General features: G+C 68.6%; 60 protein-coding genes and 3 pseudogenes (2 of these 63 cut by a window edge). 33 read left to right on the plus strand and 30 right to left on the minus strand.

Going from position 1 to position 54,413, the window contains the following annotated elements; translation table 11 throughout:
- Positions 1–885, minus strand: the 5' portion of a protein-coding gene (gene uvrA, locus ABZ345_RS33250; protein ID WP_359857575.1) for an excinuclease ABC subunit UvrA. 1,995 nt of this gene lie to the left of the window's left edge; the window shows 885 of its 2,880 coding nt (coding positions 1–885); it begins with the start codon at positions 883–885; its stop codon lies beyond the left edge, outside the window.
- 226 nt (positions 886–1,111) lie between these two features.
- Here uvrA and ABZ345_RS33255 point away from each other — a divergent pair, with 226 nt between their 5' ends.
- Positions 1,112–1,864 (plus strand): maleylpyruvate isomerase family mycothiol-dependent enzyme, encoded by a 753-nt coding sequence (locus ABZ345_RS33255; RefSeq protein WP_359857578.1) that lies wholly within the window; start codon positions 1,112–1,114, stop codon positions 1,862–1,864.
- Positions 1,865–1,911: 47 nt separating this feature from the next.
- Here ABZ345_RS33255 and ABZ345_RS33260 read toward each other — a convergent pair.
- Positions 1,912–2,871: pseudogene (locus ABZ345_RS33260) on the minus strand (acyltransferase); the annotation flags it as partial.
- Positions 2,872–3,009: 138 nt separating this feature from the next.
- On the opposite strand from ABZ345_RS33260, the gene ABZ345_RS33265 reads away from it, so the two are divergent.
- The 3 genes from ABZ345_RS33265 (at position 3,010) to ABZ345_RS33275 (ending at position 5,727) form a co-directional block, all read left to right on the plus strand.
- Positions 3,010–3,687 carry an MBL fold metallo-hydrolase gene (locus tag ABZ345_RS33265; RefSeq protein ID WP_359857581.1) on the plus strand — a complete coding sequence of 226 codons (678 nt, stop codon included), beginning with the start codon at positions 3,010–3,012 and terminating at the stop codon, positions 3,685–3,687.
- 166 nt (positions 3,688–3,853) lie between these two features.
- Positions 3,854–4,951, plus strand: coding sequence for a hypothetical protein (locus ABZ345_RS33270; RefSeq protein WP_359857583.1), 1,098 nt, complete (start codon positions 3,854–3,856; stop codon positions 4,949–4,951).
- A gap of 119 nt (positions 4,952–5,070) precedes the next feature.
- On the plus strand, positions 5,071–5,727 hold the full coding sequence (locus ABZ345_RS33275) for a hypothetical protein (protein WP_359857586.1): 657 nt from the start codon (positions 5,071–5,073) through the stop codon (positions 5,725–5,727).
- Here ABZ345_RS33275 and ABZ345_RS33280 read toward each other — a convergent pair whose 3' ends face one another.
- Together ABZ345_RS33280 and ABZ345_RS33285 are read right to left on the minus strand one after the other, a co-directional pair.
- Positions 5,728–6,996 (minus strand): hypothetical protein, encoded by a 1,269-nt coding sequence (locus ABZ345_RS33280; RefSeq protein WP_359857589.1) that lies wholly within the window; start codon positions 6,994–6,996, stop codon positions 5,728–5,730. It abuts the gene before it with no gap.
- A gap of 37 nt (positions 6,997–7,033) precedes the next feature.
- Positions 7,034–7,615: a hypothetical protein gene (locus ABZ345_RS33285; RefSeq protein WP_359857592.1), complete on the minus strand. Its 582-nt coding sequence runs from the start codon at positions 7,613–7,615 to the stop codon at positions 7,034–7,036.
- Positions 7,616–7,792: 177 nt separating this feature from the next.
- On the opposite strand from ABZ345_RS33285, the pseudogene ABZ345_RS33290 reads away from it, so the two are divergent.
- From ABZ345_RS33290 to ABZ345_RS33300, 3 genes and pseudogenes are all read left to right on the plus strand, one after another.
- Positions 7,793–8,047, plus strand: a pseudogene (locus ABZ345_RS33290) (amidase family protein); the annotation flags it as partial.
- A 123-nt stretch (positions 8,048–8,170) separates the two neighbouring features.
- Complete coding sequence (locus ABZ345_RS33295; RefSeq protein ID WP_359857767.1) at positions 8,171–8,578, plus strand: amidase family protein; 408 nt, start codon at positions 8,171–8,173, stop codon at positions 8,576–8,578.
- Positions 8,575–8,895 carry a hypothetical protein gene (locus ABZ345_RS33300; RefSeq protein WP_359857595.1) on the plus strand — a complete coding sequence of 107 codons (321 nt, stop codon included), beginning with the start codon at positions 8,575–8,577 and terminating at the stop codon, positions 8,893–8,895. Before ABZ345_RS33295 ends, ABZ345_RS33300 begins: the two co-directional genes overlap by 4 nt.
- Here ABZ345_RS33300 and ABZ345_RS33305 read toward each other — a convergent pair.
- The gene (locus ABZ345_RS33305) at positions 8,892–9,434 is read right to left on the minus strand and encodes an NADPH-dependent FMN reductase (protein WP_359857598.1); all 543 of its coding nucleotides are present in this window, start codon (positions 9,432–9,434) and stop codon (positions 8,892–8,894) included. The two genes, ABZ345_RS33300 and ABZ345_RS33305, sit on opposite strands and share 4 nt — an antisense overlap.
- A gap of 62 nt (positions 9,435–9,496) precedes the next feature.
- On the opposite strand from ABZ345_RS33305, the gene ABZ345_RS33310 reads away from it, so the two are divergent.
- From ABZ345_RS33310 to rnhA, 3 genes and pseudogenes are all read left to right on the plus strand, one after another.
- Positions 9,497–10,087: a TetR/AcrR family transcriptional regulator gene (locus ABZ345_RS33310; protein ID WP_359857601.1), complete on the plus strand. Its 591-nt coding sequence runs from the start codon at positions 9,497–9,499 to the stop codon at positions 10,085–10,087.
- A 4-nt stretch (positions 10,088–10,091) separates the two neighbouring features.
- A complete protein-coding gene (locus ABZ345_RS33315; RefSeq protein ID WP_359857604.1) occupies positions 10,092–10,475 on the plus strand; it encodes a DUF1801 domain-containing protein in 384 nt (127 codons plus the stop codon).
- Positions 10,476–10,486: 11 nt separating this feature from the next.
- Positions 10,487–10,915, plus strand: a pseudogene (gene rnhA / locus ABZ345_RS33320) (ribonuclease HI); the annotation flags it as partial.
- 259 nt (positions 10,916–11,174) lie between these two features.
- Here rnhA and ABZ345_RS33325 read toward each other — a convergent pair.
- Both ABZ345_RS33325 and ABZ345_RS33330 read right to left on the minus strand, forming a co-directional pair.
- Positions 11,175–11,966, minus strand: coding sequence for a helix-turn-helix transcriptional regulator (locus tag ABZ345_RS33325; protein WP_359857770.1), 792 nt, complete (start codon positions 11,964–11,966; stop codon positions 11,175–11,177).
- A complete protein-coding gene (locus ABZ345_RS33330; RefSeq protein WP_359857607.1) occupies positions 11,966–12,658 on the minus strand; it encodes an SDR family oxidoreductase in 693 nt (230 codons plus the stop codon). The genes ABZ345_RS33325 and ABZ345_RS33330 overlap by 1 nt, the downstream gene beginning before the upstream one ends.
- 102 nt (positions 12,659–12,760) lie before the next feature.
- On the opposite strand from ABZ345_RS33330, the gene ABZ345_RS33335 reads away from it, so the two are divergent.
- On the plus strand, positions 12,761–13,174 hold the full coding sequence (locus tag ABZ345_RS33335; protein ID WP_359857609.1) for a PPOX class F420-dependent oxidoreductase: 414 nt from the start codon (positions 12,761–12,763) through the stop codon (positions 13,172–13,174).
- A 328-nt stretch (positions 13,175–13,502) separates the two neighbouring features.
- On the opposite strand, the gene ABZ345_RS33340 is transcribed toward ABZ345_RS33335, so the two are convergent.
- Positions 13,503–14,123, minus strand: a complete 621-nt coding sequence (locus ABZ345_RS33340; RefSeq protein WP_359857612.1) for a class I SAM-dependent methyltransferase — start codon at positions 14,121–14,123, stop codon at positions 13,503–13,505.
- The gene (locus ABZ345_RS33345) at positions 14,120–15,256 is read right to left on the minus strand and encodes a PLP-dependent aminotransferase family protein (RefSeq protein ID WP_359857615.1); all 1,137 of its coding nucleotides are present in this window, start codon (positions 15,254–15,256) and stop codon (positions 14,120–14,122) included. The genes ABZ345_RS33340 and ABZ345_RS33345 overlap by 4 nt, the downstream gene beginning before the upstream one ends.
- Positions 15,257–15,331: 75 nt before the next feature.
- On the opposite strand from ABZ345_RS33345, the gene ABZ345_RS33350 reads away from it, so the two are divergent.
- The 3 genes from ABZ345_RS33350 to ABZ345_RS33360 are packed head-to-tail and all read left to right on the plus strand — an operon-like array spanning position 15,332 to position 17,022.
- Complete coding sequence (locus tag ABZ345_RS33350; protein WP_359857618.1) at positions 15,332–15,787, plus strand: GyrI-like domain-containing protein; 456 nt, start codon at positions 15,332–15,334, stop codon at positions 15,785–15,787.
- Between the two features lie 36 nt (positions 15,788–15,823).
- Entirely contained in the window at positions 15,824–16,135 is a 312-nt protein-coding gene (locus ABZ345_RS33355; protein ID WP_355555646.1) for a metalloregulator ArsR/SmtB family transcription factor, read from the plus strand.
- Between the two features lie 5 nt (positions 16,136–16,140).
- Complete coding sequence (locus ABZ345_RS33360; RefSeq protein WP_359857621.1) at positions 16,141–17,022, plus strand: SRPBCC domain-containing protein; 882 nt, start codon at positions 16,141–16,143, stop codon at positions 17,020–17,022.
- Between the two features lies 1 nt (position 17,023).
- On the opposite strand, the gene ABZ345_RS33365 is transcribed toward ABZ345_RS33360, so the two are convergent.
- The 4 genes from ABZ345_RS33365 to ABZ345_RS33380 all read right to left on the minus strand — a co-directional run bounded on the left by ABZ345_RS33365 (position 17,024) and on the right by ABZ345_RS33380 (position 21,218).
- Positions 17,024–18,610, minus strand: coding sequence for a toll/interleukin-1 receptor domain-containing protein (locus tag ABZ345_RS33365; RefSeq protein ID WP_359857624.1), 1,587 nt, complete (start codon positions 18,608–18,610; stop codon positions 17,024–17,026).
- 285 nt (positions 18,611–18,895) lie between these two features.
- A complete protein-coding gene (locus tag ABZ345_RS33370) occupies positions 18,896–19,750 on the minus strand; it encodes a helix-turn-helix transcriptional regulator (protein WP_359857626.1) in 855 nt (284 codons plus the stop codon).
- 224 nt (positions 19,751–19,974) lie between these two features.
- Entirely contained in the window at positions 19,975–20,157 is a 183-nt protein-coding gene (locus tag ABZ345_RS33375; RefSeq protein WP_359857629.1) for a DUF397 domain-containing protein, read from the minus strand.
- A 233-nt stretch (positions 20,158–20,390) separates the two neighbouring features.
- Positions 20,391–21,218 carry a hypothetical protein gene (locus tag ABZ345_RS33380; protein WP_359857632.1) on the minus strand — a complete coding sequence of 276 codons (828 nt, stop codon included), beginning with the start codon at positions 21,216–21,218 and terminating at the stop codon, positions 20,391–20,393.
- Positions 21,219–21,293: 75 nt separating this feature from the next.
- On the opposite strand from ABZ345_RS33380, the gene ABZ345_RS33385 reads away from it, so the two are divergent.
- Positions 21,294–22,022 (plus strand): class I SAM-dependent methyltransferase, encoded by a 729-nt coding sequence (locus tag ABZ345_RS33385; RefSeq protein ID WP_359857635.1) that lies wholly within the window; start codon positions 21,294–21,296, stop codon positions 22,020–22,022.
- Between the two features lies 1 nt (position 22,023).
- Here the strand turns inward: ABZ345_RS33385 and ABZ345_RS33390 are convergent, their stop codons facing one another.
- The gene (locus ABZ345_RS33390; RefSeq protein WP_359857638.1) at positions 22,024–22,239 is read right to left on the minus strand and encodes a hypothetical protein; all 216 of its coding nucleotides are present in this window, start codon (positions 22,237–22,239) and stop codon (positions 22,024–22,026) included.
- Positions 22,240–22,267: 28 nt separating this feature from the next.
- Positions 22,268–23,329, minus strand: coding sequence for a DNA polymerase IV (locus ABZ345_RS33395; RefSeq protein WP_359857640.1), 1,062 nt, complete (start codon positions 23,327–23,329; stop codon positions 22,268–22,270).
- 10 nt (positions 23,330–23,339) lie between these two features.
- Here ABZ345_RS33395 and ABZ345_RS33400 point away from each other — a divergent pair, with 10 nt between their 5' ends.
- Positions 23,340–23,786: an NUDIX domain-containing protein gene (locus ABZ345_RS33400; protein ID WP_359857643.1), complete on the plus strand. Its 447-nt coding sequence runs from the start codon at positions 23,340–23,342 to the stop codon at positions 23,784–23,786.
- Here the strand turns inward: ABZ345_RS33400 and ABZ345_RS33405 are convergent.
- From ABZ345_RS33405 to ABZ345_RS33420, 4 genes are all read right to left on the minus strand, one after another.
- Positions 23,773–24,939: an endonuclease gene (locus tag ABZ345_RS33405; RefSeq protein ID WP_359857646.1), complete on the minus strand. Its 1,167-nt coding sequence runs from the start codon at positions 24,937–24,939 to the stop codon at positions 23,773–23,775. The two genes, ABZ345_RS33400 and ABZ345_RS33405, sit on opposite strands and share 14 nt — an antisense overlap.
- Positions 24,940–25,010: 71 nt before the next feature.
- Entirely contained in the window at positions 25,011–25,916 is a 906-nt protein-coding gene (locus ABZ345_RS33410) for an NADP-dependent oxidoreductase (RefSeq protein WP_359857648.1), read from the minus strand.
- An 82-nt stretch (positions 25,917–25,998) separates the two neighbouring features.
- Entirely contained in the window at positions 25,999–26,502 is a 504-nt protein-coding gene (locus ABZ345_RS33415) for a DinB family protein (RefSeq protein ID WP_359857651.1), read from the minus strand.
- Between the two features lie 45 nt (positions 26,503–26,547).
- On the minus strand, positions 26,548–28,770 hold the full coding sequence (locus ABZ345_RS33420; RefSeq protein ID WP_359857654.1) for a glycoside hydrolase family 95-like protein: 2,223 nt from the start codon (positions 28,768–28,770) through the stop codon (positions 26,548–26,550).
- 107 nt (positions 28,771–28,877) lie between these two features.
- Here ABZ345_RS33420 and ABZ345_RS33425 point away from each other — a divergent pair, with 107 nt between their 5' ends.
- Genes ABZ345_RS33425 through ABZ345_RS33435 form a run of 3 tightly spaced genes read left to right on the plus strand, consistent with a single transcriptional unit; the run spans position 28,878 to position 31,291 of the window.
- Positions 28,878–29,534, plus strand: a complete 657-nt coding sequence (locus ABZ345_RS33425; protein ID WP_359857657.1) for a hypothetical protein — start codon at positions 28,878–28,880, stop codon at positions 29,532–29,534.
- Positions 29,535–29,547: 13 nt separating this feature from the next.
- Positions 29,548–30,144 (plus strand): TetR/AcrR family transcriptional regulator, encoded by a 597-nt coding sequence (locus tag ABZ345_RS33430; protein ID WP_359857659.1) that lies wholly within the window; start codon positions 29,548–29,550, stop codon positions 30,142–30,144.
- 4 nt (positions 30,145–30,148) lie between these two features.
- Complete coding sequence (locus tag ABZ345_RS33435; RefSeq protein WP_359857662.1) at positions 30,149–31,291, plus strand: cysteine desulfurase-like protein; 1,143 nt, start codon at positions 30,149–30,151, stop codon at positions 31,289–31,291.
- Here the strand turns inward: ABZ345_RS33435 and ABZ345_RS33440 are convergent.
- Positions 31,284–32,897: a hypothetical protein gene (locus ABZ345_RS33440; protein ID WP_359857665.1), complete on the minus strand. Its 1,614-nt coding sequence runs from the start codon at positions 32,895–32,897 to the stop codon at positions 31,284–31,286. The two genes, ABZ345_RS33435 and ABZ345_RS33440, sit on opposite strands and share 8 nt — an antisense overlap.
- An 81-nt stretch (positions 32,898–32,978) precedes the next feature.
- On the opposite strand from ABZ345_RS33440, the gene ABZ345_RS33445 reads away from it, so the two are divergent.
- Positions 32,979–33,164 (plus strand): hypothetical protein, encoded by a 186-nt coding sequence (locus ABZ345_RS33445; protein ID WP_359857668.1) that lies wholly within the window; start codon positions 32,979–32,981, stop codon positions 33,162–33,164.
- Positions 33,151–34,071, plus strand: coding sequence for a YihY/virulence factor BrkB family protein (locus ABZ345_RS33450; protein WP_359857671.1), 921 nt, complete (start codon positions 33,151–33,153; stop codon positions 34,069–34,071). Before ABZ345_RS33445 ends, ABZ345_RS33450 begins: the two co-directional genes overlap by 14 nt.
- On the opposite strand, the gene ABZ345_RS33455 is transcribed toward ABZ345_RS33450, so the two are convergent.
- Entirely contained in the window at positions 34,042–34,407 is a 366-nt protein-coding gene (locus ABZ345_RS33455) for a hypothetical protein (RefSeq protein ID WP_359857674.1), read from the minus strand. The genes ABZ345_RS33450 and ABZ345_RS33455 overlap by 30 nt on opposite strands.
- Entirely contained in the window at positions 34,404–34,844 is a 441-nt protein-coding gene (locus ABZ345_RS33460) for a nitroreductase/quinone reductase family protein (RefSeq protein WP_359857676.1), read from the minus strand. The genes ABZ345_RS33455 and ABZ345_RS33460 overlap by 4 nt, the downstream gene beginning before the upstream one ends.
- Before the next feature lie 29 nt (positions 34,845–34,873).
- On the opposite strand from ABZ345_RS33460, the gene ABZ345_RS33465 reads away from it, so the two are divergent.
- Positions 34,874–35,629 (plus strand): GNAT family N-acetyltransferase, encoded by a 756-nt coding sequence (locus ABZ345_RS33465; RefSeq protein WP_359857679.1) that lies wholly within the window; start codon positions 34,874–34,876, stop codon positions 35,627–35,629.
- Here the strand turns inward: ABZ345_RS33465 and ABZ345_RS33470 are convergent.
- The 3 genes from ABZ345_RS33470 to ABZ345_RS33480 form a co-directional block, all read right to left on the minus strand.
- Positions 35,609–35,875 (minus strand): hypothetical protein, encoded by a 267-nt coding sequence (locus ABZ345_RS33470; protein WP_359857682.1) that lies wholly within the window; start codon positions 35,873–35,875, stop codon positions 35,609–35,611. The genes ABZ345_RS33465 and ABZ345_RS33470 overlap by 21 nt on opposite strands.
- Positions 35,872–36,033: a hypothetical protein gene (locus ABZ345_RS33475; RefSeq protein ID WP_359857685.1), complete on the minus strand. Its 162-nt coding sequence runs from the start codon at positions 36,031–36,033 to the stop codon at positions 35,872–35,874. The genes ABZ345_RS33470 and ABZ345_RS33475 overlap by 4 nt, the downstream gene beginning before the upstream one ends.
- A 79-nt stretch (positions 36,034–36,112) precedes the next feature.
- Positions 36,113–37,456 carry a helix-turn-helix transcriptional regulator gene (locus ABZ345_RS33480; protein WP_359857687.1) on the minus strand — a complete coding sequence of 448 codons (1,344 nt, stop codon included), beginning with the start codon at positions 37,454–37,456 and terminating at the stop codon, positions 36,113–36,115.
- A gap of 194 nt (positions 37,457–37,650) precedes the next feature.
- Here ABZ345_RS33480 and ABZ345_RS33485 point away from each other — a divergent pair, with 194 nt between their 5' ends.
- Complete coding sequence (locus tag ABZ345_RS33485; RefSeq protein ID WP_359857690.1) at positions 37,651–38,409, plus strand: EI24 domain-containing protein; 759 nt, start codon at positions 37,651–37,653, stop codon at positions 38,407–38,409.
- Here the strand turns inward: ABZ345_RS33485 and ABZ345_RS33490 are convergent.
- Together ABZ345_RS33490 and ABZ345_RS33495 are read right to left on the minus strand one after the other, a co-directional pair.
- Positions 38,399–40,339: a beta-propeller domain-containing protein gene (locus tag ABZ345_RS33490; RefSeq protein WP_359857693.1), complete on the minus strand. Its 1,941-nt coding sequence runs from the start codon at positions 40,337–40,339 to the stop codon at positions 38,399–38,401. The genes ABZ345_RS33485 and ABZ345_RS33490 overlap by 11 nt on opposite strands.
- 56 nt (positions 40,340–40,395) lie before the next feature.
- Entirely contained in the window at positions 40,396–41,202 is an 807-nt protein-coding gene (locus tag ABZ345_RS33495; protein WP_359857696.1) for a serine protease, read from the minus strand.
- A 171-nt stretch (positions 41,203–41,373) separates the two neighbouring features.
- Here ABZ345_RS33495 and ABZ345_RS33500 point away from each other — a divergent pair, with 171 nt between their 5' ends.
- The 6 genes from ABZ345_RS33500 (at position 41,374) to ABZ345_RS33525 (ending at position 48,920) form a co-directional block, all read left to right on the plus strand.
- The gene (locus tag ABZ345_RS33500; RefSeq protein WP_355303708.1) at positions 41,374–41,748 is read left to right on the plus strand and encodes an FKBP-type peptidyl-prolyl cis-trans isomerase; all 375 of its coding nucleotides are present in this window, start codon (positions 41,374–41,376) and stop codon (positions 41,746–41,748) included.
- A gap of 141 nt (positions 41,749–41,889) precedes the next feature.
- Positions 41,890–42,414, plus strand: coding sequence for a YbaB/EbfC family nucleoid-associated protein (locus ABZ345_RS33505; protein ID WP_359857699.1), 525 nt, complete (start codon positions 41,890–41,892; stop codon positions 42,412–42,414).
- Between the two features lie 37 nt (positions 42,415–42,451).
- Positions 42,452–42,757 (plus strand): type VII secretion target, encoded by a 306-nt coding sequence (locus ABZ345_RS33510; protein ID WP_359857702.1) that lies wholly within the window; start codon positions 42,452–42,454, stop codon positions 42,755–42,757.
- Complete coding sequence (locus ABZ345_RS33515) at positions 42,757–47,310, plus strand: GH-E family nuclease (RefSeq protein WP_359857705.1); 4,554 nt, start codon at positions 42,757–42,759, stop codon at positions 47,308–47,310. The genes ABZ345_RS33510 and ABZ345_RS33515 overlap by 1 nt, the downstream gene beginning before the upstream one ends.
- Before the next feature lie 30 nt (positions 47,311–47,340).
- Positions 47,341–47,907, plus strand: coding sequence for a suppressor of fused domain protein (locus tag ABZ345_RS33520; protein ID WP_359857708.1), 567 nt, complete (start codon positions 47,341–47,343; stop codon positions 47,905–47,907).
- 125 nt (positions 47,908–48,032) lie between these two features.
- Positions 48,033–48,920 (plus strand): hypothetical protein, encoded by an 888-nt coding sequence (locus ABZ345_RS33525; RefSeq protein WP_359857711.1) that lies wholly within the window; start codon positions 48,033–48,035, stop codon positions 48,918–48,920.
- Here the strand turns inward: ABZ345_RS33525 and ABZ345_RS33530 are convergent.
- Complete coding sequence (locus tag ABZ345_RS33530) at positions 48,917–49,441, minus strand: hypothetical protein (protein ID WP_359857714.1); 525 nt, start codon at positions 49,439–49,441, stop codon at positions 48,917–48,919. The genes ABZ345_RS33525 and ABZ345_RS33530 overlap by 4 nt on opposite strands.
- Positions 49,442–49,494: 53 nt before the next feature.
- Between ABZ345_RS33530 and ABZ345_RS33535 the strand changes: the two genes are divergently transcribed.
- Positions 49,495–50,040, plus strand: coding sequence for a DUF308 domain-containing protein (locus ABZ345_RS33535; RefSeq protein ID WP_359857717.1), 546 nt, complete (start codon positions 49,495–49,497; stop codon positions 50,038–50,040).
- Here the strand turns inward: ABZ345_RS33535 and ABZ345_RS33540 are convergent.
- Entirely contained in the window at positions 49,982–51,151 is a 1,170-nt protein-coding gene (locus tag ABZ345_RS33540; protein ID WP_359857720.1) for a glycosyltransferase 87 family protein, read from the minus strand. The two genes, ABZ345_RS33535 and ABZ345_RS33540, sit on opposite strands and share 59 nt — an antisense overlap.
- Before the next feature lie 156 nt (positions 51,152–51,307).
- On the opposite strand from ABZ345_RS33540, the gene ABZ345_RS33545 reads away from it, so the two are divergent.
- Genes ABZ345_RS33545 through ABZ345_RS33555 form a run of 3 tightly spaced genes read left to right on the plus strand, consistent with a single transcriptional unit; the run spans position 51,308 to position 52,935 of the window.
- On the plus strand, positions 51,308–51,892 hold the full coding sequence (locus tag ABZ345_RS33545) for a DNA-binding protein (RefSeq protein ID WP_359857723.1): 585 nt from the start codon (positions 51,308–51,310) through the stop codon (positions 51,890–51,892).
- A gap of 28 nt (positions 51,893–51,920) precedes the next feature.
- Positions 51,921–52,577 (plus strand): RES family NAD+ phosphorylase, encoded by a 657-nt coding sequence (locus ABZ345_RS33550; protein ID WP_030466547.1) that lies wholly within the window; start codon positions 51,921–51,923, stop codon positions 52,575–52,577.
- A gap of 4 nt (positions 52,578–52,581) precedes the next feature.
- Entirely contained in the window at positions 52,582–52,935 is a 354-nt protein-coding gene (locus ABZ345_RS33555) for a hypothetical protein (protein WP_359857726.1), read from the plus strand.
- On the opposite strand, the gene ABZ345_RS33560 is transcribed toward ABZ345_RS33555, so the two are convergent.
- Positions 52,912–54,413: the 3' portion of an NB-ARC domain-containing protein gene (locus ABZ345_RS33560; RefSeq protein WP_359857729.1), read on the minus strand. 493 nt of this gene lie beyond the right edge of the window; the window shows 1,502 of its 1,995 coding nt (coding positions 494–1,995); its start codon lies beyond the right edge, outside the window — the gene reads right to left on this strand; its stop codon occupies positions 52,912–52,914. The two genes, ABZ345_RS33555 and ABZ345_RS33560, sit on opposite strands and share 24 nt — an antisense overlap.

A 54,413-nucleotide genomic window follows, 5' to 3' on the forward strand; every position in this document is an offset into this window, starting at 1 on the left:
GTCGACCTCCTTGCGCACGCCGATGCCCGTGCAGACCACGCACGCGCCGTACGGCGAGTTGAAGGAGAACGACCGCGGCTCCAGGTCCTCGATCGCGAGCGGGTGGCCGTTGGGGCACGCCAGGTTCTCCGAGAAGCCCCTGATCCGCTTCGGGTCCGTCTCCGGCAGGTCGACGAACTCGAGCTCGACCAGGCCGTCGGCCAGCCGCAGCGCCGTCTCCACCGAGTCCGTGAGGCGCTGCTTGGACGACGCCTTGACGCTCAGGCGGTCGATGACGACCGCGATGTGGTGCTTCTCCTGCTTCTTGAGCTTGGGCACCTCGGCGAGCGCGTAGACGACGCCGTCGACCTTCGCGCGCGAGTAGCCCTGGCCCTGCAGGTTCTGGAATAGGTCGACGTACTCGCCCTTGCGGCCGCGGATGACCGGCGCGAGCACCTGGAACTTGGTGCCCTGCTCCATCGCGAGCACCTGGTCGACGATCTCCTGCGGCGTCTGCTTGCCGATCGGCTCACCGCACTGCGGGCAGTGCGGCTTGCCGGCGCGCGCGTAGAGCAGGCGCAGGTAGTCGTAGACCTCGGTGATCGTGCCGACGGTCGACCGCGGGTTGCGGCTGGTCGACTTCTGGTCGATCGACACCGCGGGCGAGAGGCCCTCGATGAAGTCGACGTCGGGCTTGTCCATCTGCCCGAGGAACTGGCGCGCGTACGCCGAGAGCGACTCGACGTAGCGGCGCTGTCCCTCGGCGAAGATCGTGTCGAACGCGAGGCTCGACTTGCCGGAGCCGGACAGCCCCGTGAAGACGATCAGGCTGTCCCGCGGCAGGTCGATATCCACGCCGCGCAGGTTGTGCTCGCGGGCGCCGCGAACAACAAGACGGTCTGCCACTGGGGTCCCTTCGGCTGCGGTTGGCGGGTCACTCACGCCACACTCTTCCGAACAAGCGTTCGAAGCGTACTAGCATCTTTTCAGAGGCTGCGACCGACCCGCCGACCATGCTAGGACGCGCCCCTGACAAAAACGGTTCGGGCCGCTATCGCATTCCCCTGAGCAGGCTTTACTCATAGTCTGGTCACTTCGATCAGAGCCTCAACGTCGGGGAGAGGCAGCACACATGACCTACACGCCGTCCACGCAGCACACCTCCGTACCCGCACCGCGCGGAGTGCCGGACCGGCACATCAACGCGGTGCGTCAGGCGACGGACGTGCTGTACGAGGTCGTCGAGGAGCTGGACCAGACCGCGATCCGCGGTCAGAGCCTGCTCCCCGGATGGACCCGCGGACACGTCATCACCCACCTCGCGCGCAACGCGGACGCGCTGGTGAACTTGCTCACCTGGGCGCGAACCGGGGTCGAGCACCAGGCCTACGCGTCGCGAGCCGATCGCGACGCCGACATCGAGGAGGGTGCGCGCCGCATCCTGCAGGTGATCAAGGCGGACCTGGACTCCGCGTGCGTCCGGTTCGAGAACGCCTGCCGTGAGCTGCCGGCGCACTCGTGGCGCGCGGAGGTCAGCTCCCCCAAGGGCGAGCCGATCCCGGCGTCGAAGGTGCCGCTGTTCCGGCTGCGCGAGGTGTGGATCCACCTCATCGACCTGAACCACGGCGTCGGGTTCGAGGACCTGCCCGCCGAGTTCGTGGAGGAGTTCCTCGACGACACCGTCAAGCAGTTCGAGGGCAGGGTCGACCCGTTCGGCATCGAGGTCACGCTGCCCGACGGCACTCAGCGCATCTGGACGGTCAGCGGCCCGGCGAACCGCAGCTCGGTCAGCGGGTCCGCCAGCGCCGCCCTCGGGTGGCTGACCGGGAGGACCGACGGCTCCGGCCTGCGCGGTGAGCTGCCGGAGCTGCCCGACTGGATCTGAGTCAGCAACCGGTACGCGGGCCGTTCGACGAACTTCGTCATCAGCCAGCCGAGCACCAGTGCCGAGGTGACGAACCCGGCGAGCAGCCACCAGGACCGCAGCCCAACGGCGTGCATGCGGTCCATCACCACGGTGCCGATCTGCTCGTGGACGAGGTACATCCCGTACGAGATGCCGGCGAGCCACGTGACGGGCTTGGCGATCGGGCTGAAGAACACCCAATCGGGTCCAGCGGCCGCAGCGCACACCAGGAGTAGCAGAACAGCGAAGCCGAGCGTCGAACCGTACTCGGTCGTGTGAATCGCTTGAGCGATGAGAGTCGCCACGAGGAGCGCGGCCAAGTGCGGGGTGCTCATCCGGTGCTTGTGCCACAGCCAGATCGCGATACCGGCGGCGAACAGCTGCGCCCGGTGCAGCGCGAACCCGTTGTAGAGCGTGAACAGCGTGTGCGAGTGGTCCAGCAACGGACGCAGCAGCAACGGCGTGACGATGAGCGCCCACAGGAAGAACCGGAGCTTCGTGCCCCGCAAGTGCTTCACGAGCACGGCACCGGCGACGAACGCCGCGATCTGCACCGGCACGGTCCAGTAGGCGAAGTCGACGATGTCGACGTCCGGGAACCACTGGTTGACCAGCAGCAGGTTGTAGACGACGTCTCTGCCGTCGAGCTGGCTCCACCCCTCCGGCGCGATCCACCGCTGCACCGCATATGTCAGCAACACGGCCACCATGTACGCCGGCAACAGGCGCGCGAGTCTTCTCCACAGGAACTGCCCCGGCCTGCCGCTGTCGAGCGAGGCGCACGCGAAGAAGGCCGAGACGACCATCAGCGTGCTGGCGCCCATCGACATCGGGAACGTGAACGGCAGCGGCCCGAGATCGGGATGGCTGCTGACGCTCGTGAGCGTGGCGTGGTGGAGCAGCACGCACGCGATGGCGACGACCCGGAGGACGTCCCAGCTGACCCTGCGGGCCGTCCTGGGCTTCGTTCGTTGCTCTGGAATCACGAGAGGCGGGGACCTGTTCGTTGGTGCGTTCGGCGTACTCGGAGGTCGAAGCTTGATCCTTACTTACCCTATGAGTGAGACCTGTATGCAACCTGAAGGTGTGCGTCCCGCCGCATCGAGCGACTACCGTCAGCCACCGTGGACGTACTAGAGAACTACACCGGTCACGTCGATCCAGGCGGCCCCGCCAGCACCAGGACCCTCGACGCGCTGACCATCACGAAGATCTCCGTCGGACCGATGGACAACAACGCCTACCTGCTCGTTTGCCGGTCCACCAACGAGGCGTTGCTCATCGACGCGGCCAACGACTACGAGCGCCTGTCCGACCTGTTCGGCCACATCCCGTCACGGCCACGCCTGCGCACGATCGTGACGACCCACCAGCACGCCGATCACTGGCAGGCACTCGGAGCCCTGGCCGGCGCCCACGGCTCGAACACCGTCGCGCACGAACTGGACGCCGCCGTCCTCCCCGTCCCACCGGACGTCCTGGTGGACCACGGCGACACCATCAACGTGGGCGAAGTCCCGTTGTCGATCATCCACCTGCGCGGCCACACACCGGGCTCGATCGCCGTCGTCTACGACGACCCGAACGGCCACCCGCACCTCTTCACCGGAGATTCACTCTTTCCGGGGGGTGTGGGGAAGACCACGTCGGCCGACAACTTCGCCTCGCTGATCAACGACGTGGAGGACCGCCTGTTCGCCGTCCTGCCCGACGACACCTGGTTCTACCCGGGCCACGGCGACGACTCGACCCTGGGCAAGGAACGCCCCTCGCTCGCGGAGTGGCGCGCCCGAGGCTGGTGAGCCTCGCGGAGCAACGCACTGCGGCTGGTGACCCACCGCAGTGCGTCTTCGTGCCTGGCCGGAGTCGAGAGCCGCGCTGAGTTCACTCGTCCAGCGGGCCACAAGCGGGTTCGCGACCACGCATGATCGAAGTCGTCGAGCCGGCCCCCTGCGAAGGGACGTGGCGATGTCGTTCAGGCCGTTGGTCGTGGTCAAGAGCAAGATGGGCGAGTTCGAAGCTCTCCGCCACCTCATCGATCGAGGCGTCGCCACACCGAGGCTCCTCGTCGAACTGCTCGATTCCATCCGGCGGGAAGGCCGTGGGCAACTCCTGCAGGCGCTGGTCAAGGTCGCGACGCAGATGGCGGCCCGGCACCAACCGATGTGGATCGACAGCCATCTGCTGAGTCCCTCGGCGTCGCTCGCCCGGCATCCCGGCGGCGCGTTCGAACACCTCGACAACCGCATCGAGTCGGCGCTGCTCGACGAGCACGGACTGCTGGCCCCGGACGTACCGGCCTTCATCCCGGTGGTCGCCGCCTCCGCCGCGGACGATGAGCTCAGAGCAGTCGCACTGCTCCAAGAGCACCGGCCGCGACCGGTCGTGATCAGATTTCGCGATCTCGGCGTGTCCGCGCGCGAGCTCGACGACGGCATCCGGCGTGTCATCCGCGGCACACGAGCCGACAAGAACCTCTCGCACGCCATCGTCGACCTGGGTTTCGTGGAAACCGTCCAGCCACGACAGGTGAGGGCGGCGGTGTCGCTCGCCCAAGTCGTGCTCGACCGGCTCGCCCCGCAGTCGATCACACTGCTGGCCGGCTCGATTCCGGCGACCAGACACGGATTCGCGACCACCGTGCGGGATCGGCCCGAGGTCCCGCTGTGGCTCGAGGTCGCACAGGGCGTCAACGGAGCAGAGATCAACTACGGCGACTACGGCGTCGTCCACCCCCACCCGCCGAAAGCAGGCACTCCTGGGCCTCGCACCGTGTACCCGTACCTGTACTACACCGTGCCGAACAGTGTGATCGCGATGCGGAGACAACCCGCGAAAGAGTTCGGCAAAGTGGCACCAGGTGCTGCGGGCAAGGCGTTCGGTGAACTGGCCGATGAACTCGTGGCGCGACCGGAGTTCGCCGGAAGCGACTTCTCGTGGGGAGACGGTGAACTGGCGAGATGCCGAAGTGGCCGCCACCGAGCCGCGAGCGTGTCCCGCTGGGTCGCTTACGCCACCTCACACCACCTGGAACACGTGGCACAACGAGGGACATCCGGGCTGTGAAACCCCGCTCCGCGCCTGCTTTGGTTCATCTGGGTGGTTCCCGCTCATAACGTCACGGGCCGATGCCTGGTGGGAACAGGATGCCGGGCACCTCTCGCATCGAGTCAGAGGAGTGCGATGTGCCGGAGTTCCGTACACGCCCCGACGGCACGCGATATCCGATCACCCCGAAGGGCAAGGCGGCCGGCACGGTTGTCGCAGGCGCCGTCGTGGCCGGTCTGCTGACCGCCGCGGGTGGTGGTACCGCCACCGAGTCGGTCGGCGTCGCGTTCGACTCGGCCGCGGAGCAGAACGCCAAGTCGGGCAACGAGGACAACCCGCGCAAGAAGGATCGCGCCAAGATGTGGCAACGCAAGGCGCTGCGGGAGATCAAGGAGACCGTCAAACACGACCTCCGCTGCGCCGTGCAGTCGTACGGCCAGGTTCAGCAGTTCTTCCTGCGGAGCCCGTGCGACTCCCTCGACCAGATGTTGTTCGCGCTCGGTGACGCGCAGGGCAACGTCATCGCCGTGTCGGTGATGTGGGTGAAGATGCCTTCAGACGGCGAGGCCGGTGAGTTGAAGAAGCTGGAAGACACTTACGGAACCGGCGACGTGACGCCTTTCGCCACCGAGGCGCTGCAGCTGGGCGGGATCAAGTTCACCGGCCGGTACTACGCGTCCCGGTCCAACGGATCCATGGTCGTCATCGCCGAATCCGAAGCGGTGCAAGGCCAGGCGACCACGACGCTGCTGAAGGACGTGGCCAACATCGCGGTGGTGCTTCCACGTCCTTGATCAACGAGAGGTCGCAGCTGGTGATCGCCCCCGGTTGAAGTCGAGCAGGGCGATCGCCGTGAGTGCCACCGCGGCGACGCCCAGCAGCGTGGCCCACAGCGAGATGTAGTCGCCTTCCGGCAGTTCGTGCGGGACCTTGTCGTAGGCGAGGAACAGCTGGACCACCGCGCGAAAGCCCAGAGCGAACGCGAGCAGCAACGGGCCGATCGCCACGGGCAGCGCGTGCAGCTTCGTGACGGCATTGGCCGCGGTGGCGGCGGACGACGTCACCGCGGCCACCGCCAGCGCGATGATCAGCGATCCCAGGCCGCCCTGGACCGTGTCGTCGTAGCGGCCGGTGACCTCCACGGACGTCCACATCACGACGGCGAGCACCGTGCAGGCCACCGCGGCCACGACCGCCGACCGGCCCAGGTGCGCGCCGAGGATGCCGATGCCCAGCCCGATGACCGCGGCCGATCCGTAGGTCGTGAGCTGACTGCCGGCGAAGTAGATACCGATGTTGGCCGGCGCGGACACGGCGAACAGCACGAAGCCCGCCATCGCCGTCTTGAGCAACGCGCCCCTGCCCAGCACGAGGGTCAGTCCGGCGGTGCAGAGCACCAGCACCGTTCCCGCGATGACCGCTGCTGGCAGCGGGGGCAGCGTGATCAGGTTGCCGACCGCGATCAGCACGATCGGCAGGAACGCCGCCGCCGTCCCCACCACCGCCGCGCGCCGTGACATCGGTTCGGACTGCGGTGTCCTGCCCGTGCGCACCCCGTACACCGCCAGAACTCCGCCGACGACCGCGAGCAGGGCCAACGCGAGATCGAGGCCCGCAGGATGAAACGCCTGGTTGTCCAGCCAGTCGAGGCCGCGGAACAGCGTGGCCAGCACCTGGGCCCCGACCACCAGCGCGGCCAGCGCGGCGTCCTGGGCCGCGGCCAGCGCGCCGATGACGATCAGCACCGTCCCGGCGACACCGATGGACGTGATGATGCCCGTGGCTCCCGGCCGGTAGATCACGAAATGCGCCTGCGCCTCGATCACCGGGGCGAGCACGGCGACCGCGCCCACGGTGAGCAGCCACTGCCAGTGCCTGGTGAGCCACACCCCGGCGACCACGGCCAGCGCCGGCAACCCCAACGACGCGAAGGAGTACTTGCTGAGCCCGAAATACGTGCTGCGGGTCGACAGGAGGTCGTAGTCGCTGACGACGAACAAGGCGATCAACGCCAGCGCGACCGGCCCCCAGAGCCAGCCGGCGTGACGACGGGTGTTCTGCACGTCGCGGAACGTAGCCCAGGGGACGGGCCGAGTTGGGTCAGTTGAGCACATCCAGCAGGTCCAGGTACCCGGTCGTCGTGCGCCACAGGGCATCCGAGTGCGGCGTGAGCTTGCCGGCGCCCCAACGGCGGTCGGTGTACTCCTGGTTGGCGCGGCGCAACCCCTTCAGGCTCACCTCCAGCTCGTCCTCAACCCGCTTCTTCAGCTCTTCCGGCGTCGGCGCCGGGGGCCTGACCAGCTCAGCCGTGCCGTCGCTGACCGCCACCAGCACTTCCTCGTTGATCCCGTCCGCCGCGCTCCAGATCAACGCCGGCCGCTCGATCCGGTGGTTCCACACCGGCGCGTCCTTGGACCGCCACAGCGCGTCGAACGGGTTGCGCGACAACCGTGTCGAGTTCGCCCAATGCTCCGCACCGAGCGGCTCGGTGCGCCACGGCACCTCGTCCACCGGCAGGTCCGTGACCAGCGCGACCTCGATGATCTCAAGATCTTTCGGCACGTCCAGCAGCTCGCCGAACACCCACAGCTCGACCACCTGGAACCGGAAGAACGAGCCCGGCAGCTCGCCGCACTTCTCAGCGAGCTCAGTCAGGTGGTGCACAGCGCGTGTCCATTTCACGGGTGGATCATGCCTGATGTGCTCCTTGAAGCCCTGGCCCGGCTGAACCGCGTGGAACCAGTGCTCTGCGCCTTCCACGAGGTCTTCCGCTCGTTCACCCCCGTCGACCCGTCCCTGCCGCTTGCCGGCATGCCCATCGCGGTGAAGCGGGGCGAACGCCACAGCCACCGGGAAGCCTTGATGGCACTCGGATGCGTCCCCATCGGGCTCACCACCACGCCCGATGGCACCACCCGGTGGCAGACGTGGGGCCGCAACTCTCGTGGCGTCACACGCAACCCGTGGAACCTCGACCGCACCCCAGGTGGCTCCTCGGCGGGGTCCGCGGTGGCCGTGGCCGCGGGGATCGTGCCGCTGGCCACGGGCGTCGACGGGGCGGGTTCGATCCGCATCCCTGCCGCGTGGTGCGGTGTGCTCGGCCTCAAGACCACGTCGTCGGAGCGTGCCGCGGTCGGCGTCTTCACCCGTGATCCGGATCTGCTCGCGATCTACACGGGCACGACGGACGTCAGCTCTCCCACCGCGGTCTGGTCACCTGACCTCGGTTTCGCCGCTGTGGATTCCGAACAGATCGAGATCGCCTGGCGCGCGGCATCGGCGCTGCGTCCACAGGTCCTCGACCTCACGCTGCCAGATCCCGCCGAGGACTGGTTCGCGAACCGCTGCGGCCCGAACCCGTTGCTGGACGAGCTCTTCGAGACCACCGACCTGCTGCTCACCCCGACGACGCCCGGCCCGCCGCACGGCCACGACGGCCCGGGCTCGCGCATCAACACGTCGCTGACCTGGACGTTCAACCTCAGCGGCCACCCGGCCATCAGCATCCCGGCAGGCTTCGACTGCGAAGGCCTGCCGGTCGGCCTCCAAGCCGTCGCCCGCCACGGCAGGGAGGCGGACCTGATCGCCGCCGCCCATGCCGTGTTGACCTCCAGCGCGGTGGAGGTTGCACCCTGGCCGCCATGAACCTCGTGGTGCGCGCCGAACAACAGTCCCTGTGGCTCTGCTTCGAGCCGTGGGCCAACGAGTACACGCTGTTGCCGGGCTCGGCGGTCGTGGTGCGGTTCGGCGATGAGGCGGCGGTGGAGATCGTGCACCACCGCGACGGCATGACCTTCTTCAGTCTCGGCCCACATCCCGACCTCTATGACGAGGACGGGGAGGCCGTCGAGATCTACAGCGAGTACATGCCGGAGTTCCCGGCCGACCTGCCGATCGCGGCGTTGAAGCACATCATCGAGGTCATTCCGCCGATCCGCAGCGAGCCGGACCGGCTGAACTAGGCAGCGACCGCGCGCAGCGACCGCAATGCCGAGGCCCACGCCACCAGTTCGTCGAGCATGGCGTTGAGCTCCTCGTTCTGTTGCAGTCCCTCCTGCAGTGCGCCACGCCCCAACGCGACCTGAGTGCGCACCGTCGCCACCTTCAGTTCCGCGAGCACCAGCCGCAGTTGCTCGACCGCACGCAGACCTCCACCACCACCGAGGCCCACGAACCCGGCGGCCTTGTCGTTCCACTCCGCGTACAGGTAGTCCAAAGCGTTCTTCAGCACGGCGGGGAACGAGTGGTTGTACTCGGGCGTGATGAACACGAACCCGTCGAAAGAAGCGACGACCGACGCCCAGGCTCGTGTGTGTGCGTGGGCGTACTCGCCGAAGATCGCCGGCACGGGCTCGTCGAGCATCGGCAACCCGACTTCCGCGAGGTCGATGAGCTCGAACGACGCGTCGGTGCGCGCGTTGGCGACGTTCACGACCCACTGCGCCACTGTCTCGGAACGACGGCCAGGACGCGTGCTCCCCAAGATCACTGCGATTCGCATGGCGACCAAAGTACAACGCTCGTGGTACTTAGTGCAACGAGCGTTGTATTACGATCGAACCCATGCGACCGGACAAGCGGCAGGCGATCCTGCGCGGGGCGTTGAGCGTGTTCGCCAGGGACGGCTACTCGCGGGCGAGCATCGACGGCATCGCGAAGGAGGCCGAGGTCTCGACGCGCACGCTCTACAACCACTTCGCGGACAAGGCGGAGCTGTTCCGCAGCGTCATCCAGGCCAGCGCCGGCAAGGCCGCGCAGGACCAGCTCGCGATCATCGAGCGGCACTTCCACAAGGTCACCGACCTGGAACAGGACCTGATCGCGTTCGGCAGGGCCATGTGCGCCGAGCACGGGAACGCCGAGCACTTCGCGTTGGTGCGGCAGATCAACGCCGAGCTCGGCCACATCCCGGCCGCGGCGATCGAGGCGTGGCAGGAGACGGGGCCGCGCAAGGTCAGGAAGACCCTCGCGGCCGAGCTCGAGAAGCTCGGCTTCCAGGACCCGGAACGTGCCGCGGTCCATCTGCTGGTGCTCACGATGACGGGCGACCCCACCATCAGAGGCACACGTCCGGATGACGACGACATCGCTGCGGGCGTCCGAGTCTTTCTGCACGGGCACGATGTCGAGAAACGGCGAGAGGCTGCGACATAGGGCTATGCACACCGACACGCGCGTTGACGACTACATCGCCGGGCTACCTGAGTGGCAGCAGGACATCTGTCGCGAGGTCCGCAGGCTCGTCCACGGGGCCGACCCGGACGTCGAGGAGACGATCAAGCGAACGACGCGGCCGTACTTCGTGCTGGACGGCAACATCTGCGCGTTGCTCGGCACCAAGGACCACGTGAACGTGATGCTCTACGACAAGGCGATCGTGCCGGACCCCGAGAACATCATCACGAGCGGCCACGCGAACAAGACCGCGCGCATGATCTCCGTGTACCGCGACCAGCCGATCAACGCGCCGGCGCTCGTCGAGATGTTCCGCCACATCATCGCCGACAACCGCCGCCGGAAGAGTGTCGGACCCCGTCGGTAGCCTCATGACGCATGGAGGTCGAGATCTACACCGACGGCGCCTGCAGCCCCAATCCCGGTCCTGGCGGCTGGGGTGCGGTGCTGCGCTACGGCGAGCATGAGAAGGACATGTACGGCGGTGACATCGGCCCGACGACGAACAACCGCATGGAACTGATGGCGCCCATCGTGGCGTTGGAGAGCCTCACGCGACCGTCCACCGTGAAGCTCTACACGGACAGCACGTACGTCCGGAACGGCATCACCTCCTGGGTCCACGGGTGGAAGACGAACGGCTGGCTCACGAAGGCGCGCGAGCCGGTCAAGAACTCCGACCTGTGGCGTCGCCTCGAGGAAGCCGCGGACAGGCACGAGGTGGAGTGGCACTGGGTCAAGGGCCATGCGGGCCACCCGGAGAACGAGCGCGCGGACCGGCTGGCCGTGCGCGGAGTGGAGGAGGTGACGGGGCGGGAAGCCAAGCAGCCCCAGGCAAAACCGAAGAAAGCGGCCAAACCGAAGCAACCGCGTGAGCTGAGCGGCGAACCGTGCGGCGCGCCCACCAAGAAGGGCACGCCGTGCCCGATCACCGCTGGTGCCAACGGACTGTGTCACGTGCACGATCCGGCGTTGCAGTGCGGCGCCCTCACGAAGAAGGGCGCGCCCTGCACGATCGCGACCGGCGGCGGCCGGTGCGACCACCACCAGGACGCGCTCGAGCTGTTCACGTGACGGCGAGAGAAGCCAGCAACCGCAACGCTTCCTCGGACGGACTGCCCGGCGCGGCCACGTAGGTCACCAGCACCTGGCCCGCGTCCGAGGTCAGCGGTTCCGCGGCGAGCTCGAGCGGTCCGAGCTGCGGGTGGTTCATGCGCTTGAACATGGGCGCTCGTTCGCGCACCGGATGCTCCGCCCACAGCGTGCGGAACAACGGCGACGCCTCGGAGATCTCCTCGACCAGCGCGAGCAGCGCCTGGTCGTCGGGGTGCACGCCGTAGTCCGCCCGCAGGTAGCCGACGTTCTCGCGCGCACAGTCCATCCACCCGGTGAACAGCTCCTGCGCGGCCGGGTCGGTGAACATGTACCGCACCATGTTCGGCTGCTCGCGGAAGTCCGTGACGAGTGCTGCGGCCAACGGGTTCCACGCGAGCACGTCGAGCCGTCGCCCGAGCACCATCGCGGGCACGCCGTGCAGCGCGTCGAGCAACCACCTCAACGCCGGCCGCACCTCCTCCGACGACGCGTCCACCCGATTGGGCCGCGCCAGCCGGTACAGGTGCGTGCGTTCGGCCGCGTCGAGCCCGAGCGCCTGCGCCAGCGCGTCCAGGATCGAGTCGGACGCGTTGGAAGCACGCCCCTGCTCCATGCGCGTGTAGTAGTCGACGCTGATCCCGGCCAGCTGCGCCAGCTCCTCGCGGCGCAGCCCAGGAACGCGCCGCCGCGACGCCCGCTCCGGCGGATCCAGTGCCGCCCGCCGTGCCCGCAGAAACTCCCCCAGCTCGCTCACTGCTCCCATCATGCCGGAATCGCCCCGACCAGTCCGCCGTCCACGACGAAGTCCTGCCCCGTCACGTACCCAGCCCGGTCGGAGAGGAGGAAGGCCACCACGTTCGCGACGTCCTCCGGCTCGCCGAGGCGCCCCATCGCAACCTGCCGGCGAAACGGCTCGTCGTCCTCCACGTTCTCGCGGAACATGTCCGTCGCGATGTACCCGGGACTGACCGTGTTCACCCGAACGTGCGGCAACTCCGCCCCGAGCGTCCGCGCCAGGCTGTGCACCGCCGCCTTGCTCGCCGTGTACAGCGACGCCCCGGCGAACCCGCGATGCACCGTCCACGACGCGTTGATCACCACCGACGCCCCCGGCTTCAACCGGGCCCGCTGCACCGTGAAGTAGACGCCCTTGAAGTTCGTGGCCAGCACCCGGTCCACGTCCTCCTCGGTGACAGATCCGAACGGCGTGAACACCCCGATTCCGGCATTCGCGAAAACCCCGTCGACCTCCCCGACCGCCTCCATCAACGCCTCGACGTCGGACACCTTCGACACGTCCGCGACCACGGTCTCGACGCCGAGCTCCTTGCGCGCCAACGCCAACCGCTCGGCGGACCGTCCACTCACCACGACCCGCGCGCCCTCCTCCACCAGCACCCGCGCCGTCGCCAGCCCGATACCGCTACCGCCACCCGTGATCAGAAAAGTCCTCATGGCCACCACACTCCGGGCTCGGGCATCCGCGAACCAGACCCGCTGTTTCCTGGGTCTGCCGAGACCAGGCTGAACCGCGCGAACCGGCGTAGCGTCCCCGTCATGCTTCCCGAATCCGCCAGGGCAGTGCTGGAGTCCAACGCGCTGGGCCACCTCGTGACGCTGGGCAAGGACGGCGCACCGCAGGTGACCATCGTCTGGGTGGGCCTGGACGGCGACGAGATCGTCTCCGGCCACCTGATGGCGCACCAGAAGGTCCGCAACATCCGCAACGACGGCCGCGTCGTGCTGTCCCTCGAGACCCCCAAGATCAACGAGATGGGCCTGCAGGAGCACCTCGTCGTCTACGGCACCGCGCGCATCACCGAGGGCGGGGCGCCGGAACTGCTCCAACGCCTCGCGCACACCTACCTGGGCCCGGACGTGAAGTTCCCGCCGTTCGACAACCCGCCACCTGGCTTCGTCACGCGCATCAAGGTCGACCGCGTGGCAGGCGTCGGCCCCTGGGCTTCCTAGAGGTGTGGCCCGGAAGGGATGCTGGGGAATTCGCGGTCAGACGGGTGCACCGTGGTGCCCTGCTGAGCGTGAATTGTCTCGCCAACCTTCCGCGACACGTCACGGGTTCGTGCACGTCGTGCCCGACGACAGTCACGTCGCCTACGCCCAGATCCACAACGACCAGACCGCCGCAACCGCGATCCTGCGCCGGGCCGTGGACCGGTTCACCGCCCGCGGCGTCCGGCCGAGGCGGATACCGACCGACAACGGCTCCTGCTGTCGCGGCAAATCCTGGAAAGCCGCATGCGCCGAACTCGGGATTGACCGACCTGTCCGGTCAATGCACCTAGCTGTCGTAGAGGGAGTGGACGGCGGGCTGGCCCGTGTAGTTCGGGCCGGCCTGGTCGTCCGCACCCAGGTAGGTGAACGGCAGCCCCGGCCGCCCCTCGCCCGTCCAGCCGATGCGGCGGTTGCGGTTGTCGTAGCTGAATCCGGCCTCCCGCAAGGCTTTGGTGAGGGTGCGGCCCAACGGGGCGCCGTCGGCGCGGCGCACACTCGCGACGTCGAAGTTCGCCACGAGCCGGCCGCCGGGTGCGAGCCAGGACGCGGCGCGCACCAGCAGGCCCAGTTTGTCGCCCACGTAGTGCAGGCCGTGCACGCACGTCACGAGGTCGACGGGCACGTCCGGCTCCCACTCGTCCACCGGCGCGACGACGAAGCTCAGGCCCGGACGAGCGGGCACGTGATGGTCGACGAGGTCGACGCCGATGATCGTCACGTCCTCCCGCGCCGCCTCCGCCAGTGCCTTGCCGGAGCCGCAGCACAGGTCCACCCACCGCGTGCCCGGCGGAACCTCGAGATCGAGTCCCAGCTCGCGGCGGTAGCTCGCCAGGCCCCGTTCGCGGTTCATGGCGCAGTTCGCCACGACCGACGAGCGCCACAGCTTTTCGTCGTCCAGCAGGCTCACCGCAGCACCTTCGCGAGGCGGGACATGCCGTCGAAGATCTCCGCGGGTGTGTTGGTGGTGAACGACATCCGGAACGTCGCGTGGTCCGGCGTGGTCGCGAAGAAAGGCGCACCCGGCACGAAAGCGACGTCGTGGGACAGCGCGTCCTTCAGCAGCTCAGCGCTGTCCACGTCGCCGGGCAGGCGCAGCCACACGAACATGCCGCCGTCCGGATCGGTCCACGTCGTGCCATCGGGAACGGTGGAGGGCAGAGCCGCGATCATCGCGTCACGGCGTTCCCCGTAAGCCACGCACAGGCGGGTGACGTGGGCGTCGAGATCGTTGTGTGTCAGGTAGGCCGCGGCGGCGGCCTGGTCCACAGTGGACGTGTGCAGGTCGGCGGCCTGCTTCACGATCCCGAAGGTGCGGAGCAGGTCCGCGGGCGCGCGCAGCCAGCCGAGCCGCATGCCGGGAGCGCCGATCTTCGAGAAGCTGCCCAGATAAATGGTTCTGTCGCTGATGGAAGCTAGCGGTGCCACCGCCGAACCCCGGTACCGGAGCTCGCCGTAGGGGTCGTCCTCGACGACCCAGAAGTCGTGCGAAGCGGCCAGCTCGGCGACCTCGGCGCGACGGGAGGCGGACAGCGTGCGGCCCGTCGGGTTCGCGAACGTCGGCACCAGGTACAGCAACGCCGGGCGTTCAGCGGCGATGACGGACCGCAACGAGTCCGGGTCCAGTCCGTCGGCGTCACTGGCGACGGGGACGATGCGCGCGCCCGCCATCTGGAAGCACTGCAGCGCGGCCAAGTACGTGGGTTCTTCCACGGCCACGACGGCGCCCGGTTCGAGCAGGGCGGTGGCCACCAGGCTCAGGGCCTGCTGCGAACCCGTGGTGACCAGGACGTCCGAAGTGGGCAGTCCGCGGCCGGTCAGGCGATGGGACACCAGCGAACGGAGGACCGGATTTCCTTCCGTGGGGGCATATTGCAGCACTGAGCGGTCCCGCAGGGCGAGGTCGTAGGCGGCGCGCAGACCGTCCTGGTCGAACAGTTCGGGGGCGGGAAGTCCACCTGCGAAGGAAATCACCTCGGGACGGGAGGTCAGCGCGAGCAGGTCGCGCACCGGGGAGCTGGCCACGGAGAGGGTGCGGTGCATGAACTTCACGTTAACCGGCGCCGGTTCCAGCGGGACGCGGATTTTCTGTCGGTGGTGCTGGCTAGCGTGGTGGACATGGACATCGAGACACGTGCGGACCAGCCCTACGCCGCGATCAGGGCCACGGTGACGCTGGAGACGTTCGCCAAGATCGCCGACCGCTTTCCCGAGATCATGAGATGGCTGGCCGATCGCGAGTTACCGATCCTCGGCGCGTCGTTCCTGCGGTATTTACGCGTCACCGGCGAGGAGTTCGAGGTGGAGGCCGGGATTCCCACCATCGCCGAGGTGCCGGGCGAGGGCGAGGTGTTCACCGCGACGCTGCCCGCCGGCCAATACGTTGTGGCGGTGCACAAGGGCAGCCCGGACGGGCTGGCCGCCGTCACGGACCGGCTCCTCGCCCACACAGTGCGGTTCGACCGCGACGGCGACAGGTGGGGCGCGCGCATCGAGAGCTACTTCACCGACCCCGCGGCGGAGCCCGATCAGACCAAGTGGACGTCGGAGGTGGCCATCCGGCTCGCGGACTGAGTCGCGCTTATATGCCGAGTCGTCTATATTGCTGTCATGGCATCTACATTCGCCGTGCTGGCCGATCAGAGTCGCCGGGAGATCCTCGACCTGCTGCGGGAACGCGAGCGGCCGGTCGGTGACCTCGTCGACCGCCTGACGCTGACCCAGCCGACCGTCTCGAAGCACCTCAAGGTGCTGCGCGAGGCCGGCCTGGTCGAGGTGCGCACCGACGCCCAACGGCGCTGGTACCGGCTCGCCCCCGGTCCGCTGGCGGAGATCGACGCCTGGCTCGCGCCCTACCGGCGGATGTGGGAGAAGAGCCTGGACGCGCTCGAACGACGACTCGACGAGATCGAAGGGGACTGAGACCCGTGGACGCCGAACTGCAGATGATCGAGGGCAAGCCCGTCCTGCGCTTCGAGCGCAGGCTGCGGCACTCGCCGGAGAAGGTCTGGCGGGTGGTCACGGAGCCGGCCGAGATGAAGCACTGGTTCCCGGCCGAGGTCACGATCGACGGCCGCAGGATGAGCTTCACCTTCCCCGCCGAAGCACCGGTCGACGCCGACGGCGGCGAGGGCGAGTTGCTCGAGTCCGACCCGCCGAAGGTCTTCGCCTTCCGCTGGCTCAACGACGTGCTGCGCTTCGAGATCCTGCCGCGCGAGGACGGCTGCCTGCTCGTCTTCACCGCCGTGGTCACGAACAAGCTGTCCGTGGGCCGCGACGCCCCTGGCTGGACCACCTGCCTCGACGCCCTGGTGGCCCACGCCGACGGCACGAAGTACGAGCCACCGACGGAGTGGTTGCCGCTCATCGAGCACTACACAGCGAAGTTCGGTCTCGACGAGGGCACCGACGAGATCGGCGGCGTCAAGTTCGTCCGCGACCTCGTCTGGAAGCCCCTCGACGAGGTCTGGCAGCTGCTCACCGAGGGCACCGAGAACACAGTCCCCGCCCGCGCCGCCCACCCCGGCATCCAGCCGGGCGAGGTCACCCAATCCGAAGCACCGCGTCTGCTGGAGTACGAGTGGCTCCAGGACGGCAAGCCGAAGGGCGTGGTGCGCTGGGAGTTCGAGCACGTCCCGCTGCAGGGCACCACGGTCACGCTGGTCCAGGAGAACGCCCACGGCCCCGAAGCGCTCGCCGCGTGGCACGTGCACCTGGAGCTGTTCTTCGCCGCCACGCAGGGCGAGATCCGCTGCCCGTGGCCCGCCGACCGCGAGGAGGAGCTCGCCAAGCGCTACGCCGAGCGGTAGCTCACGCGTACCGCACCCGTTCCACCAGGAAACGCCAGTCCGGCGGGCATCGGCGCCCGAACCGCCGCGCGCTCGCCCGTTCGTACTCGAGCACGGCCCGGCGCCGGGTCCGCGGATCCGGCGTCAGGTCCTCGAGGTCGTCGATGTCGGCGGTGGTGAGCCGGACGTCGGTGATCCTCGCCGGGTCGAGCCGGGCGATCGACCACCAGCAGGTGGCCGCGGCGTAGTCGTAGCCGAGAACCCGGAACCTCTCCTCCGCCACCAGAAGATCGCGGACGGCGCTCGCCTTGTCGCGGCTGCCGAGCGAGAGCTCGGCACGGACCTGATGGGATCTGGCCACCACCTCCGGATACGCGTCGGCCTCGATGACACCCGTGACGAACTCCTTGCCGTCGTTGTACTTGCGAGCCGCGTGACAAAGGCGCGCACGCAACACCATCAGCCAGGAGTACCACTCGCCGCCTGGCGTCAGCAGGACCTCCGCGGTCTTCGCCTTCTTCATCGCGACGACGAGGTTCGCCCGATCGCCGGCCAGCTGGAAGCGCGCCAGCGACCATTCCGCGCTGAGAGTGGCGCACATTCCTGCCTCCTCGCTCGCGCGGCCCGAGATCGCGCAGAACCGCTCGATCGCCTGCACGAGCAGCAGTTCGCTCTTGCGCAGGTAGAAGTCGCGATCGAACGCCACGCCCTCGGCCGCCATGCGCAGGAACACCGTTGCGTGGCACAGGGTTCCGCGCGCGGCCGTGTAGAGATCCCGGTACTTCTCCGCGATCTTCGTGCCGTCCTCGGCGGCGGCAGCGGCACGCACCAACCGGTGCTCGCGCAACAGGTACCACGCCTGCCCCTCGATGAGGATCTTGGCTTCCAACGCCCCTTCCCCGCGCAGGCGCTCGGTGGCGGACAACGTGCGCAGGCACATCTCGGTCGTGCGCCGCACCAGGTCCACGTCTCCGTGCGCCTTGGCGGCGCCCACCACCGAGTCGAACGACCGGGCGAGCTCGATGTCGCCCTCGCCGATCTCGGCGAGCCGCCGCACCAGCACGCGTGCGGCCGGCTCGGCGGGTTCGAGGGTTTCCAGGTCACGCAACATCTCCCGCACTTTCGGCGACGAGGACTCCATGTTCATCGTCACACCACCTTCCGCACCCCCCGCGCTCGTGAGCGCCTTCGCCAGCACCTCGGCCCCGGCCCCGGTGTCCGGGTCGAAGGTGTGAATCACCAGCGACTGCAGCACCGCGGGCAACAGGTTCCTGTCGAACCGCGGCGGCACCACCGGCACGACACCGCACCGGTAGGCCTCGCTGTGGTGGTAGAGCTTGTGCCGCAAGAGCCTCGCCTCGTACCTGACACCCTTGCGTTCGATGGAGTCGTTGGACTCCAACGCTTTCAGGTAGTCCGGCGAGACGACCACGAGCACGGTCCGGTCGCGGAACCCCTCTTCCATCCACGACGGGATGGACAACGGCCGGACGGAGGGCAGATCACCGTCCCACCACACGTCGAACCCCTGTAGCCGCAGGGCAGCCACCAGCGCGGAGGCGGCAGGACCGCCGTCGCTGTTGCTGTAACTAATGAAGAGGCCGTTCATCGCCACTCCCCCGCGTCGCGGCGAACCTGCGGAGGGACGAGGTGGGTCGTCTGGTGCTCATAGCGGGCCTCCTGATCGCGGGGGTGACCTGCGGCCACCGATCACTCTGGATCGGTGAGGCGAGGCCGATCCCCGGAAGGGCCCTGTTGGCGGCAGTCAGAACTGGTCGAACGTCATAGGCTGACGACGGCGTTGTCCACTCGCCTCACTTTGCGCTGTGGTGCGGGATAGCGTTGCCACCGGACGGGCGTCTGTTGGCGCAGGCGCCCGTCCGACTCGAGCTGGTCAGCCTCCTAGGTGTTCGAGCCGCTCGTCGATCACGCGCGGCGTTTCGCTGGCAGGCAAAGCGAACTTCTCGAGCTGGAGGAAGTACCTGAGGTACTGCCGCACGGCTTCCGAGTCGTCCTGGAGCAGCGACGAGCCGTACAGCTGTTCCAGGAACAAGGAGTAGTCCTCCTCGTCCTCGCTGATCTCGAGGATCGAGAAGGAGCCCTTCATCGCGGGGTGCAGACCCGCGTCGAAGGGCACGATCTGAACGGACACCTGGTCGGTCGCGGCCAGCTTCCTGATGCGGTGGAGCTGGTCGCGCATGATCTCGACACCCCCGACCACGCGGTGCAACACCGATTCGTCGATGACGAAGAACATCTCCGGCCCGTCGGGGCCGAGCAGGTTCTGCCGGTGCATGCGAACGTCGATCCCGCGCTGCATGGACTCGGGATCTTCTCCACCGGCGGCGCCGACCGCGGCCGCGTAGGCGCGCGTCTGCAACATGCCCGGAATGAGCAGGGTCTGCATGTAGCGGCAGCGGATCGCCACCGACTCGAGTTCGATGAACTGCGCGAACCCCTTGGGCAGCCCCCGGTACTTCGCCATCCAGGCAGGCCGCTTGGTCGCGCGGGCCAAGTCGACCAGCTCGTCCACGCGCGTCGGCTCGGTGATGCCGTAGTGCAGCAACAGGGCCCTCAGATCGGTGACCGAGATACCGCTCTTGCCCTGTTCGATGCGGATGACCTTCGAGGTCGACCAGTCGAGCGCTTCCGCGACGGAGTCCTGGGTGAGCTTCAGGACCTCACGGGCCTGCCTCAACTCACCCAGCAGCTTCCGCTGCTGTGCAACGGGGTTTCCCTTAACTGACACGGTGCAGCGCTCCCTCTGCGGCACACACGGTGTGCATGCTTGCCACCATTCTGCCACCTGGCATTTTGAAATCAAGTATTCTGACCTGAGGCAAAGTGAACGTCCTTAAATTGACATGTTTTACACCGCCAGGCGCCAAGACACCACATGCAGAGTCGAACAAGGTCAAGACAGACTTGAGCGAGTTCGCTCCATCGAGCGAACTCGCTGGTGGTGGCGTGCGCTCAGGACGAGGAGACCAGCAGCACGAAGGCGGACCACGCGGGCACGGAGAAGCCGAGCAGCGCTTCTGACCGATCTTTGCTGTCGCGGACCAGGACGGTGCTCCGCTCGTCGACGGCGAACTCGACACACGCCTCGCCGTCGCCGCTGTAGGAGCTGCGGATCCACCTGAGCTCTGCCGCCATCGTCGCTCCCATCGCACCGGGGTCCCCGACCGAACCCACCGACCTCGGCCCGGCCCACCCGCGTGCACCCCGGGAAGGTCGGCGGAGGGAACGCCTCCAACCCGACGAGGCCACAGCTCAGAATAGGTCGGAGGAGCGAACTATCAACACCGCCGTAGGTGCGCCGCGCGGTAGACAGAAAGGTGTCATTTCAAGGACACGCCGAAACCCGAACCTGTTGGCATCACATGGAATCAGACCGTGGCGAGCCGATCAACACCCACGCCGCTGATCAACAGCCGCTCCTTGCGGTTGCCCGTCAGCCGCTGCGTCCAGTCGACGAACCCGCCGTCGCCGATCTCCTCGCCACGCAGATAAACCTTGTAGCACAAGCCTTTGTAGTACCCGGTCTGCCGCGAGGGGTCTGCGGGCAACGAGCCGCGCACCACCTCGAACCGCGGATCCAGCACCGTCACGCGCACCTCGACGTCCCCGCACGCCGAGCGCAGGAACGCCATGTGCTCGGCAAAGTGTTGCCGCTCAAAGGCAAGCGAGCCGCGGTCGCGCCCGGCCGACACCGCGCCGAACAACGTGAAGTGCGCGAACCGCCCGGCGCCTTCGAACAACTGCGCGCGCACCACCCGTTGCACCGCCGCCAGCCGCACGTCGTCCGGGCCGGCCTGCCTGCGCACAGCGGCTTCCAGCGCCAGCGCGTTGGTCGGGTCGGCCGCCACCTCGGTGCCGCGAATGGTGGACAGCACGTTGTTCTGGTCCTGCTCGGCCACCGCGGAGCACGTCCCCAGCGGTGCCACGGGAGCAAGGCCCAGCACGGAGAACGACGGCGGCAGCGCGCGAAGCAACCGGTCCTCCGCGGAACGCAGCACGTCGAAAGGAACCGAGGACGGCGCCACGAAGCGGTCGGAACGGTACTGCCGCAACACATCCGGACCGGACAGCCCCGAAGCACGCCGCTGCATCAGTGCGAGCAAAACCGTGGTGAGGTCGCTGCCGGGCAGCCGCGCGAGCCGGTCCAGCACGTCCTGCCCGCCCAACGCCCGCAGCACCCGGCTCAACGCACTCATGCCCACCATGATCCGCATACCGGCCAGCGGTTTTCCGCGAGCGCTCCGGTGGATCGCCTGGCTACCCTCGAAAGCATGACGGACGGGATGCAGGTGGGCGAACTGTGGGGACACCGGGCCGCGCAACGGGCCGCTCTCGGCGCGAAGATGTCCATGCCCGCGTGGAAGACCGCCATCGAGCGCACCAAGATCGGGCCAGGCAGCAACGTGCTCGACCTGGGGTGCGGCAGCGGCGAGTTCTGCGCGCTGGCAACGGAAGCGGGCGCGCACGCCACCGGCATCGACGCCTCGCACAACATGATCGAGCTGGCCCGGCAGGCCGCGCCCGCCGCCGAGTTCCACGTGCGCGCGCTCGGCCGGTTGCCTTGGGAGGACGACACGTTCGACGTCGTCACGGCGTTCAACTCGATGTTCTTCGCGGACGACCCCGAGGCGGTGTTCGCGGAGGCCGTCCGGGTCAGCAAGGACTACGTGGTGGTGTGCGACTGGCATCCGGAGCACCCGAGCGACATCATCACGGTCGGGTGGACCGTCAAGGGGCCCGGCGGACGCCGGCACACGAAGACTCCGGAGCCGCTCGAGAAACTCACGATCGACATTCCCCGGCACCATCCCGACGAGGACACGATGCTGCGCGCCTTCCTGAGCACAGGTGGCTACCAGCAGATCATCGAGCGCGATGGCGAAGAAAGTGTCGCGGAGAAGATCAGGGCCGCGACCGAACAGTTCCGCACGGAGGACGGCGGTTATCGGTTCGCGAACAAGTACCTGATGTCGGTCTTCCGCAAGAACCCCAGAAAGTGAATCAGGCCGCGGAGAGGATCTCGTAGCCGGCCGAGGTGAGGGCTGCGGGGCCTGGACGGGCGCTGATCAGGCCCGCAGAGGCCAGTCGCGGGCCGACGAACTGGTCGGCGCAGCACAGGCCGTCGACGAGCAGAGAGCTTCCGGACATCTCGCAACGGCCCTCGGCAACTGCTCTGAGAACTGCGCGGTCGCGGTGTGTGAGCGATGAGGCGGTCATCTTCTTCTCCTAGCGGTAAAGCGTCTACTCATGGATACGTCGGAGAAGAAGGCTTCGGTTCGACATCATCGCCAGAGAATTCTGCGCGTACACCCAAAAGACGTACGGCGCGGCCGTGTTCGAACCGGTCGAGCACCACCAGCGCGGCCGCCGCGAGATCGTCAGGAGACGACGTCGGCGCAGGTAGCTTCATCAGCCGCACCTTCGTGAAGAAGGGCACGAACCGCACCTTCACGCCCACGCGCACGACCGGGCGGCCCTCGGTGGCCACGTCCACGGCCACCTGGTGGGCCAGCGCCACGACCTCGCGCCGGATGTCCTCCATCGACACCAGGTCCTGCTGGAACGTCTTCTCGTGGCTGCGGGACTTCACGACCCACGGCGTCGCGGAGACCACCGTGTCGCCCGCGCCCAGCCCGACGGTCCGGAAGTACGGGCCCATCCGCGGGCCGAACCGCGCGGCCAGCGCCTCGGCAGAGGCCGACGCCAGGTCCGTCACGGTCGAGATGCCGAGCTCGGCCAGCTTGCGCTCGGTCTTCGCGCCGATCCCCCACAGCGCGGACGTCGGCCGGTGCCCCATCACCTCGACCCAGTTCGCGCGGGTCAGCTGGTACGTCCCGGCGGGCTTGCCGAACTCGGTCGCGATCTTGGCGCGCAGCTTGTTGTCGCCGATGCCCACCGAGCAGTGCAGCCCGGTCTCCTCCAGCACCGCCGCCTGCAACGCCCGGGCCAGCTCGAAGGGGTCCTCGACGGAAGCGCCGACGAACGCCTCGTCCCACCCCATCACCTCGACGACGACCGGGAACGACCGCAGCACCGCCATCACGTCCGCCGAGGCCGCTTCGTACAACCCGTGGTCGGCGGGCAGGAACACGGCGTCCGGCAGCTTCTTGAACGCGGTCCGCAGCGGCATCCCGGAGTGCACGCCGAACTCACGCGCCTCGTACGACGCCGTGGCCACGACCGCGCGCTCGGTCGGGTCGCCGTTGCCGCCCACCACCACGGGCCTGCCACGCAACGACGGATCGCGCAGCACCTCGACCGCCGCTATGAACTGGTCGAGGTCCACATGAAGGACCCAGTCCGCCATGCTGGACAGTATGAAACGGTCGGCCGGAATCCTGCTGTTCAGACGAACCACCCAGCTCGAGGTGCTGCTGGGCCACATGGGAGGCCCGTTCTGGGCCCGCAAGGACGCCGGCGCGTGGTCGGTGCCGAAGGGCGAGTACACGGCCGACGAGACGCCCGAGGATGCCGCACGCCGCGAGTTCACCGAAGAACTCGGGCTGCCGGTGCCCGACGGTGAGCTGATCCCGCTCGGCGAGGCCAAGGGCTCCGGCAAGGTCATCACGGTGTGGGCGCTCGAGGGCGACCTCGACCCGGAGACCGTCACGCCGGGCACGTTCGAGATGGAGTGGCCGCCCAAGTCGGGGCAGCGCAAGGAGTTCCCCGAGGTCGACCGCGTGCAGTGGTTCAGCGTGGAAGAGGCGGGCGCGAAGATCGTCTCCGCGCAACGCCCCTTCCTCGAACGACTCACTGCCAGATAGCGGTGACCCATTCCGGGTGGTCGATGAACGGGTTCCGGTTGTGCTGGATGCTGTCGAAGATCACCTGGTTGCGCCGCTTCTCGAACGCGTCCGGCGGGTCCTGCAGGTTCCACTGCTTGAGCACCGACAGTTTGCCTATGAACGGCGCCTTGTCGTTGTTGACCGACTCGTTGAGCTCCAGGTCCTTGAAGCCGTCGTCGCCTGCGTAGCGCACGGCCATGTAGAACATCATGCGGGCGACATCGCCCTTCACCGCGGCGCGCGGCTCGAACGAGTCGCTGTCGTACTTGCTGCCGGGCGCCTCGGGAACGGCGGAGCCGCCGTTGTCGAAGTCGAGGTTGCCGCGGGTAGCGTTGACCGACACGTCCTCCGGTCGCAGGTGGTGGATGTCGGTTCCCGGCCCGGGCGCCTCCGCGAACTCCCCGTGCGACTTCGCCCAGACGTGCTCGCGGTTCCAGTCGTCCTGGGCGGGGCCGTGCTGCGCCTTCGACCGCGAGATGCCGCTGTACAGCAGGATCACGTTGGACGAGTTGTTCGGATCCTGGTCAGTGGCCATCAGCGCGTCCCAGACCTGGGAGTAGCCGAGCACCGTCTGGTTCTTGATGATGTCGTGCAGCGCGGACTTCATCGCCGCACCGGACTTACCGCAAGCCGCCGTGTAGTAGGCCTCGCAGGACGGCGGTGTCGTTGTTGTTGTCGTCGTTGTCGGCGGCGCAGTGGTCGTGGTCGTCGGTGGTGTTGTGCCGGAGAACGCGAACGCTGTGGGCGTCTTCAGACCGGCGTGGGAGATGTACGTGGTCAACAGACCCGTGACGTCGATCTGCCTGCCCAGCAGCGACGGGTTCGACTGCATGCCCCACGCCGCCCGGAACCCGCTCGTGATCTGCACGTAGAGCATGCGCGAGGTGCCGGTCTCGGACGCCGTGTCCGCCAGCGCGAGCGCGTAGTCATCCGGATAACCCGATCGGATGACCGTGGTGGCGGTCGTGGGTTCCCCGACGACGTACCCGCGAACGGTCGCCGACGACCCGGACTGCTGGCTGATCGCCTGGGCAACGGTGAGCGGAGCTGCTGCGACAGCGGCGGTCGACCCGTACAGGCCGACCGCCGCCAACAAACCGATGACTAACGCCAGTGGACTCCACCGCGCCATGTGCCCTCCCCGATCGTGTGAATGCTGTGCACACGATCAGATGAGATGACCAACGCGCGGTAAACGCAATGTCACGGCACCAAGACGACCTTGCCCGTGGTCCTCTTCGACTCGACGAGCTCGTGCGCCTTCGCGACGTCCGCGAGCGGCACGATGTGGTCGAGCTCCACCCTGAGCTGCGGCAACGCGGCGAGGTCGGCACCGGAGGCGGAGACGCTCATGAACAACTCGAACCGGATGCCGAGGTCCACAGCTCGGTCAACGTCAAAACCCGGGTTGCCCGGAATGATCGACACGAGCACGCCGCCGGGCTTCAGGACCTTGGCGGAACGCTCGGCGTAGTCCCCGCCGATCAGGTCGAACACCACGTCGACCGGCTCGATCGACGTGAAGTCCTCGTGCCGGTAGTCGATGAGCTCGTCCGCGCCGAGCGAGCGCAGGAAGTCGTGCTTGGCCGCGGACGCCGTGCCGATCACGTAGGCCCCCCGCGCCTTGGCGATCTGCACCGCGACGTGCCCGACACCACCAGCCGCCGCGTGGATCAGCACACGCTGACCAGCGGAAAGCCCGCCACGACCGACCAGTGCCTGCCACGCCGTGAGCGCCACCATCGGTACCGCGCCCGCCTCCTCGACGGTCAGGTACGACGGCCGCAGCGCCAGGTCGGAGGCGTTCACCGCGACGTACTCGGCGTAGGCACCGCCAGTTCCGGGGAAGGGCAGCAGCCCGTACACCTCGTCCCCGGCGGTGAACCCCTCACCGTCCTGCTCGACGGTGCCCGCGAGGTCCCAGCCCAGCGTGAACGGCGGCTCCCCGAGCGCGGGGAACCCACCGGCGCGGATGTACGTGTCGACCGGGTTCACGCCGGCGGCCCCCACCTTGACCAGCACCTGACCCGGTCCGGGCACCGGCTTCGCGGCCTCGGCGACCTCCAGCACGGACGCGGCCCCGACGGTCTTCTGCGTGATGACTCGCATGATGATGATCCCCTTCGATGTTCTCGATGGGCACCATCTTGCAGTTAGCGCCAACTTATAGAAAGTAGGCACTTTGGGGTAACTAGCTCTCCCTCAGGTAGAGGTCGCGGAGCAGGGCGATCTCGGCGAGGTGGTGGATCACCTCGCGGTTGATGTGCAGCACCAGGGTGGCCATCGGTTCCTTGGCGAACGGCCCCTCCGCCGGACCGACCGGCAGCGAGAGGTCGGCCTTGCGCGCGCCGGCCAACCACGCCTCGTACGCGTCGTCCAACTGCTTCAGCGCGTCATCAGCGGTCATCGCGTACTGCCACGTCGTGTGGTCAGCAGGCGGGCCGCCGAAGTGCGACGCCGTGCGCATGTTGAACACGCCCACGATGATGTGCGCCATCCGCCACGCGATCGTGGTGACCGGCGTGGGCTCGGGCGCCGGGTACTGCCAGTCGACCGAGTTGTCCCGGTGGATGGTCCACACGTCCGGCACGGGCTCCCAGAAGTACTCGTCGTCGGTCAGCCCTTCGAGTCGCGGCCGCGCCTGCACCTTCCAGTGGAACTCGAGCTGATCGGTCAACTGCTTGTTCCAGTCCATGCCCCGACCGTAGAGCCGGATGCGGACAACCACCGCCCTGAAACGTCAGGGCATGCCCCAGAACCGTTTCGTGTTCGCGCCCGCCGGGGCGATCACCAGCTCCGGCGACGTGCCGCGCGTCCTGACCACCACGTCGTCGTTGCGCGCCAGCGTGATCGTCAGCGTCCCGTCCGAGTTGGTCTGGAAAGGCACCGCGGAACCGTCGAAACGCACGACCTCGAACGGCCCGGCGAGGTTGCCGGGATGCAGCCGCAACGGCTCTCCCGCCACCGACTTGACCCGCACGAACTGGGTCTTGCCCGCCTTGCGCACCGCACTGACCAGGAACGCGCCCTCCACCCGCACGTCGTGCACGGACACGCTCGCCCACGCGGCCGGCACCGCGGGGAAGACCCGCACGACCCCGCCCCAGCTCTGCACCAGCATGTCGTGCATGGTCTGCGCGCCGGACAACGGCGTTTCGATGACCGGACCGGACTCCTTGTACATCGTGTTGGGCTGCACGTACTTGTCCAGCAACGTGACCAGCTGGCCGCGCGCCTTGTCGCCGTCGCCCAGCAACGCGTACATCGAGCCGGACCCCGTGAAGGTGTAGCCCTGCAACGCTCCCGTGAAGCTGAGCCACTGCTTCATCGACTTCTGCAACGCGTCCCGGTTCGCCGGCACGGCGGGGTCGAGCGTGTAGAGCGGGTAGAACCACAGCAGGTGCGAGTAGTGCCGGTGCGACTTGGCCATCTTCTGGTCGGCGCCGATCCAGAAGCCCTGCGTCGAGTCCTGCGGCGGCTTCACCAGGTTGTCCATCACGTCACGCCACTTGGCCAGCAACGGATCGGCCAGCGCCAACCGGGAATTCGCCCAGATCAACGTCTTGCAACCCCAGTGCAGCAGCGCCAGGTCGTAGTTGCAGTCCTTTGTGGACCCGTACTCCGGCGAGAACGTCTTGGGCAGGTGGTAGACGCCCTTCGAGTCCTTGGTCAGGAAGTGCAGGTGGTAGTTGACCGCGCGGCGCAGCAACGGGAACACCAGGTCGCGCAGCACGGCGTCGTCCATCTGGTGGCGGTAGGTCAGGAACGCGTTGTGCAAGGCCCACAACAGGTTCCCGCATTCCGGATCACCGTCGGCTCCGGGCTGGGCGACGCCGCCCTTCAGGTCTTCCTGGGTCGTGCGGGCGATACCGGCCGAGTCGGAGCGGTACTGCGACGGCACGTTCGCGACCAGCGCGTCCCGGCTGCGGTCCAGCGACGCCGTCAGCGAGTCCAGCTCCCAGTGGCCGGTGGCGTTGAGGATCCAGTACTCGAGCTGCACGTTGAGGTTCCACCACGTACCGGGCCACGGCGTCGGCTCGAGCCACGGGCCGCACGTGCCGAGCACCGGGCGGTCGCGACGGGTCGCGCAGGCCAGCTTGTAGAGCTGGATCCAGTAGAAGCTCTCCATGCGGGTGTCCGCCACCGACACGAAGCTCTTGGGGTAGAAGGAGTTCCACCACTTCCGGTGCTCGGCGCGCAGCTGATCGTCAGTCAGCGCTGAAGCAGTGGTGAGTGTTGCTGAGGCCACCGAGTCGGCGTTCTTCTCGGGAAAGGTGTGCGCGACCGTGGCCAGCAACGTCCCGGACCGGATCTGCCACCGGGTCACGGTCTGGCCGCCCGCCACCAGGTCCTGGGTGCAGACGGTGCCGCTGACCTTGGGATCCGGGTTGGTCTTCAGCCCGGACGGCGCGGGCTTGAAGTCCAGCCGGGGACTGCGAGCCTTGTCGGGCACGAAGGTCCACTTCACCCGTTCCGCGCCGGACCGCACCGAGGCCGAGACCAGCAGCACGTCCCGCGTGGCGTGCACGAACGCCCGGATCTCCAGCACACCGACGGAAGTCGTGACGGTGCCGGTGAGCTCCGCGTTCCACAACGAGAGGCGCAGGTCCACGTCGGTGACGTCGCCCGCGGTGTCGAACAGGAAGTGCCCGATGGGCAGCCGCGCGTTGCCGAAGTTCGTGCCGCCGGTGCCCTGGTGGTCGCGCACGCGGGTGTCGCCGATCCGGAACACCAGGCGCTTGCCGACCCGGTACACCGCCGCGCCCAGACCGCCGTTCCCGAGGAACGGGCCCTGGTAGAAGGTCGTCGGCACGGACGCCCACACCGGGTCGAGCCCACCCAGGTACGACGCCCAGTCGACCCGGTCTTCCAGCCCCGCAGCGGCGGCGGAAGCAGTGGAAACTCTCGAAAGCGCCACGGCACCGGCGGTGCCCGCGAAGAGGGTGCGACGGGAGAAACGCACGACGACTCCATCCCTGGAAGCGGAGGCGGCGGCCGATTCATCGGATGTGTAGTCCTCTGAAGCGTTTCATGTCAATAAACCGAGCGCTCGGTCTAGTATTGGCGCCTATGACGACTGTGCAGGAGGCCGCGGCGGTCCGGTACGGCATCTGGGTGCTGTGCCCGGTGGTGGGTGCCGCCGTGGTGTGGGGGCTGAAGCTGGCAGCCGGGTGGATCACGACCTTGAAGTGGTTCCCGTTCCAGGGCGTGTTCAGGCTGATCACGGACATCCCGGAGCCGTGGGTGACCGTTGCGGCGCTCGCGATCGGCGCCGTCGCAGGCGTCGTGCTCGCGCTGATGTGGGCCGCCGAGATGATGTCCGTCGAGGTCTCGCACGACCGCGTCACGCTCACGAAGGACGACAAGACTTTCGACTTCGGCCGCAACGAGGTCGAGTCGGTGTTCGCCGAAGGCAAGCAGCTCGTGCTGCTCTCACCGAGCGGCGCCGAACTGGTCCGCGAGACCTCCGACCTAAGCAAGACCAGGCTCGCAGATGCCTTCACCGATCAGGGCTACCGGTGGCGCGACGCCGACCCGTTCGCGGACGACTTCAGGATGTGGGTCGAGCACGCGCCAGAGCTGCCGGCCGACGTGAACGCGCTGTTCACCGCCCGTAGGAAGGCCATCGCGAAGTACGAGAACGAGGAGGCCGCAGAATTGGCGCGGGAGATCCGCAAGCGCGGTGTCTACGTCAAAGACGAGAAGCGGAGGCAGTACTACAGGTGATGACCAAAAAGATATGAGAACTGTAGATCCGGTCAAGCATGCGGCGAAGAAGCGGCACATCACGGACACCGCCGCGGGCCTGTTCGCGGAGAAGGGCTTCGACCGGACGACCGTCGCGGACATCTGCAAGGCCGCCGACATCAGCACCGGCAGCCTGTTCCACTACTTCCCCACCAAGCGCGCGATCTTCCTGGAGATCTTCGAGCAGGACGGCCGGGACAACGCGGAGGTGTTCGCGCGGGCCAGGACGCTGGACCCGTGGGAAGCCGTGCTGATGGTGGTCGACCACCTGTGCGTCCCGGCGCTCGACCGGACGATCGCCGGGCTGGTGCTGGAGGTCGTCGCGCAGGCGAGCCGCGACCGGGAGCTGTGGGATCTGGTCGCGCGCAACGAGGTGGTGGTCCGCGACGAGCTGGCCCAGCTCCTGAGCAACGCCCACGACGCAGGCCGGATCGCGCTCCCGGTGGACGCCCGCACCGCGGCCACGTGGGTGCAGGGCCTGGTCGACGGCCTGTTCGGCAGGCTGGTGGACCCGGACTTCGACGCTCCCGAACAGGTGAGCACCCTCCGGTTGATCCTTTCCCGTTTCGTGGGTGCTCAAGCACCATGAGGGCATGGCCTACGACGTCGCAGCGGTCCGCGCCCACTTCCCCGCGTTGCGCGAGGGTGCCGCGCACTTCGACGGGCCCGGCGGCTCGCAGACGCCGGACGCCGTCGCTGACGCCGTCCGCGATGCCCTGACCTCGGCGATCTCGAACCGCGGCAGCGTGACGGCCTCGGAACGCAGGGCCGAGGAGATCGTCCAGACCGCCCGCCGCACGATGAGCGAGTTCCTCAACGCGGGCAGCATCGTGTTCGGCCGCAGCATGACCCAGCTGACCTACGACATCTCCCGCACCCTGTCGAAGAACTGGCGGCCGGGCGACGAGATCATCGTGACCCGGATCGACCACGACGCGAACATCAGGCCGTGGGTGCAGGCGGCCGAGGCGGCACGGGCCACGGTCCGCTGGGCGCCGTTCGACCGCACGACCGGTGAGCTGCCCGTCGAGGCCGTGACGAACCTGCTGTCCGACCGCACCCGCGTCGTGGCGATCACGGCCGCGTCGAACCTGCTCGGCACCCGTCCGGACGTGGCGGCGATCGCGTCGGCGGCGCACGAGATGGCGGCGTTCGTGTACGTCGACGGCGTGCACTACACACCACACCTCCCGGTTGACGTCGAGGCGTTGGACGCGGACTTCTTCGTGTGTTCGCCGTACAAGTTCCTCGGCCCGCACGTCGGCGTGCTGGCGGCCGCGCCGGAGCTGCTCGAGACGTTGCGGCCGGACAAGCTGCTGCCGTCGACCAACGCGGTGCCGGAACGGTTCGAGCTGGGCACGCTGCCGTACGAGCTGCTGGCCGGGACGACCGCGGCGGTGGAGTTCCTGCGCGGGCTGGACGGGCTGGAGGAGCACGAGTTCGGCCTCCGCGACCAGCTCGAGGCAGGGCTGCGGGAGCTCGGCGTGCGGATCTACAGCAAGGCCTCGCGGCGCACCCCGACCGTGCTGTTCTCCGTGGACGGACTGGAACCCGCCGAGGTGTACCGCAGGCTCGGCGCCGAGGGCGTCAACGCGCCCGCCGGCCACTTCTACGCCCTCGAGTGCTCGCGGTGGCTCGGCCTGGGCGACAAGGGCGCCGTACGAGCGGGCATCGGGCCCTACACCGACGAGTCCGATGTGGACCGTCTGCTCAAGGCCGTGGCCAAGCTCAGATGAACAGGAGCAGGCCGACGTAGACGAGCCCGATGAACACGCTGACGTTGAGCCTGCGCGTCACGCGTTCGCCGGAGTGGTCGGCGATCAACGACCTGGCGCGCGCCCACATCAGTTTCTCGCCCGCCTGCTTGTCCGGCAGCTGCGGTGTCGTGATCACGTCGCCGTGCGGGCCGAACGCGAGCATGAGCTGCGGGCCGGAGCGACGGACCCCGTGCAGCTGCGCCCACGGCACGCGGTAGGTCCAGATGCCCGTGTAGAGCACGATCGAGCGGTGGTCGAGGCGCAGCAACGGCTGGAAGCGCGCCACCGCCGACAACACGCACTGCACGCCGACCAGGCCGAGGATGATCAGGTCCGGGTAGTACTTGAGCGCGATCAACGCACCGGCCGCGCCGAGCAGCAGCACCACGCCCTCGGTGCGCCTGCGGTCACCCGGCCACATCGCGTGCGGCAGGTCGACGGACGTGCCCGCGGTCACCGGTTCGCCCGGCAGGTGTGCACTGTGGACGGTGTGGCGCGGCCTGACCCGTGACAACGTGCTGGTGGCCACGACCTCGCCCTCGACCAGCAGCGCGACCTGCCCGCCGTGGTGCCACTCGCCCGCCACGAGGATCTCGGCGGGGTCGAGCTGCACCGGCGGGTCCTCCTCGCCACGCCAGACCCGGCCGAACTGCTCGGTGTCGTGGTAGAGCGGCTCCTCGAGCCCGAGGTCCGCGAGCGTGGCGATCGTGGCGATGTTGTTCTTGTTGTGCCGCAATAGGATCCGGCGCGGCCCGACGGTGTGTGCCTGCAGCCGGATGGCCTTCACCGGACCGGTCCACAACGCACGGCGCCGGCGTTCCCGCGCGGCGAGCATGATCGCGAGGAACACCGCGGCGCCGCCGAGCGTGAGCCACCACGTGACGTCCTCGGGCTCGTTCGCCATCCGCACCCACCTGCCGTCCGCGAGCACCGGCACCGTGTCACCGACCTGGTACGTCTCGGGCGCGAGCGGCTGGAACTTGGCGCGCTGCTTGTCCGGCAGCTCCACCCACACGTCGTAGGTGTCCTTGACGTCGACGACCTCGGCTTCGACGCGGCTCGCGTTCGCGACGTGCTGCTCGATCTCGCCGTTGGTGAGGTCGTACTGCACGAAGGTCAGGAACCCGAAGATGACGAGCAGCACCGCGACGATGCGCAGAACTCCGCGCGGCGGCGGCATGTCCGGCAACGAGACGATGGCGGCTCCCGCCGCCGCGTGCTGGTCCGCGCGTGACCTCAACGTCCACGCCGCGACGATCGCGCAGGCACCGGCGTGGAGACTGAACGCGACGTTGGCCGCCGCTGAGCCGTCGAGCGCGAGGTCCAGCACACCGAACGTGATGCCCATCGCGCATCCCGTGAGCACACGGCCGAACAACAACAGCAGCGGCGTGGCCAGCAACGGCACCACGGCGAGTGCGAACAAGGGGTCCGGGACGCACGGCTGTGCGGCTGTGCAAGGCACCTCGTTCGCGCTCAAGGCGAAGTAGAAGGCGACGATCCAGCCACCGACCAACCCGGCCTTGGTCACCCACCACGGAACCGCGGCTGCTTGCCACCGCTGGACGTCCATGACGCGGATCATGACACGACCATTGCTCCGAACGGTGTGATTCGGCGTTAACGAAACGGGTATCCGCAGCTCAACCCACAGGAGGTGGACACCATGATGGCCATCATCGCCGCAGTGGCATTCGGCCTCGCGCTGATCCTCGACCTGGCGAAGGTCGCACTCGGTGACGTGATCACCGTGAACACCCTCGTCGTGCTCGGGTTGCTGCTCCTCGCGCTGCACCTCGCCGGCATCGGGTCCAGCAGCCGTTCGTGGAGCTGGCGCCGTGCCCGCAGGTAAGACTGTCGACCGCCCCACCAAGCTGTCCAAAGGCGCCTGGTGGGGCGTTCTCAAACGAACTGTCAAAGAGTTCAACGACGACAACCTGACCGACTGGGCAGCGGCACTCACCTACTACGCGGTGCTGTCGTTGTTCCCCGGCCTCATCGTGCTGACGTCCGCCCTCGCGTTGATGGGCGACACGACGACGCAGGAGCTGCTGAAGTACGTCGACCAGGTCGCACCCGGACAGGCGGGCGAGCTGGTGAAGAAGTCCGTCGAGGAACTGCAGAAGGGCCAGAGCGCCGCCGGACTGCTGGGCATCATCGGTCTGCTGACGGCGTTCTGGACCGCCTCGGGCTACCTCGGTGCGTTCATGCGCGCGTGCAACGCCGTGTACGACGTAGAGGAAGGTCGGCCGTTCTGGAAGACGGTGCCGCTGCGGCTCGGTCTGACGCTCGGGTCGGTGGTGCTGGTGTCCCTCACGCTCGGCGCGCTCGTGCTGACCGGCGGGGTCGCGGACACGGTGGGCAACTTCCTCGGACTGGGCGACACGGTCGTGACCGTGTGGGACATCGCGAAGTGGCCGATCATCATTCTGCTCGTGACGCTCGCGTTCGCGGTGCTCTACTGGGCGGCGCCGAACGTGCGGCAGCCGGGCTTCCGCTGGGTCACCCCCGGCAGCCTGCTCGCGATCGTGCTGTGGGCGCTCGCGACCGTCGGCTTCGCGATCTACGTGGCGAACTTCGCCTCGTACAACAAGACCTACGGCTCGCTCGGCGGCGTCATCGTCTTCCTGGTGTGGCTGTGGATCTCGAACATCGCCGTGCTGCTGGGCGCCGAGTTCGACGCGGAGCTGGAACGCGGCCGCCGCCTCGCCGAGGGTGACCAGGACGCCTCACCCGAGCCGCGTGATCTCCCCGGGTAGCTCGGCCTTGGTCGCGGTCCAGACGCCGTCCGGTCCCGGCTCGATGCGCTCGCTCGTGTCACCGGGCACGAGCACCCAGAGCTGGTCCTGCTTGGACAGCCACACGACGCCGATGGCGTCGGCGCGCGAGCTCGTGGCGTACTCGTAGGACTTCCGGAACACGTCGCCGCCGTTGCGATCGGTCACCCGTACTTCGCTCGCGCTCTCGGCGTGCGCGACGAACTTCCCGCTGGGCGACGTCTTGGGCACGCCGGGCCGGGCGAACCGGTCCTCGCGGTCGCTGCCGCAGCCGGTGAGGACGAGGAGCAGGGCGACGAAGGCCGCCACGATCCTCATGACGACAGCTCGAAGACCGGATAGTCACCGGCGCGGGCCAGCAGCTTGTCCTGCGGCGTCGAGGCGTCCAGGCCGGGGAAGAACTGCTTCACCTGACCGTGCCAGCGCTCCAAATAGGCCTGCATGATCACCGGCTTGGCCTCGTCCGGCAGCTCGACGGCGCTGAAGGTCTCGACGGACCGGCCGCGGCGCAGCTCACCGGTACCGGCGGCGCGCAGGTTGCGGACCCACTGGGTGACGCCGCGCGGGGCGAGCAGGTAGCGGGTGCCGCCGAGCTCCAGCAGGTTGACCGGAGTGCTGTACCACTTGCCGCTGGTGCGGCCCCGCACGAACAGGGTGCGCATGCTCCGGGGACCGACCCCGAGCTTCACCAGACCGCCCACGAGGTTGTTCGCGAACCGCTCGAAACCGCTCGGACGGGAATTGCCGTGCGTCATGCCGCTCAAGGTAGCTAGCGTGATCGTCCGTGTGGGACGTTCTCGAGGACTTTTACGACTCTGTGCCCCGACCGGGATCTCGCGTTGAGGAACACGGCGAGCTGGTGTTGTTCGTGCAGGCGGGCGACGGCTATCCGTACTACGCGCGGCCGCGGTTCCCCGGCGGGCGGCCGACGGTCGCGGACGTGCTGAAGATGCGTGCGCGGCAACGTGAACTGGGCGTGCCGGAAGCGCTGGAGTGGGTGCACGAGACCACACCGGACCTCCTCGACGCGGCTGTCGCGGCCGGCTTGGAGGTGCTCCAAGCCCCGCTGATGGTCCTCGACCCCGACCGGCTGCCCGAGCCGCACCCGCACGTGCGGGTGCTCGACAGCCGGCCGGTCGAGGTGTCGGTGGTCGCACAGCTGGCGTTCTCGTCGCCGGGTACCGCCGCGGGCGACGTCGGTGTCGCCGAGCGGGACGCGGCACTGGTGGGAGCGACCCCGATGAGCACCAAGCACCGTCACGCGATGGCCGACCTGCCAGGCGAGGGCGTGCTGGCGGTGGGCACCGCGCAACGAGCGGGTGACGTCGTCGAGATCGCGGGAATCGGCACGTTGCCGGCGGCACGGCGACGTGGCCTCGGTGGTGCGGTCACTGCGGAACTCGCGCGGGATGCCCTGCGGCGAGGTGCGAAGCTGGTGTTCCTGTCCGCCGGGAGCCTCGACATCGCCCGGGTCTACGAGCGCGTCGGGTTCAGGCGTGTCGGAACGGCCTGCATCGCGTCACCAGTCGTGGGCGTTTAATTCGCCACTGCGAGGCATCGGCACTCGAAACAGACAGCCGACGCACGGCATTCCGGAAGGTTGAGTGAGCAACTCGGCCTCGCCTCGATGAATGAGCTCGCCGCAGTACGCGGTGAGCGCGAGCGGGGTGCAGTCGTCGTCGGGCATGGGGACGAGGTGGCACGTGCGTTGTGTCTCGCCTACGACACCCGCACGCTTGCGGACCAGCAATACGGGCATGCGCGCTTCCGTTTCTTGAATGCTCATGCCTTCACCTCGGCGTCGTCCACCACACACACGACAGCGTGTGTGGTCGCGTAGAACTTGAGCCGGTAAGGGCCCGCGTTCCGCTCTGCTGCTGCCGCGCAGAACTTGTCGGCGCTGACCTCTTCCGATCGCGGCGTTCGTTCGGCTAGGTCGATCACACCTAGATCGTGCGTGGTGTAACAAGAAATGGGGAGGGTTACATACGATTTGCGGGACGCGTATGCGGAACTCGCATACTCACCGCAGCTGCGTGACCTCGGCCGCGAGCTCCGCGATGGCCGGCGTCGCGCTCCACGGGTCGAGCTTCTCGAGCTCGTTCACGATCAGCTGCGAGCCGGTCGCCCGCGCCAGGTCCAACGCAGCGAACCCGAGATCGACCGCCTGGTCGACGTCTCCGTTGGCGGCGTGCGCGTAGGCGAGCCTGGCCGTGTGCACGCCCTGCTCCCACTGGCAGATGGCGCCCCACCTGGGCATGAGGTCCGTGTACGCGTTGATGGCCCGCCGGTGGTCCGCGAGGTCGACCAGGCTGCCCGCGCGTTGCATCGACACGTGCAGCTCGGTGAAGCAGTAGCCGATCGAGTACTCGTCGCTCTGCGGCCGTGGCGCGGTCAGCACCAGCGACTGCGCGAGGTCGAACCGCGGCATGCACGCGTCCTGCCCCGCACGCGCGAGACCTCGGGCTTCCTGCCGCAACGCCATCGCGCGCACGAGCGGGCTCAGGCCCGTCTCGCGCTGGGCGGCGCGCGCCAGGCCGATGACGCGGTCGTCGTCGCCGTCGACCTCCGCGAGCTGGCTCATCCGCACGTAGCAGTACGCGACCACGTCCCGGTCGTCGGCGGCTTGGCCCTGCTCCAACGCGCGGGACGTCCACACACCCGCGCCCCGAAGATCACCGATCTCCTCGTGCAGCCAGCCGTAGAACTCCGCGTACATCGCGCCCGTGCCGAGTAAACGGCGGCGCACGTCGCCACGCGCGTTGCGGCGCAGCACGTCGATGAAGTCGTACATGTTGCGGACGGCGGGCATCAGCGCACCGGTGCCACGCCAGTTGTGCGCGTCGTTGACGATCCGCCGCAGCACCAGCAGCTGGCTCACGGCGTCGCTGGCCAGCACACCGTTGCCGTCGGTCGTGCCGAAGACGGCGGAGGCGCACAACGCCATCAGCGCCTTGCCCTCCATGCCCACGACCAGGTCTTTCGCCACGCCGTCGAGCCCGGCGAACTCCGGCACGCCGGAGGAGAGCCGGCGCGCCTCGCCCGAGCGCATGGGCACCGTGCGGTCCGTGAGGCCGAGCAGGTGGGCGGGGATGCCGAGCAGCCGTTGCAGCGTTCTGAGCACGCGCATGTCGTAGGCGATGTTGCTGCCGGCCTCCAGGCGCGAGATCGCCGACTGGGAGAAGCCCGCCAGCGTGCCCAGCTCGTCCTGACGCAGCCCGTGCGCCTTGCGCGCGATCGCGACGACGGCGCCGGGTGACTCGGCGGCGACCGCGTCCCGCACTTCCTTCGACTCCCAGATCGCGGGCGGCAGCATGGGCAGCGGCCCGTCCGGGACGACGACGGCGTTCTTAGCTGGTGTGCTCAACCTCAACGCCTCCTGCATTCATTCGCATGGTGGCAGCGGGTTCAGGTGCGCTAGAACCGCCATCCGGGCTAGGGGGATCGATCATGCCCGTCCGAACGAATTCGCGCCCACCTGTATCTCAAATGGGTCCCGAAGAACCCCCAACACAACACGTATCAGGGATTGGATCGGTTCGAAGCGGCTATCCTCCGCGCGTGATCAAGGACTTCGGGGCTGGTGTCGCTCTGCTGCTGCGCGGGTTCAAGCTGGTGTTCAGCTCACCCAAGCGCGTGCTCATGGGGGCACTGCCCGCGGTCATCACGGCTGCTTTGATGATCACGGGCTGGGTGCTGCTCTTCCTCTACATCGACTCGATCGCGGGCTGGATCACCGGCTTCGCGGACTCGTGGAGCGAGACCGCGCGCAACGTGGTCCAGGTCGCCGTCGGCATCTCGGTGATCGCGGTGATCCTCGGCCTGAGCGTGCTGCTGTTCACCGCCATCACGATCATGATCGGCGGCCCGTTCTACGAGTACATCGCCGAAGAGGTCGAGGACGAACTCGGCGGCGTGCCCGGCGCGGAGCAGGTCGGCTGGTGGCGCGGGTTCGTGATCGGGCTGCGCAGCACCATCCTGCTGGTCGGCGTGTCGATCCTGTTCGCGGTCCCGTTGTTCTTCTGCGGGTTCATCCCCGTCGTCGGGCAGACCGTCGTGCCGGTGCTCGCCGTGTGCATCAACGGATACCTGCTGGGCATCGAACTGACCGGCATCCCGTTCACCCGGCGCGGCAAGACGTTCAAGCAGCGCCGTCAACTCCTCGCGACGCGGCGGTCGATGGTGCTCGGGTTCGCGGTGCCCGCGTACCTGCTGTGCCTGATCCCGCTGGCCGCGATGATCGTGATCCCGGCGGCGATGGCAGGCGGCACGGTGTTGTCGCACCGCCTGCTCACGGGTGACCGCACCGCTACTGCGTGAACGGCAGCCAGGACTGCTGAGCAAGTCCGTTGCGAGCGTTGACCTGCACGCCGGCCTGCGAGATCGACCAGAACTGGTCGCCGATCACGATGGTGCGCCTGGCACCGCCGCCGTAGTTCTGGTTCGCCGGTTCGACGATCTTGCCGGTTTCCCTGATCTGGTTGCCTTCGACCTTCAGCACCAGCGACGAAGCCTCGTAGTTCGTCCGGTACTGCGTCACCGGGATGACGAGCGTGCCGTCGGAGGGCCAGAACAGGAACGCGTGCGGGTCGAACTGGGCTTCGGAGTTGGAGTCCGGCAGGTGGTACTGCGCGACTCGTTGCGGTGACGCGGGATTGCCCACGTCGAACAACGACACCTGCGTTCCGGTGACCCGGCCCTGGTCCGTCGCCTCCTGGCCGACGCCGATCAGCTTCCCGTCCCCCGCGGGGTGCAGGTAGGCGGAGAAACCGTTGATCTTCAGCTCACCGGTCACCCTGGGCTGCTTGGGATCGCTGAGGTCCAGCGTGTAGAGCGGGTCGGTCTGCCGGAACGTGACGACGTAGCCGATCTTGCCGATGAACCGCACGCTGTAGATGCGTTCGCCCTTGCCCAGGCCGGCGCTCTGGCCTTCCTTGGTCAGCGCGTTCCCGCTGCGGCGCAACGTGGTGACGAAGCTTTCCGTCGGTGCCGACGGTGGTGGCACGACGTCGCTCGGCATACGCACGCAACACGGTGTCGCGGTGCCCGTCGTGGTGGCGACGCGGAGGACACCGTCGTACTCGGACAGCGAGTACTGGTTGAGCAGCGTGCCGTTCACGTCACCGGACGCGACGTGCTTCGGCGGTCCGGCCTGGCTGATGTCGAACTGGTGGATCGCCGTGGTGACAGGACGCTGAACCTGCGGCTTGCCGGGAAGTTCGGGCAGCAGACGGTGGTCATCGGCGATGTAGAGGCTGCGGTCGGTGCCGTAGACAGTGTCGCCGTCGGCCACGATCGAGACCGGCTGGCCGGTGCCGAGCTGCCCGGACAGTTCGAACGTGAGCACGGTGAGCATCGAGGTCGCCGAGTGCACGGCGGGATGGCTGACGTTCGCGCAGTCGACCAGGGTTCCGCTGCTCTTGGCACCGTTCTGGTCGAGCTCGTAGCGCGGCAGCCACGAGGTGATCGGCTCGCTCTGCAGGATCTCCTTGTTGCGGCGCAAGGCTCCTGCTTCGTTGGTCGTCTCGTCCGGGTACACCCACTGCAGGCGCGGCTGCGAGCGGACGACGACGCGGGCGGTGCCACCGATCTGACGGGCGTCGAGGTAGAAGCCGTCGGTCTTGAGGCTGCCGATCTGCTTGAGCGCCTTGAGATCCACGAGGATCAGCTCGGTGCCGGACTCGGGCGCGAACGACGGGCGGCCCGGGACCCGCTTCTCCATGATCGGCACGGGGCTGTTCGCGACCACGAGCGCGCGGTCACCCGAGACGAGAAGCTGGTTCGCGTAGCGGTCACCGAGATCGACGGTGCCCGTGACGGTCCTGCTCGCGACGTCGACCACGCGCAGCTTGCCGTCCGCGATGGAGACGACGCGTTTTCCGTCCGTCTTCACGATGTCCGGCTCGTCGACGCCCTGCTCGTGGACGTTCGTCGTCGAGTGGTCCTGCTGCTGCGCGGGAGGCGTGGCAGCGGTAGGCGCGTCGGGCATGCCCTTCTGCGCGACGCCGGCGCTGTCCTCCGTGGCGAAGATCCGCGGCTGGCCGCCGATTCCGTACGCGCTGACGTACGGCGCCATGGCGTTGCGCAGCTCGGCCAGTGCGTTGTCGCAACTGTCGAACGCGACGAGGCGCACCGGCCCGTAGTCCACGATCGGTGTTGGTGCGGGGGTTTCGTCCCGCACCGCGGAGCTCACACACACTCCGGCGAGGGCCAGCGCGCCGGCGCCGGCCAACAGCTTTCTGCCGTTCATGCCATCAGGACGTAAGCAAGGCCGGGAAGGGTTGCCCGCTTCCCGGCCTTTCGTTCTTACAGCTGTGCCTGGATCTGCGCCGCGTAAGTGGCGACGCGCGTGTAGACGCCGGGGTAGCCGGCAGACGCGCAACCCTCACCCCACGACGTGATGCCGATCAGCTTGCCCCCGGCCACGAGCGGGCCACCGGAGTCGCCCTGGCAGGTGTCGGTGCCGCCCTGGGCGTATCCGGCACACACCATGGCCGTGGCGATGAAGTCGCTGCCGTACGAGCTGGCGCAGCTGGAGTTGCTGGTCAGCGGCACGGTGGCCTTGAGCAGGTAGCGCGAGGCACTGCCACCGGAGCTCGTCGTGCCCCAGCCGAGGATCGTCGAACTGGTGCCCGCGGTGTACAGCGCGCTGTCCGCACTCGTCGCGAACTTGATGGGGGTCTGCGACAGGTTGCGGTCGAGTGTGAGCACCGAGACGTCGTAGCCGCGGGTCGCGTCGGTGTAGCTGGGGTGGATCCAGATCTTCGTGACGCGCGCGGTGGTGCCCGCGGTGGAGTTCTTGTCGTCGCGGCCGGCCACGACGCGGACCGCCGACGCCGAGTCGCCCACGGTGCAGTGCGCGGCCGTGACGACCTTGTTGGGAGCGACGAGCGTGCCACCGCAGTACTGGAAGCCGCTGCTCGTCGCCAAGTAGACGACCCACGGGTAGGTGGACGTGCTCGCGCGCGTGCCACCGACGATCTGTGCGCCGACCTCACCGTCGACGGTGGGAGCCGGAGTTGCTTCGGCCACGCTGACGCACGCCATCGACAGCGTCGCTGCCGCCAATGCCGTGCCGAGCAGTGACCTGAGGCGGTGCAGGGTTGCCGCCATGATCATCTCCTTCTTCTGTTGTGTGCCCCCGGTGCAGGGCCGGGGACACCTGTAGATCAATCCAGAGAATTTCGAGACGGGCTAGGGCTGGTCTTCGTAGGCCATTCGGCCGCGTGGGTGCCCGCGTGATTGGATCGACGGCGAACAATCCCGTTCCGAGAGGAAGTTGTGATGGCCCCCACGAAGCCTGAGGTCGACCCGCACGACGGCCCGGCGCCCGCCGACCTGCTGATCGAGGACATCACCGTCGGCGACGGTGCGGAGGCCACGGCCGGCCAGTTCGTGTCCGTGCACTACGTCGGTGTCTCGCACTCGACCGGTGAGCAGTTCGACGCGTCCTGGGACCGCGGCGAGGCGTTCCAGTTCCCGCTCGGTGGCGGCCGCGTCATCCAGGGCTGGGACCAGGGCGTCCAGGGCATGAAGGTCGGCGGCCGCCGCAAGCTGGTCATCCCGCCGCACCTGGGCTACGGCGCGCGCGGCGCCGGTGGCGTGATCAAGCCCAACGAGACGCTGATCTTCGTCGTCGACCTGCTCGGCGTGAACTAGTTCGTCGACCGTGCGGCGTTCCACTGGTCCACTCAGTGGAACGCCGTTGGTCTGCGCGGCCGATTTGCCAAGTCGGCGGAACTGGATCACGCCCGGCTGCGTCATCCTTTGAGTCCGCTGCCGCTGTGGGAGGGAATTTCGGTGCCCGAGGACATCGCCGGGTCGGAGCAGATGCTCGCGAACTGGAACCAGAACATCCAGGAACGCGCCGCGCGCTACCAGGAGATGGCGACGCGCGTGCAGGGGATGACGATCTCCGAGCGCTCCTCGGACGGTTCCGTCGAGCTCACCATCGGCTCCAACGGCATCCTGCAGAACCTCGTGATCAACGAGTCGGCTGCCGGCAAGCGCATGTCCGAGGTCAGCGGCGAGATCATGAAGCTGTTGCAGCGCGCGCAGTCGAAGATCCCCGCGCTGCTGCAGGAGGCGATGGCCGAGACCATCGGCACGCAGGACGAGACGGCCAACGTGCTGTTCGACGAGGCCAAGAAGAACTTCCCGGCGCCGCCGCCCGAGGACGTTCGCCCGGCGTACGAGGTCAACGAGATCAACTTCCGCGTCGAGGACGACGCTGCTCCGCCGCCTCCGCGCTCCACGCCACCTCCGCCACGCCGCCGCCCGCCATCGGATGACGACGACTTCGGCGGCGACTCCGTGCTCAGCTGATCTTTTCCTGTCCACTGCCCGAACTTGAGGGGGTTCGATGACTGCCGGTGGTTTCAACGTCACCTCGGACGTGCTGGAAGCGCACGCCAAGGCCTTGGAGGGCCTGCACGGGCGGTTGCAGGGGGCAGTGGACGCGGCGAACACCGTGTCGATGCCGACCGACGCGTACGGGATCATCTGCCAGCCGTTCCGCATGCTGCTCGACCCCGTCGAGAACTGGGGTCTCCAGGCGCTCAAGGGTGCCGCTGAGGCGATGGACGCGACCGGCAAGCGCGTCGCCGAGACCGCCAAGCACTACCAGGCCGTCGAGGACCAGATCCTTCAGACGATGAAGGGTCTCTGATGTCCACACCGAACCCGTTGGTGGCGAAGGCGCCTGCGGAGCCGTCCGGCTTCTTCAACGCCGGCACCGGTGACAACGGCTGGGCGACCGGTTTCTCGATCGCCGACTCCGCGGTCGACGCGTACAAGGGCATCTCCGAGGGCAGCTGGATCGAGGGCGGCCTCGGCGTGGTCGGCCTGGTCGCCGACGCCGCCTCGATGGCCATCGACCCGTTCGGCACTCTGCTCTCCTCCGCTGCCTCGTTCCTGATGGAACACATGCAGCCCTTGAAAGAAGCGCTCGACTGGCTGGCGGGCGACCCGCCGGTGATCCAGTCGTACTCGACGACGTGGGGCAACGTCTCCGCCGAGATGGGCAAGATCGCGGCCGACTACAAGGCCGCCGTCGACCAGACCGCGTCGTGGACCGGCGCCGCCGGTGACGCCTACCGCAAGGCCGCCGGCGAACAGCTGGACGCGTTGTCCGGCGCGGCTTCCACGGCCGGCTCGGTCGGCACCGTCGTCGGCGTCATGGGCATGGTCGTCGGGTTCGTGCGCGAGATGGTGCGCGACCTGATCGCCGACCTCGTGGCCAAGCTGATCACGTGGGTGCTCGAAGCCGTGTTCACCCTGGGCTTCGGCACGCCGGTGATCGTGGCGCAGGCCGTGACCGCGATCTCCAAGTGGGCCACCCGCATCGGCGAGCTGATCCAGAAGCTCATCAAGACCATCAAGAAGGTCTCGCCGCTGCTCGGCCGTCTGGTCGAGATCTTCACCAAGATCATGAAGGTCGTCGGCAAGCTGGTCGGCAAGGTGACCGGGCTCGACGTGATCTCCACGAAGTCCATCAAGCCGGGTGGCCTGTTCCACCACACCGACGCTCCGGACCTCTCGCCTTCCGGCGGCCACGGCTCTCCGTCCTCTTCGTCCTCACCGGACTCTTCGCCTTCCTCGCCGTCGTCGCCTTCTTCGCCGTCGTCGCCTTCTTCGCCGTCGTCGCCTTCTTCGCCGTCGTCGCCTTCCTCAACGCCCGACGCCCCGTCGCGAGCCCCGGACAGCTCGTCCCCGTCGTCCGCGCCTTCTCCCTCGCGAACCCCGGACAGCCCGTCCACACCCGACACCCCGTCGCGAACCCCTGACCACTCGGCCCCTGACGCCCCGTCCCGCACCCCGGACACCGCGTCGGCCCCGACCCCGTCCCGCGCCCCGGACAGCTCCCCGTCGAGCCCGAGCACCCCGCACACGGCCCCGGACTCCCCGTCCCCGGCCCGCAGCACGGGTTCAACCGTCCAGTCCTCGGTGGCACCTCCCCTGGAGGCCCCGACCCGAGCGGACGCCCCGCACGCCCCGTCCCGCACCCCGGACAACTCCCCCAGCACCCCGTCCCAAGCGGCCCCCGTGGGCGGCGGCAACGCCCCTTCCGGCGCCAACGCCCCGTCGGCCCCCGCGGCGGCCCGCCCGTCCACCGGCGGCCAGGGCTGGACCGGCACCCCGGGCAGCCGAGGCGACCTGGGCTCCAGCGCCCCCGCCCCCCGCTCCCCGGACATGTCCACCTCGGCCTCCCGAGCAGACGCCCCGTCCCGCCCGGCGCCCCCGTCGATGCCTTCGACCCCCAGCGCCCCGTCCACCGGCATGCCCTCCAGCGGTATGCCCTCCAGCGGCACCCCACACGCCCCGTCCGCAGGCGCCCCATCCGGCGGCGGCATGCCCTCGAGCAGCGCCCCGCACGCTCCATCTGCAGGCGCCCCATCCGGCGGCACCCCACACGCTCCTTCCGCAGGCGCCCCATCCGGCGGCGCGCCTTCGAGCAGCGCCCCGCACGCCCCGTCGGCAGGCGCTCCTTCAGCAGGCTCGCCCAACGCCGGCCGCCCAGACGCAACTCCCCCAAGCCGCGCCACAACCCCGTCCGCAGCGGCCCCACACGCCCCAACGGCACCGTCCACTCCGAACATGCCGCCGGCGGGCCCGCAACACGCCCCTTCGATGGGTGCCCCAACCGCTCCCTCAGCAGGAGCCCCACACAGCCCGTCGTCGGCCGCCCCGTCATCCGGCGCCCCGATGCGCCAGCAGCCCTCGGCCCCAGCCGCACCACACACCCCGAACTCCCCCTCGGCCCGAACCGACGCCCCGTCGCGCCCAACCACCCCGCAGGGCGGCCCGTCCGCCCCATCCCACGGCCCAAGCGCGCCGTCACGACCCGACGCACCTCACGGCGGCCCCTCCGCACCGTCACGTCCAGACGCACCGCACGGTGGCCCGTCACGCCCGGACGCGCCCAACGCACCCTCACGTCCCGACGCACCGCACAGCGGCCCGTCACGCCCCGACGCCCCCGCGCGTCCCAACACGCCTCATGGCGGACCCTCGCGTCCGGACACCCCCAACGCACCGTCACGCCCGGACGCACCACACGGCGGTCCGTCGCGTCCTGACGCGCCCAACGCACCCTCACGTCCCGACGCACCGCACGGCGGCCCGTCACGTCCCGACGCGCCCTCACGTCCCGATGCGCCACACGGCGGCCCGTCACGCCCAGACGCGCCCAACGCACCCTCACGCCCGGACGCACCGCACGGCAGCACCACGCCGTCCGCGCGGACCGACGCACCACACGGCCCGAACACGCCGTCCCGTCCCGACGCGCCACACAGCGGCCCGTCCGCACCGTCGCGTCCTGACGCGCCGAACGCTCCCCACGCACCGAATGCGCCCCACTCGCCCAACGCTCCGCACGGCGGGCCCAACGCACCCACCTCCCGCCCGAACTCACCCCTCGGCGGCCCGAACGCTCCCCACCGCCCCGACGCTCCGAACGCTCCTCACCGCCCGGACGCTCCGCACGGCCCGAACGCTCCCCACCGTCCCGACGCGCCCCACGGCGGCCCCAACCGGCCCGACACGCCCAACCGTCCGGACGCGCCGCACCGGCCCGACAGCCCGTCCCGCCCGGACGGCAGCGGCCCCGGCAACCGCCCTGACGGCAACCGCCCTGACGGCACTCGCCCTGACGGCACTCGCCCGGACGGCACTCGCCCGGACGGTTCGCGGCCGCACAGCCCGGAAGGCGCCCGGCCCGACGGCCCCCGTTCGCGCGGCACCGACACCGCCGAAGCCCCGCACCGCGCCCCGGACTCCACCCACCCGGAAGCCGCGACCCCGCACCGGCCGGACGCGAACACCCCGCACCACCCCGACGCCGACGCGCCCCACCACGGCCCGGACGCCGACAAGCCCCACGACGGCACCCCCGACAAGCCGCACGACACCGACAAGCCGCACGACCCGGACAAGCCCCACGACCCGGACGGCCCGAACAGCCACGACCCGGACGCCCCGCCCGCCGACCGCCCCTCCCCGGCAGAGGCTCACGCCCGCCACGCCGAGACCACCCCGGCCGGCGTGAGCCACCACGGCGGCGACGCGGACATGGGCGACCTGCCGCACCGGGTGCCCAACGACCTGCGCTTCTTCACCGCGGACGTCCACATCACCCCGGACGGCCGGGCCCGCGTCGGCGGTCACGACTACACCCCCGCCGAGTACGCCGACATGCTGCGCCGCTCCGGCTACGACGGCAGCAGGCCCGTCCGCCTGATCGGCTGCGACGCCGGCAGCAACGACTTCGCCAAGCAGCTGTCCAAGCACCTCGACGCCCCGGTCCTCGCCCCGACGAAGCCGGCCTGGACCGACAGCCACGGCCGCGTCTTCACCAGCGACGCCGAGATCCGTCCCGACGGCACGCGCCAGCCCAAGATCCCGCCGAACGGCGAGTGGGAGACCCACCACCCGGACGGCTCCAGGTCCAAGGCGAGCGACGACGGCTTCGCGCCCGGCACGCACGACAAGGACAAGGACCTCGACCCGAACGACCCGAACGGCGCGAAGGACCGCGCGGCCGATGACACGGACGCCGACGCAGACACGGACGCCCCCGACGAACGTCCCGACCACGTCGACAACGACAAGAAGCTCACCGCCTGGATCTACGACGGCGGCAGGCCGAGCTTCAGCGCCGAGACGAAGCACACCGTCTACTCGCGCACGGAGATGACCAAGGAAGGCCAGTTCGTCTGCTCGACGTCGGGCGACCCGATCCCGGTGAAGACGAAGGCCGACGGCACGCCGCAGTTCTACGAGATGCGCGGCGACCCGCCCCGTGCGTACAAGACGGATCCGCCGGAGTGGTACGACAAGTGGAAGAAGGAAGGCATCGAGCCTTCCCCCGCGGACCTGCAGCCACCGCACGACAAGTTCCCGAAGCCCGAGTCGAACGCCGCCCACATGGGCCACGTCGACGAGGCCGAGTACTGGCGTCAGGTCCAGTTCGGGATCTACCACGACATCAGCGCGGAAGAGTTCAAGAAGATCTACGACCACCCGGACCACTACCGGCTGGAGTCGAAGGCTGCCAACGAAAGTCACGCGCACGAGTCGGAGAGCCACGGCTACGGCTACTACGACAAGTTCGTCGACATGCCGCACCCCGACCGGCCCGACGAACCGAAGTTCCCGCCGCTGCCCAACGCGCCCGACTCGGACGACATCTACAAGGGCCGGCCGAAGCCCGGCAAGTAGGGTTGGGCCGTTCCCGATGAACGGAGAGACATGAGTTCGCCTGGTGGGTACGGCAGGTTCCTCGAGCACCTCGAGAGCAAGGTCGGCGGCATCAAGCACGTCGAGGGCCCTGAGGTGAACGGCGGCAACCGGGGCTACGCACTCATCTTCAGCCACCTCCCCGATCCGGGCGTGGCCACGGTGACGACGAACGGCGTGCGGTTCCAGCAGATCACCTCGATCCTGCCGGAGGAGTTCACCTGCTCACTGCAGGAGGACCAGGAACGCTTCGCGCGCTACCTGGTCGACACGGTGGCGGGCCTGGCGATCAGCAGCGGTCGCGGCCTCGAGTACGAACAGGTCGTCAAGAACGAGCAGCCGATCATTGCGGACACCCAGATGCAGGGCATCCTCGCGTCGCCGAGCCCGTTCTTCGGCAGTGAGTTCGACCTGTACCGCGACGACAACGGCCAGCCGTCGTTGCAGATCATCACCCTCATCCCGGTGACCGCGGCCGAAGCGGACTTCGTCGAGGAAGCCGACGCCGAGGAGCTGTACGACATCTGGCGCGAGAACCGGACGAACCTGCTCAACGTCTACCGCGAGTCCGCGCTCTGACGGAACCGCGACGCCCCGCACCCACTCAAAGTGGGTGAACGCGCCGAGGTCGGCCGACCGGCCCGCGCGCGTGACGACCGCCCGATAAGATCAGCGGGTCTGACGGGGAGAGGGGCGAGAACCACATGAGCCAGCCGGCGACACCGCTGAGCGACCAGGACCAGCAGCAGCTCGTGCGGCAGATCGGCCGTGCCATGCTGCCGGCCGTACCGCAGGGCTGGCAGCGCATCCGGGCCGAGTACCGCGCGGCGGGCAGGCACATCGAGGTCGACCTGGCGTTCGCGGGTCCCGACGGCCAGCTGCGGCCGGTGCGTCCGCCGATGGACGTGGTGCAGATGTTCGGCCACCTGCGCGGGGGCATGTACCACCCGGAGCGCGGCACCTGGCTGAGCGCGACGTACGAGATCGAGGCGCCGGCGGCGTTCACGGTGGACTTCAACGCCGAGGACGAGCCGCGCTGGCGCAACGCTCCGCCGCCCATCGGTTTCCGCGACGAGCTGCAGACGTTCCCGCGCCCCGACCGGATGATCCCGGACTGGTGGCGCCAGCGCGTCGGCCTGCCGCCGCTGCCCGCTCCCGAGCCGGAACCCCAGCCGCAGCAGGAGTACCAGGTTCCGCCGCCGGAGCAGCAGCCCCAGAGCGGCGAGCTGCGGACCGCCCGCGTGTACGACGGCAAGAACGACGACGGCCGCATCGTCGTCAACCGCCAGCCGATCGACCCGCAGCTGCTCGACAACCTGCTGACCTACCTCGAGTCGGCGCCGGTCGTGCTGGCCGCGCGCAGCTACGACCTCGACGAGTTCTCGCAGAGCGGCGAGCAGGACGTGCCGCTCAACTTCCGCACCGACGGCACCTGGATCTGGGCCGGCGCCGTGCCGCACTACCTGCGCAAGTACGGCCTCCCGCCGGAGCCGGAGCTCGTCGCGCACGTGGTGGCGCGCGGTTTCCAGATCGGCGAGGTCACCGACCAGACGCAGGACCGCGCGGTCTCGATCATCACGGGCCAGAACTAGTCGTCGAGTGAACGCAGGTACGCCTCTCCTCTCGGGGAGAGGCGATACCCCACTTCCAGCGACTCCGTGAGGCCCTGAGCCTTGAGCTTGCGGACGTCCGCCTTGAACGGCAGCTTCTCGCGGCCCACCGAGGCGGCAAGATCCGCCGCCCGCACACCGGGGTTCGCCGCGACCAGCCGCAGCAACGCCACCGCGGCGTCGTTCAGCGATACTCCGTCCACAGAGGACGATGACCGCAGCGCGATCCGCGGATCCTCACCCACGAAACGCAGGCGGATCCGGTAAAGCGAGCCCTCGCGTCCCTCCACAGAGGACATGAGCTCGCGCACCGACGGAAACCCGGCCGCCACCGCCTCCGCACGCGACACCCGCGACACGACGTCCACAGCGTCGATCGCCAGCACGCCCAACGACGTCCGCAAAGTCCCGCCCGCGCGCACAGTAGGCCGCTTCCACCGCCGGAACTGCAGCGTGACCTCGCCGGAACGAATCCGCTCCCAGTCAGCCACTCGGATCAGCACCGAACGAGGGTCTCAGGTTGCCGAGCGCTCCGACAGCCGAGACGATCCTGCCCATGCAACGCTGGTGGCTCTTCACGGTGCGCGGAGTGTTCGCTGTCCTGTTCGGCCTGGCCGCCCTGATCTGGCCCGGCCTCACACTGCTCGTCCTGATCATCATGTGGGGCGCCTACGCGTTCGTCGACGGCGCGATGACGCTGTACCTGACGCTGACCCACAAGGAGTGGCCCGCCCGCTGGGCACTCGGCCTGATCGGCGCGCTGGGCCTGGTCACGGGCCTGATCGCGTTGTTCTGGCCGGGCATCACGGCGACGGCGCTGCTGCTGCTCATCGCGGCCTGGGCGCTGGTCACCGGCGTGCTGCAGATCGTCAACGCGATCCGCCTGCGCAAGGTGATGACCAACGAGTGGTTCTACATCGTCACCGGTGCGCTGACGGTGCTGCTCGGCATCATCCTGGTCGCGAACCCGGCCGCGGGCGCGCTGGCGTTCGTGATCACCATCGGCGTGTTCGCGATCCTGTGGGGCGTGGTGCTGGTGCTGTTCAGCCTGCGGTTGAAGCGGCTCGGCGCCGGTCTCGCACCACCCGCACCGCGAGCGTGACCAGCACGGCGACCCCGACGAACACGTAGAGGTCGCCGATCACCTGCTGCCACCACGCCCAGTGCTGCTCGACGTCGTTGTCGCGCGGGAAGAGCCAGTGCGGCCCCACGGCGAACACCGCCACGACCACCCAAGGCGCCCAGTGGCGGCGCAGCGAATCACGCGACAGCAGCACGAGCGCGGGCGCGATCCAGATCCAGTGGTGTCCCCACGACACCGGCGAGATCAGCAGCCCGCCGATCGCCACGACGAAGAACGCCTCGACGTCCCCCAGACGCGAGGCCAGCCACCACACCGTCGCCACGACCAGCAGCGACAGCACGACCCACACCGCGACCTGGGCGCCGTTCTCCAGCCCGAACCGCGCCAGCACGCCGCGCAGAGCCTGGTTCGACGCGTAGGTGAGACGTCCGACGCGGCTCGGGTCGAGCAGCGCGTGCGTCCAGTACTCCTTCGCGTCGCCGAACGCGATCACGAACCCCAACAGCCCGAACACGAAGAACGACGCGATCGACACGAACACGGGCTTCCACTGCCGACGCGCCACGAAGTACAACACGAAGAACGCCGGCGTCAGCTTGATAGCCGCCGCCAGCCCGATGAGCGCACCACGAGGCCACCACCGCGTGCGCTCCAGCAAGCAGTCGGCCATCACGAGCACGCCGAGCAGCAGGTTGATCTGCCCGAACCACAACGTCTCGCGCAACGGGTCGAAGATCGACGACACCGCCGCCGCGCCCAGCCCCCACTTCACGGCCTCTGGTCCCCAGCCGACCACCCGCTGCGCCGCGATCAGGCACAGCGCCGTGAGCATCGCCAGGTTCGCCGCCGCCACCACGAAGATCGCGACGACCAGCGGCACGAGCGCCAGCAGGCTGAACAGCGCCGCGGCGATCGGCGGGTAGGTGAACGGCAGATCGGGCCCACCGAGCGGCTTCGCGAAGCCCTCGACGTAGAGCGGCAGCCCCCGCAGCAGCGCGTCGCCACCGTTGCGGTAGACCCGCAGGTCGAGCGACCAGCCCAGCGGCCGGATCATCACGTACGCGAGCGTGGCGACCATGACGACGGCCCACGCGATGACGACCCGCTTGGCGCCCCGGTCCAGCTGCATCGGGAAATGGTAGCGATGTGCCAGATGAGGCCCACGTCACCGCTCCGGACCGGGAAATCTCACGTAGCGTCGTTGCGTGAGCGCACAACGTCGAACGTTTAGGGTCAATGCGTTCATAAGGCGCACAAATGCGCACGCGCGGGATATTCTGTGCGCATGAGCCCCGCGCTGGAGACGGTGCTGGCCAAGGCCGGCCTGCAGGTGAGCCCCGACGAGTTCCTGGACCTCGTGACCGACGCGGCACGCAGGCTCGCCCCGCCACACCCGGAACCGGCCACGTACTTCACCCCGGACCAGCAGACGGCGCTGGCCGACGTGGGCCTGGACCTGTCCCCGGCGGGCCCGAGGGACGCCAGGCCCCGCGCCCGCACCGTCGTCGCCCACGCCGTGCTGCGCGACTCGGCCGTGACCGTCAACGAGGCCGCGCGCCAACTCCAGGTCGACACGAGCCGCATCCGGCACCGTCTCGGCGTCGGCAGGCTGGTGGGCTGGAAGGACCGCGGCAGCTGGCGCCTGCCCGCGTGGCAGTTCGCGGGCACCGGCGTCCTGCCCGGCCTGGAGACCGTGCTGGCGGCGATCCCGTCAGACCAACCAGCGCTCGTGGTCGCCGCGTTCATGACCACCCTCCAGGAGGACCTGCCCGTCGACGGCGAGCCCGCCACCCCGCGCGACTGGCTACTAGCAGGAGGAGACCCGCGCCGCGTAGCCGACCTGGCCTCCGTGCTCGGCACCCCCGCCTGAGCGCTCCCGAACACCCGACAGGACCCGAATGTCACGGCTTCCACAGCCGCCTGCCCCTGCCGTGCTGCAAGCGCACCTGCGCCGCACCGAGGACGTGGTGGCCGTCCACCGCGCCACCCGCCTGGTCCGCGTCTTCACGGCCAAGGGCTCCCACCCGCAGCGCTGGAACACGTTCCGCTACACGGGCCCGCTCCCCCACGCCCGCTTCGACGCGCAACAACCGGCCGACGACGGCAGCCCGGTCCAGGACCACGAGAACGGCGTCCTCTACTTCGGACTCTCCGTCCGCACCTCGATCGCCGAGGTCTTCCAGGCCACCTCGATCGTCGACCGCCGCACCCGCTCACCGTTCCTCGTCGTCCTGCGCCCACGACGCACCTTGAGGTTGCTGGACCTGGGCGGCCTGTGGCCCACCCGCGTCGGTGCCTCGCAGGAGATCTCCACGGGCCCGAAGCTGGTGACGCAGGCCTGGTCGCGAGCTATTCGGGCGGCGTATCCGGAGCTGGACGGCCTCTGGTACCGGTCTTCGATGGACTCCGGCGACCCTGCCATCTGCCTGTGGGACCCGCCGGGGGCTTCGGGACTGCCCGCGGCGCCGGACGTGTTGCTACCGCTGGACCATCCGGGGCTGGACCTGCCGCTGGCGCGGGTGTGCGAGGAGCTCAACTACACACTTCTGGGGTGATCACGTGCGAATGCCCAAGAGCGCTTCGAGAGCCCGCCGCCTCGAAGCGCGGACCATCGCCGGCGACCTGCTCGGCACCTGGGAAGACACGGAGGCGACGGCAGTCCTGGACCTCATTGCCACCTTCCCTCCAGGGCAAGGCATGCGCTGCTTCACCCCCGGCTACGCGATCCGGGCATACGCGGCCGACGACGAGCTGCTGTTCGACCTGAAGTTCTGCTACCGGTGCAACTGGGTGGGCGTGAAGAAGGCGGGACAACGTCGGCAGCTCGTGCCGTTCGACCCGAACTCCGTGCCCGCAAAGGAACTACTCGCCCGCTTCCAGACCTTCACGTCAGCCGAGGCCGATGCGCCTTAACTCAGTCAAGATCGCCTGCGCCTCCTCGGCGGCAGCGTCAGCCTCGTCGTAGTGCCCCACAGCTCGGTGTACCTCTCCCAAGCACTCCAACGCCTCTGCCGTGTCCAGGAGGTTGCCGAGGTACCGGTAGCGAGTGAGCGCTTTCTGCGCATGTTCTTGAGCGAGAACGAACCTGCGCAGGTGGAGGTAGATGCGAGCCGCACTGATCAAGCCCTCAGCTTCTCCCTGCTCGTCCGGGGGCACGAGGTGTCGATGCATCCGCAAGCCCTGCCCGATGGCCTCCAGCGCCGCGTCGAACTGGGACAACTCGGCGAGACAACGACCTTTCAGCACATAGGACGAGGCCAACCAAGCATGGTCGTCGTGAGGATGCAACCGCACAGACTCCGCCGCGTGCTCAGCGGCACGGCTGGGCATCCCTTTCCTCAGGTACAACACCGACAGCGCATCCTGGCAATGCGACTGCTGTCTGCGATCATCAGTTCGGTCGGCGAACTCCCGTGCGAGCGTCAGCACGCGTTCTGCCTCGTCCTCCCGCGACAACTTGTACAGCGCTCTGCCCAATCCTCTGTAGACACGAGCTTGCGCGATCGGGTCGCCGAGCCGACTCACCGAGTCGATCGCCGCCGTGTACACCGACGCACAGTCGCGCAAGTAGCCCTGGGCGTCGAGATAGCTGCGCATTGACAGCGCGAGCTGCCACGTGTGCTGATCGAATCCGCTGGTCGCCGCGTAATCGACCAGGCCCGTCAGCACTGGTTGCTCAGCGGCGAACCACTGCCAGGCAGCAGCCCGATCGGCGAAGGTGAGAGGAGCGACAGCAGGATCTAGCGGCGGCAGATCTACCCCGATCCGATGTGGCACCAACACTTGATCGCCCGCCCACGCAGTGTGGACGTAGAAGCCGAGCATCCGGCGTTGCGCGTCGTCGTCAGCCCCGGCCAACTCTCGCGCGAACAACCGCAACAGGTCGTGGAAGCGGAACCGGCCGGGGAGGTACTCGTCCAGCAGTGAAGCGCTGACCAGCTCCCGCAGCAACTTCTTGCACACGGCCAGAGGAAGGCCGGCCAGTGCTGCGGCAGCATGCGTGTCGATGTCCGGGCCAGGGTGCAGACCCAACAAGCGGAACAGCCTCGCCGCAGGCTCCCGCAATGCCCTCAGCGACCAGGAGAACACCGACCGAGCGCTGACGTCCTGCTCACCGAGATCGAGCGCCTCGAGCCGTTCGGCGCGCAGCTCGTCGACCAGCTCGGCCACGGGGATGTTCGGCTGCAGTGCGACACGTGCGGCCACGATCGAAAGCGCTAGCGGCAGACCAGCACACAGCTCGACCAGCGCGTCAGTGTCCAGATCGCCGAGCCGGTGCCACAACAGCGCTGCGGCTTCCTCATCGGTCAGCAGGTCCAGGCGCAATGGCCGTGCATGGTGCTCGGCCACCAGACCAGCCAGACTGTTGCGGCTGGTGATCAACGCGAAGC

It is taken from the genome of Lentzea sp. NPDC005914, from assembly GCF_040629405.1.
Lineage (GTDB): Bacteria > Actinomycetota > Actinomycetes > Mycobacteriales > Pseudonocardiaceae > Lentzea.

Bases quoted from the DNA above. Each gene is read 5' to 3' on its own strand.
- ABZ345_RS33255 (WP_359857578.1), top strand. From the start codon at position 1,112: ATGACCTACACGCCGTCCACGCAGCACACCTCCGTACCCGCACCGCGC.
- ABZ345_RS33270 (WP_359857583.1), top strand. From the start codon at position 3,854: ATGTCGTTCAGGCCGTTGGTCGTGGTCAAGAGCAAGATGGGCGAGTTC.
- ABZ345_RS33300 (WP_359857595.1), top strand. From the start codon at position 8,575: ATGAACCTCGTGGTGCGCGCCGAACAACAGTCCCTGTGGCTCTGCTTC.
- ABZ345_RS33305 (WP_359857598.1), bottom strand. From the start codon at position 9,434: ATGCGAATCGCAGTGATCTTGGGGAGCACGCGTCCTGGCCGTCGTTCC.
- ABZ345_RS33310 (WP_359857601.1), top strand. From the start codon at position 9,497: ATGCGACCGGACAAGCGGCAGGCGATCCTGCGCGGGGCGTTGAGCGTG.
- ABZ345_RS33315 (WP_359857604.1), top strand. From the start codon at position 10,092: ATGCACACCGACACGCGCGTTGACGACTACATCGCCGGGCTACCTGAG.
- ABZ345_RS33325 (WP_359857770.1), bottom strand. From the start codon at position 11,966: ATGGGAGCAGTGAGCGAGCTGGGGGAGTTTCTGCGGGCACGGCGGGCG.
- ABZ345_RS33330 (WP_359857607.1), bottom strand. From the start codon at position 12,658: ATGAGGACTTTTCTGATCACGGGTGGCGGTAGCGGTATCGGGCTGGCG.
- ABZ345_RS33335 (WP_359857609.1), top strand. From the start codon at position 12,761: ATGCTTCCCGAATCCGCCAGGGCAGTGCTGGAGTCCAACGCGCTGGGC.
- ABZ345_RS33345 (WP_359857615.1), bottom strand. From the start codon at position 15,256: ATGCACCGCACCCTCTCCGTGGCCAGCTCCCCGGTGCGCGACCTGCTC.
- ABZ345_RS33350 (WP_359857618.1), top strand. From the start codon at position 15,332: ATGGACATCGAGACACGTGCGGACCAGCCCTACGCCGCGATCAGGGCC.
- ABZ345_RS33355 (WP_355555646.1), top strand. From the start codon at position 15,824: ATGGCATCTACATTCGCCGTGCTGGCCGATCAGAGTCGCCGGGAGATC.
- ABZ345_RS33365 (WP_359857624.1), bottom strand. From the start codon at position 18,610: ATGAACGGCCTCTTCATTAGTTACAGCAACAGCGACGGCGGTCCTGCC.
- ABZ345_RS33375 (WP_359857629.1), bottom strand. From the start codon at position 20,157: ATGGCGGCAGAGCTCAGGTGGATCCGCAGCTCCTACAGCGGCGACGGC.
- ABZ345_RS33380 (WP_359857632.1), bottom strand. From the start codon at position 21,218: ATGAGTGCGTTGAGCCGGGTGCTGCGGGCGTTGGGCGGGCAGGACGTG.
- ABZ345_RS33385 (WP_359857635.1), top strand. From the start codon at position 21,294: ATGACGGACGGGATGCAGGTGGGCGAACTGTGGGGACACCGGGCCGCG.
- ABZ345_RS33390 (WP_359857638.1), bottom strand. From the start codon at position 22,239: ATGACCGCCTCATCGCTCACACACCGCGACCGCGCAGTTCTCAGAGCA.
- ABZ345_RS33395 (WP_359857640.1), bottom strand. From the start codon at position 23,329: ATGGCGGACTGGGTCCTTCATGTGGACCTCGACCAGTTCATAGCGGCG.
- ABZ345_RS33400 (WP_359857643.1), top strand. From the start codon at position 23,340: ATGAAACGGTCGGCCGGAATCCTGCTGTTCAGACGAACCACCCAGCTC.
- ABZ345_RS33405 (WP_359857646.1), bottom strand. From the start codon at position 24,939: ATGGCGCGGTGGAGTCCACTGGCGTTAGTCATCGGTTTGTTGGCGGCG.
- ABZ345_RS33410 (WP_359857648.1), bottom strand. From the start codon at position 25,916: ATGCGAGTCATCACGCAGAAGACCGTCGGGGCCGCGTCCGTGCTGGAG.
- ABZ345_RS33415 (WP_359857651.1), bottom strand. From the start codon at position 26,502: ATGGACTGGAACAAGCAGTTGACCGATCAGCTCGAGTTCCACTGGAAG.
- ABZ345_RS33425 (WP_359857657.1), top strand. From the start codon at position 28,878: ATGACGACTGTGCAGGAGGCCGCGGCGGTCCGGTACGGCATCTGGGTG.
- ABZ345_RS33430 (WP_359857659.1), top strand. From the start codon at position 29,548: ATGAGAACTGTAGATCCGGTCAAGCATGCGGCGAAGAAGCGGCACATC.
- ABZ345_RS33435 (WP_359857662.1), top strand. From the start codon at position 30,149: ATGGCCTACGACGTCGCAGCGGTCCGCGCCCACTTCCCCGCGTTGCGC.
- ABZ345_RS33440 (WP_359857665.1), bottom strand. From the start codon at position 32,897: ATGATCCGCGTCATGGACGTCCAGCGGTGGCAAGCAGCCGCGGTTCCG.
- ABZ345_RS33445 (WP_359857668.1), top strand. From the start codon at position 32,979: ATGATGGCCATCATCGCCGCAGTGGCATTCGGCCTCGCGCTGATCCTC.
- ABZ345_RS33455 (WP_359857674.1), bottom strand. From the start codon at position 34,407: ATGAGGATCGTGGCGGCCTTCGTCGCCCTGCTCCTCGTCCTCACCGGC.
- ABZ345_RS33460 (WP_359857676.1), bottom strand. From the start codon at position 34,844: ATGACGCACGGCAATTCCCGTCCGAGCGGTTTCGAGCGGTTCGCGAAC.
- ABZ345_RS33470 (WP_359857682.1), bottom strand. From the start codon at position 35,875: ATGAGCATTCAAGAAACGGAAGCGCGCATGCCCGTATTGCTGGTCCGC.
- ABZ345_RS33490 (WP_359857693.1), bottom strand. From the start codon at position 40,339: ATGAACGGCAGAAAGCTGTTGGCCGGCGCCGGCGCGCTGGCCCTCGCC.
- ABZ345_RS33495 (WP_359857696.1), bottom strand. From the start codon at position 41,202: ATGGCGGCAACCCTGCACCGCCTCAGGTCACTGCTCGGCACGGCATTG.
- ABZ345_RS33500 (WP_355303708.1), top strand. From the start codon at position 41,374: ATGGCCCCCACGAAGCCTGAGGTCGACCCGCACGACGGCCCGGCGCCC.
- ABZ345_RS33510 (WP_359857702.1), top strand. From the start codon at position 42,452: ATGACTGCCGGTGGTTTCAACGTCACCTCGGACGTGCTGGAAGCGCAC.
- ABZ345_RS33515 (WP_359857705.1), top strand. From the start codon at position 42,757: ATGTCCACACCGAACCCGTTGGTGGCGAAGGCGCCTGCGGAGCCGTCC.
- ABZ345_RS33520 (WP_359857708.1), top strand. From the start codon at position 47,341: ATGAGTTCGCCTGGTGGGTACGGCAGGTTCCTCGAGCACCTCGAGAGC.
- ABZ345_RS33525 (WP_359857711.1), top strand. From the start codon at position 48,033: ATGAGCCAGCCGGCGACACCGCTGAGCGACCAGGACCAGCAGCAGCTC.
- ABZ345_RS33535 (WP_359857717.1), top strand. From the start codon at position 49,495: ATGCAACGCTGGTGGCTCTTCACGGTGCGCGGAGTGTTCGCTGTCCTG.
- ABZ345_RS33540 (WP_359857720.1), bottom strand. From the start codon at position 51,151: ATGCAGCTGGACCGGGGCGCCAAGCGGGTCGTCATCGCGTGGGCCGTC.
- ABZ345_RS33545 (WP_359857723.1), top strand. From the start codon at position 51,308: ATGAGCCCCGCGCTGGAGACGGTGCTGGCCAAGGCCGGCCTGCAGGTG.
- ABZ345_RS33550 (WP_030466547.1), top strand. From the start codon at position 51,921: ATGTCACGGCTTCCACAGCCGCCTGCCCCTGCCGTGCTGCAAGCGCAC.